This is a genomic window from Streptomyces sp. UC4497, assembly GCF_054871485.1.
The window spans coordinates 1-57,671 of record NZ_JBTYHB010000004.1; the positions used below are offsets into that span (position 1 = coordinate 1).

45 protein-coding genes and 1 tRNA gene (1 of these 46 running past the window's edge) are annotated in these 57,671 nt (G+C 69.1%); 32 read left to right on the plus strand and 14 right to left on the minus strand.

Going from position 1 to position 57,671, the window contains the following annotated elements:
* Both ACYSUO_RS07215 and ACYSUO_RS07220 read right to left on the minus strand, forming a co-directional pair.
* Positions 1 to 661: MFS transporter (locus ACYSUO_RS07215; protein WP_461775179.1), on the minus strand; the 661-nt coding region annotated here is incomplete at its 3' end.
* Positions 662 to 1,048: 387 nt separating this feature from the next.
* Complete coding sequence (locus ACYSUO_RS07220; RefSeq protein WP_461775180.1) at positions 1,049 to 1,549, minus strand: DUF309 domain-containing protein; 501 nt, start codon at positions 1,547 to 1,549, stop codon at positions 1,049 to 1,051.
* A 128-nt stretch (positions 1,550 to 1,677) separates the two neighbouring features.
* Here ACYSUO_RS07220 and ACYSUO_RS07225 point away from each other — a divergent pair.
* A tRNA-Pro gene (locus ACYSUO_RS07225) sits at positions 1,678 to 1,751 on the plus strand.
* A gap of 271 nt (positions 1,752 to 2,022) precedes the next feature.
* Here the strand turns inward: ACYSUO_RS07225 and ACYSUO_RS07230 are convergent.
* Positions 2,023 to 2,640: a TetR/AcrR family transcriptional regulator gene (locus ACYSUO_RS07230; protein ID WP_461775181.1), complete on the minus strand. Its 618-nt coding sequence runs from the start codon at positions 2,638 to 2,640 to the stop codon at positions 2,023 to 2,025.
* A 284-nt stretch (positions 2,641 to 2,924) separates the two neighbouring features.
* Between ACYSUO_RS07230 and ACYSUO_RS07235 the strand changes: the two genes are divergently transcribed.
* From ACYSUO_RS07235 to ACYSUO_RS07265, 7 genes are all read left to right on the plus strand, one after another.
* Positions 2,925 to 4,487: an ABC transporter substrate-binding protein gene (locus ACYSUO_RS07235; protein ID WP_461775182.1), complete on the plus strand. Its 1,563-nt coding sequence runs from the start codon at positions 2,925 to 2,927 to the stop codon at positions 4,485 to 4,487.
* Positions 4,488 to 4,494: 7 nt separating this feature from the next.
* The gene (locus ACYSUO_RS07240; RefSeq protein WP_461775183.1) at positions 4,495 to 5,436 is read left to right on the plus strand and encodes an ABC transporter permease; all 942 of its coding nucleotides are present in this window, start codon (positions 4,495 to 4,497) and stop codon (positions 5,434 to 5,436) included.
* A 68-nt stretch (positions 5,437 to 5,504) separates the two neighbouring features.
* The gene (locus tag ACYSUO_RS07245; protein WP_461775184.1) at positions 5,505 to 7,235 is read left to right on the plus strand and encodes an ATP-binding cassette domain-containing protein; all 1,731 of its coding nucleotides are present in this window, start codon (positions 5,505 to 5,507) and stop codon (positions 7,233 to 7,235) included.
* A complete protein-coding gene (locus ACYSUO_RS07250; protein WP_461775185.1) occupies positions 7,232 to 8,071 on the plus strand; it encodes an ATP-binding cassette domain-containing protein in 840 nt (279 codons plus the stop codon). Before ACYSUO_RS07245 ends, ACYSUO_RS07250 begins: the two co-directional genes overlap by 4 nt.
* 74 nt (positions 8,072 to 8,145) lie before the next feature.
* Positions 8,146 to 9,966 carry a beta-glucuronidase gene (gene uidA, locus ACYSUO_RS07255; protein ID WP_461775186.1) on the plus strand — a complete coding sequence of 607 codons (1,821 nt, stop codon included), beginning with the start codon at positions 8,146 to 8,148 and terminating at the stop codon, positions 9,964 to 9,966.
* Between the two features lie 14 nt (positions 9,967 to 9,980).
* Positions 9,981 to 10,988 (plus strand): hydroxyacid dehydrogenase, encoded by a 1,008-nt coding sequence (locus ACYSUO_RS07260; protein ID WP_461775187.1) that lies wholly within the window; start codon positions 9,981 to 9,983, stop codon positions 10,986 to 10,988.
* Between the two features lie 52 nt (positions 10,989 to 11,040).
* A complete protein-coding gene (locus ACYSUO_RS07265) occupies positions 11,041 to 12,834 on the plus strand; it encodes a hypothetical protein (RefSeq protein WP_461775188.1) in 1,794 nt (597 codons plus the stop codon).
* Between the two features lie 175 nt (positions 12,835 to 13,009).
* On the opposite strand, the gene ACYSUO_RS07270 is transcribed toward ACYSUO_RS07265, so the two are convergent.
* Together ACYSUO_RS07270 and ACYSUO_RS07275 are read right to left on the minus strand one after the other, a co-directional pair.
* The gene (locus ACYSUO_RS07270) at positions 13,010 to 13,399 is read right to left on the minus strand and encodes a PKD domain-containing protein (RefSeq protein WP_461775189.1); all 390 of its coding nucleotides are present in this window, start codon (positions 13,397 to 13,399) and stop codon (positions 13,010 to 13,012) included.
* Between the two features lie 191 nt (positions 13,400 to 13,590).
* Positions 13,591 to 14,523 carry a LysR family transcriptional regulator gene (locus ACYSUO_RS07275; RefSeq protein ID WP_461775190.1) on the minus strand — a complete coding sequence of 311 codons (933 nt, stop codon included), beginning with the start codon at positions 14,521 to 14,523 and terminating at the stop codon, positions 13,591 to 13,593.
* A gap of 171 nt (positions 14,524 to 14,694) precedes the next feature.
* On the opposite strand from ACYSUO_RS07275, the gene ACYSUO_RS07280 reads away from it, so the two are divergent.
* Positions 14,695 to 15,903, plus strand: a complete 1,209-nt coding sequence (locus ACYSUO_RS07280) for an MFS transporter (RefSeq protein ID WP_461775191.1) — start codon at positions 14,695 to 14,697, stop codon at positions 15,901 to 15,903.
* Between the two features lie 741 nt (positions 15,904 to 16,644).
* Here the strand turns inward: ACYSUO_RS07280 and ACYSUO_RS07285 are convergent.
* Both ACYSUO_RS07285 and ACYSUO_RS07290 read right to left on the minus strand, forming a co-directional pair.
* The gene (locus ACYSUO_RS07285; protein ID WP_461775192.1) at positions 16,645 to 18,711 is read right to left on the minus strand and encodes a beta-galactosidase; all 2,067 of its coding nucleotides are present in this window, start codon (positions 18,709 to 18,711) and stop codon (positions 16,645 to 16,647) included.
* A gap of 65 nt (positions 18,712 to 18,776) precedes the next feature.
* The gene (locus tag ACYSUO_RS07290; protein WP_461775193.1) at positions 18,777 to 19,784 is read right to left on the minus strand and encodes a LacI family DNA-binding transcriptional regulator; all 1,008 of its coding nucleotides are present in this window, start codon (positions 19,782 to 19,784) and stop codon (positions 18,777 to 18,779) included.
* 298 nt (positions 19,785 to 20,082) lie between these two features.
* Here ACYSUO_RS07290 and ACYSUO_RS07295 point away from each other — a divergent pair, with 298 nt between their 5' ends.
* From ACYSUO_RS07295 to ACYSUO_RS07315, 5 genes are all read left to right on the plus strand, one after another.
* Complete coding sequence (locus ACYSUO_RS07295) at positions 20,083 to 21,423, plus strand: ABC transporter substrate-binding protein (protein WP_461775194.1); 1,341 nt, start codon at positions 20,083 to 20,085, stop codon at positions 21,421 to 21,423.
* Positions 21,424 to 21,476: 53 nt separating this feature from the next.
* Positions 21,477 to 22,364: a carbohydrate ABC transporter permease gene (locus tag ACYSUO_RS07300; RefSeq protein ID WP_461775195.1), complete on the plus strand. Its 888-nt coding sequence runs from the start codon at positions 21,477 to 21,479 to the stop codon at positions 22,362 to 22,364.
* Between the two features lie 2 nt (positions 22,365 to 22,366).
* A complete protein-coding gene (locus tag ACYSUO_RS07305) occupies positions 22,367 to 23,263 on the plus strand; it encodes a carbohydrate ABC transporter permease (RefSeq protein WP_461775196.1) in 897 nt (298 codons plus the stop codon).
* Positions 23,264 to 23,443: 180 nt separating this feature from the next.
* Positions 23,444 to 25,234, plus strand: a complete 1,791-nt coding sequence (locus ACYSUO_RS07310; protein ID WP_461775197.1) for a TolB-like translocation protein — start codon at positions 23,444 to 23,446, stop codon at positions 25,232 to 25,234.
* 48 nt (positions 25,235 to 25,282) lie between these two features.
* The gene (locus ACYSUO_RS07315) at positions 25,283 to 28,006 is read left to right on the plus strand and encodes a family 78 glycoside hydrolase catalytic domain (protein ID WP_461775198.1); all 2,724 of its coding nucleotides are present in this window, start codon (positions 25,283 to 25,285) and stop codon (positions 28,004 to 28,006) included.
* 272 nt (positions 28,007 to 28,278) lie between these two features.
* Here ACYSUO_RS07315 and ACYSUO_RS07320 read toward each other — a convergent pair whose 3' ends face one another.
* Positions 28,279 to 29,271, minus strand: a complete 993-nt coding sequence (locus ACYSUO_RS07320; protein ID WP_461775498.1) for a LacI family DNA-binding transcriptional regulator — start codon at positions 29,269 to 29,271, stop codon at positions 28,279 to 28,281.
* 226 nt (positions 29,272 to 29,497) lie between these two features.
* On the opposite strand from ACYSUO_RS07320, the gene iolC reads away from it, so the two are divergent.
* The 10 genes from iolC to ACYSUO_RS07370 all read left to right on the plus strand — a co-directional run bounded on the left by iolC (position 29,498) and on the right by ACYSUO_RS07370 (position 41,187).
* Positions 29,498 to 30,454, plus strand: a complete 957-nt coding sequence (gene iolC, locus ACYSUO_RS07325) for a 5-dehydro-2-deoxygluconokinase (protein WP_461775199.1) — start codon at positions 29,498 to 29,500, stop codon at positions 30,452 to 30,454.
* 70 nt (positions 30,455 to 30,524) lie between these two features.
* Complete coding sequence (locus ACYSUO_RS07330; protein ID WP_461775200.1) at positions 30,525 to 31,388, plus strand: Cgl0159 family (beta/alpha)8-fold protein; 864 nt, start codon at positions 30,525 to 30,527, stop codon at positions 31,386 to 31,388.
* Positions 31,389 to 31,429: 41 nt separating this feature from the next.
* The gene (gene iolB, locus ACYSUO_RS07335) at positions 31,430 to 32,266 is read left to right on the plus strand and encodes a 5-deoxy-glucuronate isomerase (protein ID WP_461775499.1); all 837 of its coding nucleotides are present in this window, start codon (positions 31,430 to 31,432) and stop codon (positions 32,264 to 32,266) included.
* Entirely contained in the window at positions 32,263 to 34,140 is a 1,878-nt protein-coding gene (gene iolD, locus ACYSUO_RS07340) for a 3D-(3,5/4)-trihydroxycyclohexane-1,2-dione acylhydrolase (decyclizing) (RefSeq protein ID WP_461775201.1), read from the plus strand. Before iolB ends, iolD begins: the two co-directional genes overlap by 4 nt.
* Positions 34,141 to 34,154: 14 nt before the next feature.
* Positions 34,155 to 35,645, plus strand: coding sequence for a CoA-acylating methylmalonate-semialdehyde dehydrogenase (locus tag ACYSUO_RS07345; protein WP_461775202.1), 1,491 nt, complete (start codon positions 34,155 to 34,157; stop codon positions 35,643 to 35,645).
* Between the two features lie 49 nt (positions 35,646 to 35,694).
* The gene (locus ACYSUO_RS07350) at positions 35,695 to 36,645 is read left to right on the plus strand and encodes a TIM barrel protein (protein WP_461775203.1); all 951 of its coding nucleotides are present in this window, start codon (positions 35,695 to 35,697) and stop codon (positions 36,643 to 36,645) included.
* A 9-nt stretch (positions 36,646 to 36,654) separates the two neighbouring features.
* Positions 36,655 to 38,082 carry a sugar porter family MFS transporter gene (locus ACYSUO_RS07355; RefSeq protein ID WP_461775204.1) on the plus strand — a complete coding sequence of 476 codons (1,428 nt, stop codon included), beginning with the start codon at positions 36,655 to 36,657 and terminating at the stop codon, positions 38,080 to 38,082.
* A 95-nt stretch (positions 38,083 to 38,177) separates the two neighbouring features.
* On the plus strand, positions 38,178 to 39,194 hold the full coding sequence (locus ACYSUO_RS07360; RefSeq protein WP_461775205.1) for a Gfo/Idh/MocA family protein: 1,017 nt from the start codon (positions 38,178 to 38,180) through the stop codon (positions 39,192 to 39,194).
* Positions 39,191 to 40,060 (plus strand): sugar phosphate isomerase/epimerase family protein, encoded by an 870-nt coding sequence (locus ACYSUO_RS07365; RefSeq protein ID WP_461775206.1) that lies wholly within the window; start codon positions 39,191 to 39,193, stop codon positions 40,058 to 40,060. Before ACYSUO_RS07360 ends, ACYSUO_RS07365 begins: the two co-directional genes overlap by 4 nt.
* Positions 40,061 to 40,167: 107 nt before the next feature.
* Positions 40,168 to 41,187: an LLM class flavin-dependent oxidoreductase gene (locus ACYSUO_RS07370; protein ID WP_461775207.1), complete on the plus strand. Its 1,020-nt coding sequence runs from the start codon at positions 40,168 to 40,170 to the stop codon at positions 41,185 to 41,187.
* 540 nt (positions 41,188 to 41,727) lie between these two features.
* Here ACYSUO_RS07370 and ACYSUO_RS07375 read toward each other — a convergent pair.
* The 4 genes from ACYSUO_RS07375 to ACYSUO_RS07390 all read right to left on the minus strand — a co-directional run bounded on the left by ACYSUO_RS07375 (position 41,728) and on the right by ACYSUO_RS07390 (position 47,943).
* The gene (locus ACYSUO_RS07375; protein ID WP_461775208.1) at positions 41,728 to 42,546 is read right to left on the minus strand and encodes an SDR family NAD(P)-dependent oxidoreductase; all 819 of its coding nucleotides are present in this window, start codon (positions 42,544 to 42,546) and stop codon (positions 41,728 to 41,730) included.
* A 49-nt stretch (positions 42,547 to 42,595) separates the two neighbouring features.
* Positions 42,596 to 45,301, minus strand: a complete 2,706-nt coding sequence (locus tag ACYSUO_RS07380; protein WP_461775209.1) for a family 78 glycoside hydrolase catalytic domain — start codon at positions 45,299 to 45,301, stop codon at positions 42,596 to 42,598.
* 51 nt (positions 45,302 to 45,352) lie between these two features.
* Positions 45,353 to 46,648 (minus strand): MFS transporter, encoded by a 1,296-nt coding sequence (locus ACYSUO_RS07385; RefSeq protein ID WP_461775210.1) that lies wholly within the window; start codon positions 46,646 to 46,648, stop codon positions 45,353 to 45,355.
* A gap of 71 nt (positions 46,649 to 46,719) precedes the next feature.
* Positions 46,720 to 47,943: a family 1 glycosylhydrolase gene (locus tag ACYSUO_RS07390; RefSeq protein ID WP_461775211.1), complete on the minus strand. Its 1,224-nt coding sequence runs from the start codon at positions 47,941 to 47,943 to the stop codon at positions 46,720 to 46,722.
* A gap of 267 nt (positions 47,944 to 48,210) precedes the next feature.
* On the opposite strand from ACYSUO_RS07390, the gene ACYSUO_RS07395 reads away from it, so the two are divergent.
* Positions 48,211 to 48,882 carry a TetR/AcrR family transcriptional regulator gene (locus ACYSUO_RS07395; RefSeq protein WP_461775212.1) on the plus strand — a complete coding sequence of 224 codons (672 nt, stop codon included), beginning with the start codon at positions 48,211 to 48,213 and terminating at the stop codon, positions 48,880 to 48,882.
* A gap of 3 nt (positions 48,883 to 48,885) precedes the next feature.
* Here ACYSUO_RS07395 and ACYSUO_RS07400 read toward each other — a convergent pair whose 3' ends face one another.
* Complete coding sequence (locus tag ACYSUO_RS07400) at positions 48,886 to 49,497, minus strand: TetR/AcrR family transcriptional regulator (RefSeq protein WP_461775213.1); 612 nt, start codon at positions 49,495 to 49,497, stop codon at positions 48,886 to 48,888.
* Between the two features lie 260 nt (positions 49,498 to 49,757).
* Between ACYSUO_RS07400 and uidA (ACYSUO_RS07405) the strand changes: the two genes are divergently transcribed.
* Positions 49,758 to 51,593 (plus strand): beta-glucuronidase, encoded by a 1,836-nt coding sequence (gene uidA / locus ACYSUO_RS07405; protein WP_461775214.1) that lies wholly within the window; start codon positions 49,758 to 49,760, stop codon positions 51,591 to 51,593.
* Between the two features lie 9 nt (positions 51,594 to 51,602).
* Here uidA (ACYSUO_RS07405) and ACYSUO_RS07410 read toward each other — a convergent pair whose 3' ends face one another.
* Positions 51,603 to 52,226, minus strand: coding sequence for a TetR/AcrR family transcriptional regulator (locus tag ACYSUO_RS07410; protein ID WP_461775215.1), 624 nt, complete (start codon positions 52,224 to 52,226; stop codon positions 51,603 to 51,605).
* Positions 52,227 to 52,340: 114 nt separating this feature from the next.
* Here ACYSUO_RS07410 and ACYSUO_RS07415 point away from each other — a divergent pair, with 114 nt between their 5' ends.
* The 6 genes from ACYSUO_RS07415 to ACYSUO_RS07440 form a co-directional block, all read left to right on the plus strand.
* Positions 52,341 to 54,683: a xanthine dehydrogenase family protein molybdopterin-binding subunit gene (locus ACYSUO_RS07415; protein ID WP_461775216.1), complete on the plus strand. Its 2,343-nt coding sequence runs from the start codon at positions 52,341 to 52,343 to the stop codon at positions 54,681 to 54,683.
* Positions 54,680 to 55,558, plus strand: coding sequence for an FAD binding domain-containing protein (locus ACYSUO_RS07420; RefSeq protein ID WP_461775217.1), 879 nt, complete (start codon positions 54,680 to 54,682; stop codon positions 55,556 to 55,558). The genes ACYSUO_RS07415 and ACYSUO_RS07420 overlap by 4 nt, the downstream gene beginning before the upstream one ends.
* Complete coding sequence (locus tag ACYSUO_RS07425; protein WP_461775218.1) at positions 55,551 to 56,048, plus strand: (2Fe-2S)-binding protein; 498 nt, start codon at positions 55,551 to 55,553, stop codon at positions 56,046 to 56,048. The genes ACYSUO_RS07420 and ACYSUO_RS07425 overlap by 8 nt, the downstream gene beginning before the upstream one ends.
* Positions 56,045 to 56,686: an SRPBCC family protein gene (locus tag ACYSUO_RS07430; RefSeq protein WP_461775219.1), complete on the plus strand. Its 642-nt coding sequence runs from the start codon at positions 56,045 to 56,047 to the stop codon at positions 56,684 to 56,686. The genes ACYSUO_RS07425 and ACYSUO_RS07430 overlap by 4 nt, the downstream gene beginning before the upstream one ends.
* 65 nt (positions 56,687 to 56,751) lie before the next feature.
* Positions 56,752 to 57,597, plus strand: a complete 846-nt coding sequence (locus tag ACYSUO_RS07435) for a mycofactocin-coupled SDR family oxidoreductase (RefSeq protein WP_461775220.1) — start codon at positions 56,752 to 56,754, stop codon at positions 57,595 to 57,597.
* On the plus strand, positions 57,594 to 57,671 hold the beginning of the coding sequence (locus ACYSUO_RS07440; RefSeq protein ID WP_461775221.1) for a cytochrome P450. 1,146 nt of this gene lie beyond the right edge of the window; 78 of the gene's 1,224 nt are visible here — the first part of the coding sequence; its start codon is at positions 57,594 to 57,596; the stop codon falls past the right edge of the window. Before ACYSUO_RS07435 ends, ACYSUO_RS07440 begins: the two co-directional genes overlap by 4 nt.

The window sequence follows — 57,671 nt, forward strand, 5'->3', positions numbered from 1 at the left end:
CGAGCGCGATGCCGAGGTAGTCGATGATCGGCTTCGCCGCCGACTTCACCACGGGGATCGTCCGAGCGGCGGCGATGACGACGATGATCGCGATCGGTACGTTGACGTAGAACGCCCAACGCCACGTCAGGTGGTCCGTGAACAGCCCGCCGAGCAGCGGCCCGATGACGGTCGACACACCGAAGACGGCGCCGATCGCGCCCTGGTACTTGCCGCGCTCGCGCAGCGGGATGACATCCGCGATGAGCGCCATCGCCGTCACCATCAGACCGCCGGCGCCGATGCCCTGCAGCGCGCGCCAGGCGATGAGCAGCGACATGTTCGTGGCGAGGCCGCACAGGAACGAGCCGGTGATGAAGATGATCGCCGAGAGCTGGAAGACGATCTTGCGCCCGAACATGTCGCCGAACTTGCCGACGAGGACGGTGGCGACGGTCTCCGCGAGCAGATAGGCCGTGACGACCCACGACATGTGCGCCGCGCCGCCCAGATCCGACACGATCGTCGGGAGCGCCGTGCCGACGATCGTCTGGTCCAGGGCGGCCAGGAGCATGCCGAGCATGATCGTCCCGAAGACGACATTGCGACGGCGCTTGTCGAGGACCGGAGGCGCGGCCTCTGCGGCCGGGGGCGGAGCTGCGGCTTCTTCGGTGGTCGTCACCCTCGCAGCGTCACATCGGGGCCGGGGCCGCGCATGTGGGTGGGGGCCGGACCGGTGACATGCGCTTGCCGCGTCGGGTGGGGTGTGTGGGGGTCTGGCGACCGGGTCGTGTGGCACGGGGGACGTGCGTGTCCGGCGTGCGTGTCGGACGGGGGATGTGCGCACCTGGCGCCCACGTCGGACAGGGGACGCGCGCGCCCGGTGCCCGTGTCGGACGAGGGATGTGCGCGTCGCCCGGCGCTCGCGTCGGACAGGGGACGCGCGCGCCCGGCCCCCGTGTCGGACAAGGGGTGTGCGCACCGCCCGGTGCCCGTGACGGACAATGGGTGTGCGCACCGCCCGGTGCCCGTGACGGACGAGGGATGTGCGCACCGTCCGGCGCCCGCGTCAGGTCAGACGCGGCGCGACGGCGGCGGCATCCACGGCTTCGGCGCTCCGCTCCACCTCACCGGCCAGCTCCCGCGCCCACCGCACCAGCCCCGCCGTGTCGAGCCCGGACGGCGCGACGCCCTGCCCCTGGCCCTGCCACTCCACGAGCCCGTCCGCTCCGCGCCGCAGCAGCCGGGCGCCTCCGGTTGCGTTGCCGCGCGCCGCGTGCGTCAGGCCGACGGCGGTCTGCGCGAGGGCCCGCCACAGCCCGCGCTCACTCTCGGGCCCCGACTTCCACGCGTCCTCGAAGACCTCGTGCGCATGGAAGGGCCGCCCAGAATCGAGCAGCGCCTGTGCCTCCGCGACACTCTGCGCGGCCGTCCGTACAACGCCCTCAGGCTGCCGGTCGACGCCGGCCGCGCCATGGGGGAGCGGCCGCCCGAGCCCATCACGGGGCCGGGCATTACGAGCCCGCCCCTCCTCGTCCCGATCCCTGTCACCCTCGCGTGAAGTGCTCATACGCCGATTCTCGCTCAGCCGCCCACGCCCCGCGGATCCGGTTTCAAACCACCCCTGAGCTTGGGGTATTGTTCTTCTTGTCGCCGCCGGAAGGGCCGGAGAACACCGGGCCGGACAGCAGTGGACATCGGGACGTGGCGCAGCTTGGTAGCGCACTTGACTGGGGGTCAAGGGGTCGCAGGTTCAAATCCTGTCGTCCCGACAGTTCGATTGATCGAACGTCGCAGGTGAGAGGCCGTTGTAGAAACGGCCTCTTTTCTGTTTTCCGGGCGCTCCGGGTCGGGAGACGGAGAGGCACTGCCACGGTCCCTGTCCAGGCCGTGTGCCTCAGTCGCCGCGCTGTTGGACCGGGCGATCGGCGGGTGCTCGTCCAGGTCCTGGCCGGCCCGGTGTTCACCCGGGCCGCCGCCGGCACCGTCCGGTCGGACTGAACCGGCGCGGCACACCGCGTGCCCAGCGGCGCCGACATGCGCCTACTCCTCCCCGGGCCGCTCGTCGTCCCGAACGAACAGCGTGCGCAGGAAGTCGTTGAGGGGGCCGATGATGTCCAGGTCCTGTCTCAGTAGCCACTTCGCCTGCAGGCCGCTGAGTAGGGCCTCGATCTGGAGGGCTGCGCTTTCTGGAGTGATGCCGTCGCGGAGTCGGCCTGACCCCGAGTGCTTGTGCAGACCTTCGACGAGTCGGGTCAGTGCCGCCGTCTGGCGGCCGACGAAGTAGGAGTGCGCCGGGTGGCCGGGGCGTGACGCTGCCGCCGCCAACTCGAGCCACAGGCGCATCAGTTCCGGGTCCTGCTGATGTCGGAGGAGGCTCTTGCTGAAGTGGCGTGCAAGGTCGGCGGGTTCCTGGACCTCCGCCGTGGCGTTCGTCCACTCCTGGTGGTCGCGCTGAGCCAGTACGGCGGCCAGTAGCTCGTCCTTGTCGCGGAAGTGATGGAGGATGCCGGCCGCGGTGATGCCCGCACGTGTCGCTATGTCCCGTAGTGAGGCATGCGCGTATCCGCGCTCGGCGAAGCTCTCCCGTGCCGCCTGCACGATCTCCGCGCGCCTGGCGGCCGTTTTCGCGTACGGGCCCCGTGACTTCGCCGGACTCACTGTGCCTTCGGCCCTCCTCGTGAATGCTTCCGGTGGCTGGGGGGGTGCGTTCCCCGGCGCCGGTCGCCTCACTGTAGCCTCGGCCGCGCGCCGGATCATAACGCTGTGGTAACGAACATTGATAATGGCCTTCTCGTTCTTGGTGAACGCCAATACCGTCCGGACGAAAGCTAAACGGCTGTCAATGATTCGCGCGTTCCGGAGCGCTGATCGTGCTCAACGCCCGTGCGGCCCATGGGTGAAGACCTCAGAACTTCCCGTCGGCGGACGAAGGAAGCCACTCCATGCGTATTCGACCCCCGCACATTCGCCCGAAGTCGCTGCCCGTGGCCACCATGGCTGTCGCCGGGCTGCTCGCCGCCACGGCGTGCGACAGCGCGACCTCGTCGACCTCCCCGTCGTCGGGTTCGACCCCGACCCTTTCCATGGCGATCCTGGGCACCCCCAACTCGTTCGCTCCCGCCCAACTCACCGAAGGCCAGCAGGAGTACGTCTGGCAATCGCTCTACGACACACTGCTGATCCTCGACAACCAGGGGCGGCTGCAACCTGGCGCGGCCCAGAGCTGGTCGTACTCGGCAGACGGCCGGACGCTGACGCTCAAGCTGCGCAAGGGCATGACGTTCAGCTCGGGTTCCGCCGTCACGGCCTCCGCGGTGAAGGTGACGCTCGACCTGATCAGGACGACGGGGCAGAACCAGACGCAGCTCGACGCGGTGAAGTCCGTGGACGCCCCGGACGAGCGGACCGTCGTGCTGAGGCTCAAACACCCAGACGCTTCCCTGCTCGACGCGCTGTCGGGGGCCGGCGGCGTGGTGGCCGATCCGAAGACCATGAAGACCAAGTCCGCCGCGCTCAACCCCGTCTCCTCGGGCCCCTACACCCTGAACAAGGCCGCGACCGTGAACGGTTCGGTGTACGTCCTCAAGCGGCGCGACGACTACTGGAACAAGCGGTCCTATCCCTTCCGCGATGTGCGGATCAAGGTGATCTCGGATCGCGCGGCCGCGTTCAATGCGCTCAAGGCCGGCGAGGTCAATGTCGGCAGCGTGGAAGCTCAGCAGGTGAGCGCTCTGAAGTCGGCCGGCTTCACGACGAAGAAGATCGAGGCGGCGTCGGTGGCCACCCTCCTGCTGTCCGACCGCAAGGGCACGAGGTCGAAGCCGCTAGGGGACGTACGCGTGCGCAAGGCCATCAACATGGCCTTCGACCGGAAGAAGATGGTCAAGCTCTTCCTGCGTGGCTCCGGCAGGGCGACCGAGCAGCTCTACCACCCCAAGGGCGACGGTCACGATCCTGCGCTCGACACCACCTACCCCCATGACTCCGCCGACGCCAAAGAGCTACTGGCGAAGGCCGGTTACCCGAAGGGCTTCGCGGTGACCATGCCGAGCCTGCCCTTCACCAAACCGTTCGAGCCCACCGTCGCACAGGCGCTCGCGGACATCGGCGTGAAGGTGACCTGGGACCCGGTTCCCGCGCAGCAGAGCATCTCGGCGCTGGCCTCCAAGAAGTATCCGATGGTGCTGGTCATCGACGGCCTCGACTCGTCGGCGGTGCAGACCCGCGACTACTTCGCCCCGAACGGCTACCGCAATGTGTTCGCCAGCACCGCCCCTCGCCTCACCGACCTGCTGCTCAAGGCGAGCCGCGAGCGGGACACCAAGAAGGCGGCCGAGATGTACAAGGAGATCAACGCGTTCACGGTGCGCAACGCCTGGACCGCGCCCATCTTCTTCATCGGCACCCAGTGGATGACCAAGGACGGCATCGTCTTCCGTGGTGACGGGGCGGCGACGCAGAACACGCTGCGGCGGTTCGGTCTCGCCGGGCAAGGCCGGGGTTGAGCCACCCATGGCCGTCTACGTGCTGCGCCGACTGGTCACAGGACTCGTGCTCGCGGTCCTCGTCACCCTGATCACCTTTGTGTTGTTGAGCACCTCGTTCGACGACGTCGCGGGCAGCGTCCTCGGCAGCTCCGCGTCCCCGGCCCGCATCATGCAGCAGAAGGCCCAACTGGGTCTGGACCAGCCGGTTTTCGCCCAGTACGCGGAGTGGCTGTCGCATGCGGTGCGCGGAGACTTCGGCCTCTCGTACTTCACCGGTGAGCCCGTGCGCTCGGCCGTCACGGCCCGCCTTGGTGTCACACTCTCGGTCGTCCTTGCCGCGCTCGTGCTCACCGCCGTCATCGGCGTCGCACTCGGAGTGCTCGCGGCCACCCGGGGCGGCATTGTGGACCGGCTCGCCCAGGGAGCCTCGCTCATCGGACACCTCGTGCCCAACCTGCTCATCGCCATCGGTCTCGTGTCGGTCCTCGCCCTCAAGCTGCACTGGTTCCCGGCCACTGGCTACACGCCGATCGGGCAGGACCCGGCCCGCTGGGCGGCCGCCATCACCATCCCCGTGGTGGCGCTCACCGCCGCCGGGGCCGCCGGGCTCACCGCCCAGGTGCGCGGCGCCATGATCGACGAACTGCGCAAGGACTACGTCCGGACCCTGCGCGCGAGGGGCATCCGGCCCCGCTCGATCGTGCTGCGGCACGCCCTGCGCAACGCCGGGGGGCCGGCACTGACCGTCCTGTCCCTGGAGTTCATCCAGATGTTCGGCGGAGCCCTCGTCATCGAGCAGGTCTTCGCGCTGCCGGGATTCGGCAGTTACGCCTTCAACGCGTCCCTGCAGGGTGACGTCCCGATCATCATGGGCGTCACTCTCTTTGCGGTCGTCCTCGTGGTCTGCGTCAACCTGCTCGTCGACCTGGCCAACGGCTGGCTCAACCCGAAGGCGAGGACCCATTGAGCACGTCATCGACGGAAGAAACGGCGCAACAACCCGCTACGGGCCGCACCTCCCCGCTCCGGCGACTGGTGAAGGATCCGCAGGCGTTCATCAGCGCGAGCATCCTGCTCGTCATCGTCTCCCTCGGCCTGCTCACACCGCTACTGGCGGACCACAACCCCAACGCGGCGTCACTCGAAGCGATCAACGCCCCGCCCGGCACCGACGGGTACCTCCTGGGTGGCGACAAGAGCGGCCGCGACATCTTCGCCCGGCTCCTCAACTCCGTGAACACCAGCGTTGTCTCGGCGCTCATCGGCGCGAGCATCGCGCTCGCCATCGGCATCACCTTCGGGCTCGTCGGCGGCTACTTCGGCCGCAGGCTGCGCGGGGTGACCGAGTGGGTGTTCAGCCTCATCATGACCTTCCCCGGCCTCCTGCTGCTCATCGTGCTGCTGCCGGTGACCAAGGGCGACTACCGCGCCACGATGATGATCTTCGGCGTGCTGCTGTCGCCGGGTATCTACCGCCTCGTCCGCAACCTGGTCCTCGGCGTCAGGAACGAGCTGTACGTGGACGCCGCCCGCGTCTCGGGACTGCCGGACCGGCGCATCCTGCGGCGCCACATCCTGTACGTGGTCCGCGGCCCGGTCGTCATCGCTGCCGCCTTCCTCGCCGGAGCCTCCATCGGGGTGCAGTCGGGGCTCGCGTTCCTCGGCGTCGGGTCCGGGTCGGTGCCCAGCTTCGGCGCGATGATCGCCGACGGCTTCACCAACGTCAACGAGGAACCCCTGCAGGTCCTGTGGCCGAGTCTGATGCTCGGCGTCATCACCACCTGCCTCGTGCTGCTCGGCAACTCCCTGCGGGACGTGCTGGAGGGCGGCCGGCCCGGACCGACCCGGATCGCCGCACCGCGGGCCCGTCCGATCCCCGAAGCGGCGCCGGGAGACGGGCCGGCCGGACTGCTGACCGTGGAGAACCTCACCGTCGCCTACCCGAGCCCGTCGGGGGAGCTCCGGGAGGTCGTCCGTGGGGCCACGCTCGCCCTGGAGGCGGGGGAGACACTGGGACTCGTCGGCGAGTCCGGGTCGGGCAAGACACAGACCGCGTTCTCGATCCTCGGACTGCTGCCCGGCGAAGCGGTCGTCGCGAGCGGCTCGATCCGCCTCGACGGGCGCGAACTCCTCGGCCTGAGCGAACGCCACCTGTGCGAGCTGCGCGGCAAGACCATCGCCTACGTACCACAGGAGCCGATGTCCAACCTCGACCCGTCCGCCACCGTGGGATCGCAACTCGTCGAGGGCATGCGCACCGCCACTCCGATGTCTCGGCGCGCGGCCCGCGGCCGTGCGATCGCGCTCCTTCAACGGGTCGGGATCACGGACGCGGAGCGCGTGTTCGCGGCCTACCCGCACCAGATCTCCGGCGGTATGGCGCAGCGCGTACTCATCGCGGGCGCCGTCGCCGGCCGGCCGCTGCTGCTCATCGCCGACGAACCGACCACCGCCCTGGACGTCACCGTTCAGGCGGAGATCCTTGACCTGCTGCGCGACCTGCGCAAGGAACTGAACATGGCGATGCTGCTCGTGACCCACAACCTCGGTGTGGTCGCCGACAGTTGCGACCGCGTGGCCGTGATGCGGCAGGGCGAGATCGTCGAGACCGGGGAGGTGCTCGACATGTTCCGGGCGCCCCGGCACCCGTACACGCGCACGCTCCTCGACTCGAACCTCGACGAGGAAGCGGTCCGCACCGGCCGCCCGCCGGCCGGCATCAGTGACACGCCTGAAGCTGACGCATCGGTGAAGGAGGCGCGATGACCTCGCCGCTGCTCGACATCCGGGAGCTGCGGGTCACCTATCCCGGCCGTGGCTTCAGGGCTCGCAGCAACGAAGTCCTGCACGGAGTGTCCCTTCGGGCACACCAGGGGGAGACCCTCGGCGTCGTTGGCCAGTCCGGGTCGGGGAAAACCACTCTGGGGCGTGCGGTGCTCGGACTGGTGGCACCGAGCGGTGGACGCATCCACCTCCGCGGCCAGGACATCACCCGCGCCGCCCGCAGGGAGCGACGTGCGCTCGCCCGTGACATCCAAGTCGTCTTCCAGGACCCGTACTCCTCGCTGAATCCCGCGCTGGCCATCGGTGACATCCTCAGCGAGCCACTGCGGGCACAGGGCGTCGAGACACGTCAAGCCCGTTCCCGGATCGCGGAGTTGCTGGATCAGGTCGGGCTGCCCAGGGACGCGGCCCAGCGTCTGCCGCGCGAGTTCAGCGGTGGCCAGCGACAGCGGGTGGCGATCGCCCGCGCCCTCGCCCCCGGACCCTCCCTGATGGTCTGCGACGAACCCGTCTCCGCCCTCGACCCGACGACCCAGGCCCGCGTCCTCGACCTGTTCGTCGACATCCAAGAACGGACCGGCGTCGCCTACCTGTTTATCTCCCACGACCTGGCCGTCATCCGGTACGTCAGCCATCGCGTCGGCGTCATGCGAGATGGCGAGCTCGTGGAGACCGGCCCGACAGGACGGGTCACCTCGAGCCCTCAACACCCTTACACCCAGACATTGTTGCTGGCCGCGCCCGTCGCGGACCCGGTGGAGCAGCGCAAGCGCCGTGAGGAACGTCAACGACTCGCGACCGCCCCGGGGAGCGGGTAGCCGGCGCCGGTGCTCCTGGATCCGCTGTCCAGCGACAGTGAACCCGCGATTCAGCGAAAGGAACCTGCAGACCCATGCTGAAGCCCCGCCCCACCGCCACCCGTGAACTGGTGAACCTCGACGGCCTGTGGAAGTTCGCCCTCGACACCGCCGTGGGGCCGCGGCCCTGGACGCGGCCGCTCGACACCCCCCTGGAAGCCGCGGTGCCCGCGAGCTACAACGACCAGTTCACCGACAGCTCGATCCGCGACCACGTCGGCTGGGTCTGGTACCAGCGCACCGTCCGCGTGCCACGCGGATGGAGCGACCGGCGGACCGTGCTGCGCATCGACGCCGCCACCCACGAGGGAAAGGTGTACGTGGACGACGCGCTCGTCGCCGAACACGTAGGGGGGTACACGCCGTTCGAGGCCGACATCACCGAACACGCGGCCGCGGGGGAGGAGTTTCGCCTCTCCGTCGGTGTCAACAACGAACTGACCAACACCACCCTCCCGCCCGGCACGATCACCGTCACCCCGGACGGCCGCCGCAAGCAGCAGTACCACCACGACTTCTACAACTACGCGGGCCTGGCCCGCTCGGTGTGGCTGTACGGCGTGCCCGACATCCGCATCGACGACATCACCATCGTGACCGGACTCGAAGGCACCACCGGCACGGTCGCGTACGACATCGGGACCAGCGCGCAGGCCGCCGTGCGCGTCCGCGTCCTGGATGCCGCCGGCACCCAAGTGGCCACGTCCGAGGGCGCCTCCGGTTCCTTGCGCATCGCCGACGTGACGCCGTGGCAGCCGGGAGCCGCGTACCTCTACGATCTGACCGCCGAGATCGTGGACGGGGACGGCACGGTCCGCGACACCTACGCACAGCCCTTCGGCGTGCGCACAGTGGAGATCCGCGACACCCAGTTCCTCATCAACGGTGAGCCGTTCTACTTCACCGGCTTCGGGAAGCACGAGGACACACCCGTGCGCGGCAAGGGACACGACGACGCCTACCTCGTGCACGACTTCCAGCTGATGAAGTGGATGGGCGCCAACTCCTTCCGCACCACGCACTATCCGTACGCGGAGGACATCCTCGACTACGCCGATCGGCACGGCTTCGTGGTCATCGACGAGACGGCGGCCGTCGGCCTCAACCTCGCCGTCCAGGGCGGCCTCACCGGCCGCCCGCACCCGCCCACCTACTCGGCCGACACCCTCAACGACGACACCCGCGCCGCCCACGCCCAAGCGCTGCGCGAACTGATCGCCCGCGACAAGAACCACCCCAGCGTGGTCATGTGGTGTCTCGCCAACGAACCCTCCACGCACGAGGACGGCGCCCGCGAGTACTTCGAGCCGCTCGTCGAGCTCACCCGCAAACTGGACCCGACCCGCCCGGCGTCCATCACCTGCTCGCTGCTCACCACGCCCGAGAACGACCGCATCGGAGACCTCTTCGACGTCGTCTGCCTCAACCGCTATTACGGCTGGTACATCGCCACCGGGGACCTGACCACGGCCGAGTCGCTGATGGACACCGAGCTGCAGGCCTGGGTGACCAAGCTGGGTAAGCCGATCCTGATGACCGAATACGGTGCCGACACACTGCCGGGCCTGCACTCGGTGTGGGACCAGCCATGGACGGAGGAGTACCAGCTGGGCTACCTGGCAGCCAACCACCGCGCCTTCGACCGCTGCCCGTCCGTGGTGGGCGAACAGGTCTGGAACTTCGCCGACTTCGCCACCTCACCGGGTATCCACCGGGTCGACGGCAACCGCAAGGGTGTCTTCACCCGCGACCGCCGCCCCAAGGCAGCCGCACACGTTTTGAAGGCCCGGTGGCTGCCCCTGGATGGGCGCCGCAAACCGGGGAGCGGCTCTCGAGGTGCGTCGGACGATGTATGACTCCTGGAGACCGGATGCCCGTCGCACTGTTCGCGCTCGCCCCGACATTCCTGCCCGGCCTGTTCCCACGCCCCGTACTCCAACGGCTTCAGAAGCTGGTGCGGGTGGATCCCCGGTCGGTCACGCGGGATTTCGGGGAGCCGACGCTCGCGGGAATCCTGGCCGAGGCGGAGTACATGATCACGGGATGGGGCTGTCCGGTCATCGACGAGGAGGTCCTGGCCAGGGCGCCCCGGCTGCGGGCCGTGCTGCACACCGCGGGCAGCGTACGGGGGATCGTGACGGACGCCTGCTGGGAGCGCGGTGTGCAGGTGTCGAGCGCCGTGGAGGCCAATGCGCTGCCGGTCGCCGAATACACCCTGGCCGCCGTGCTCTTCGCGGGAAAGAACGCGTTCGGCTTGCGTGAGCAGTACCGGACGACCGGCGTGTATCCACGGTTGACGGAACTCGCCGGCCGAGCCGACCTGGGCAACCACGGCCGCTGCGTCGGGGTGATCGGCGCGTCGAGGGTGGGGCGCCGGCTGCTCGAACTGCTGAAGCCGTTCGACTTCCGAGTCCTGCTGCACGACCCGTACGTCAATGAGGCCGAGGCCGCCGAACTCGGGGCCCGGCGGGTGCCCCTCGACGCCCTGCTGCGAGACAGCGACATCGTCACGGTGCACGCCCCGCACACTCCTGAGACCCACCACATGCTGGACCGGGCACGGCTCGCGCTGATCCGGGACGGCGGCGTACTGATCAACACGGCACGCGGAGGCCTCGTCGACCCGGAGGCACTCACCGCGGAGCTCGTCAGCGGCCGGCTGAACGCCGTGCTGGACGTCACCGAGCCCGAGCCGCTGCCCGCCGAATCGCCCCTGCACCACCTGGCCAACGTTTTCCTCACGCCCCACGTGTCGGGGTCCCTGGGCACCGAGCTGGAGCGGCTCGGCCGGACCGCCGTCGACGAGATCGCCCGGCTGGTGGCGGGGCAACCGCTCGCCCATCCGGTGCTCCGCTCCGACCTGGGCCGGATCGCCTGATCCGGCTTCGGCGAACGCCGACCGGCTCACCCACTACTGGCAAGGAGGCCACATGACCCACGCCGAGCATGACCACGCATGTACCCCGGGACGTTCCGAGCCGGAGCCGGGCACGCCGAGTGTGAGACGGCGCCGCTTCCTGGCCGGAGCCGCGTTCGGCGCCGTGACGGCGGCTTCCGCGTCACTGGCCGCACCCGCCGCGGCCGCCGTGCGGGAGGGAACCGCATCCGGGCCGTCCACGACGAGCGCGGGGAGAACGGCCAGGCTTCCGGAAGAGGTCAGCGACGTGATCGAGGCATGGGCCCGGGCCCCCTTCGTGCACCCTCTGATCGGTGACTGGCGCAGGGCGGGCTACCGGCGCGGCACCACGCGACCGCGAGCGGCCCGCGGGCGCATCACGTCCGCCGCCGACCTCGGCATCCGGCCGGGCGGGTCGCGCGATGTCAGCGGTGCGCTCCAGGCGGCACTGGACGACCTGGGGGCGCGGGGCGGAGGCGTGCTGAGATTCGATGACGGCCGCTACGTCCTGGACAACCCCCTGTTCATCCACGACTCCCACGTCGTGCTGCGGGGAGCGGGCACGGGCAGGACCGTCCTCCACTTCACCCGGCCGCTGGAGCAGAGCATCGGGAGCGGACACGACAAGGGCGGGCAGAGCGTCTGGTCCTGGACCGGCGGACAGGTCTTCTTCATCGCGCGCGAGCGTCTCGCGGCATCGCGCGCCGCGCACTGGACCGACAAGTCCGCCGCCGAAGGGTGGCTGCCCGGCCCGACCCTGGCGACCGTGACCCCCGCGACCCGCGGCAGCGATGTCCTCCTGGTCGACGACACATCGAAGATCACCGCCGGCGACATGGTCCTGCTGGAGGTCGACAACCTCCCGGATCGCCGCCTGCTGAAGGAGATGGTCGGAGACATCGACGGCGCGCAGACCTACGACTGGTCGGGCAAGGCGACCAGGATCTCCGCCCCCACCATGGCCCCCGACTTCACGGCCTTTCGCTGGCCGGTCGTCGTGACAGACGTCCTCTCACCGCGCACGGTGCGGATCGAGCAGCCCCTGCGCCTGACCGTCCACCGCGAGACGCCCGCCCGCCTGAGAGCGCTGGGCCCGACCCTGCACGACAGTGGCGTCGAGGCGCTGACGATCGACAACACATTCCTCCCTCAGACCGTGCACAACAAGAATCCGGGTTCCAACGGCGTCTGCTTCCAGGCCGTGTACGACTGCTGGGCCAACAACATCCGCGTAACCAACGCCGATTGTGCGTTCGCAATGACCGCCGCCAAGTCCTGCTCGCTCTCGGGCATATCCAACAGGGGCCGCGCCAGCCACCACTTCGTCGTCTGTCGCGTGCAGTCCCACGACAACCTCGTGGAGAACTTCAGGATCGAGGACTTTTCCGTACCTGTGACGCAGGGAGCCTACTTCCACGGACTGAACGTCGAGGGCTTCGCCAGCGGCAACGTCTATCGGAGCGGGGTCATGGAGACCGGTACGTTCGATTCACATCGCCAGCTGCCGTTCGAGAACCTCCGCACGGACATCACCATGACGAACTCCGTCGGTTCGCCCGGCGGGGCACTTGACGCGGGTCCCCGCTACGGCGCCCGCAGCGTGCACTGGGGCGTGAAGGTCACGAGCGACCGGCAGGTGTGCATAGAAGTGACCGATGCCGCCCCACGCTCCCTCACGGCCGGCATCACCGGGACGAAGCAGCCGGGGTCCAGTCTGGGCAACGAGTTCGGCGGCGACCTCGAATCGGAGCGGCTGGCCTTCGGTGTCGATCTAGCCGGGGCGAAAGACTTGTTGAACGTCCAGCGCGCGCAGGCGCCGCTGCGCTGAGGCTGTCGGAGAACGCACCTTCATCTTGCGAAGACGAGCGGCGCGGTGCCTGCGAGGTGCGTCCTGCCGGACCGACGACGCAGACCAGGAGGGCCTCACCCGCAGAAGACGTGACGCCCCGTCAGTAGGTGCTGCCGCGCCGAGATCACCTGCCCGCCCAGCCGAGGCAGCGTGGTCACCGTCCACCGGGACCTGGACGGCACCGGCGTCCTCGCGACGGCCGCGGAGGTGGAATTGACGGCGCGGCCGACGCTGGAGCGGCGGGTGACCGTCGACGAGCCAGGGACCAGCTTCGTGATCGTTTGCGCCTCGGTTGGTCACCCTGGCGAAGGGCGACGAGACGTCCCTCCTGACGCTGGGACATCGCCCTGAGTACAGGGAAGTACGTGCCCGGCTCGGAATAGGTGAAGGTACGGCGGACTTTGACGAGCGGAGCGGGCGCGCCGAATGACGCCGAATCGAAGTCGCCCTTCCCCGCGAAGTCCCACTCGGTCGCCACGCCGGAGCCGCCTCCTGGCGGTGTCTCGACTCGGGCCCGAAAGGCGACCGGCTCGCCGGCCCGCACCCCGGGCAGCGTGGTGATCCGCAGCGCTACCGGCTAGGAGTCCACCCGATCGACGCGCGCCTCGACCAACTGGGGCCGCAGTTCGTCAACTTCGACGACGCACACCACTCCGGCAGCAACAGCCCGACCTCAAGACGGATCGACACAACGATCAACGCCTGATTCTGGGAAGGCCGCCTTCCTGATACTCCCTATCGCGTCTCAGCACCCTCCTTGGGCGGAAGGCAGTCGGCGGCGATGGCGACAAGTTCGTTGAGCGCGTGTGCAGTCGTGGGGCGCTCGCGGGCACCGCGGCGCGTAGCCGTGAGGATGCGCCGCGCTGGGGCGGGTTCGCCGTGCAGGCGGATCCGGGCGACAGGCCAGTCACGATCGATGCGGGCGAGGCGTGGCACGAGGTAGATGCCGAGGTGTTGGGCGACGAGGGCGGTTCCGGTGTCCCACTGGTCGGCGTAGTGCGCGATATGCGGAGTGAATCCGGCGGCCATGCAGGCGGCGAGCAACAAATAGTGATAGCTGCTCTCGGGATGCCCAACGATCCAGGACTCAGCGGCAGCGTCCGACAGCGTGACCTGAGTGCGCTTGGTGAACGGGTGGTCGGTGGGCACCACAAGGTCGAGTGGATCCGTCAACAGTGGTTGCTGATCAAATCGAGTGTCTGAGATTGGGGGCGTCTTCGCAGTTGCAGTGATCAGTGCCAGGTCGGCCTCGCCTGCCAGCAGGAGATCGAAGCACTGGTGGGGTTCCGCTTCGATGACCTGGACGGTTAGCCGGGGATAAGTGGCTTGCAAGCTGGCCGCCGCGGGCGGCAGCAAGCGCGTGGCAGCAGTGGAGAATCCACAGAGGGTGAATTGTCCTGTTGGTTCGTCGGTGTGTGCGGCGAGCTCCACGTAGGCGCGTTCGGCTTGCGCCTGCAGTATTTCTGTGTGGCGCAGCAGGGTGTGGGCAGCGGGCGTGAGTCGGACGCCACGCCCTTGCTGATGGAGTAGCTCCACGCCGAGGTCCGTAGCGAGCTGTCGGATTTGGTAAGAAACCGTCGAAGGTGTGTAGTTCAGCGCTTGAGCTGCAGCGATAACGGTGCCGTGGCGGGCCACGAACTGCACAAGGCGCAACCTCGGATCGATCATTCGATGATTTTAGTCAATTCCGCTCGAGATCATTCGATAGACATAGGCATTACCGGTCAACAGCATGGGGGCATGCCTACCCCGCCACAGCTGGCCGATGGACATCGGCCGATGTCCAGCCTGCCTGCCCAGTGCCGTCGTACCGTTGCCCGACGTGAGACCCGTACAGCCGTGTACCTGCTGGTCGTCCTGACAGTGGGGGGATGGATTCCGAGTCCGCTGTATCCGAGTTATCAGCAGGCCATGGGTTTCTCCGATCTGACCTTGACGGTCATCTATGCCACATTTCCGGTGGTCAGCGCGCCCGTGCTGGTGTTGTGCGGTCCGATCTACGATCGGTTCGGGGCACGCCCGCTGCTCAGGCTGAGCGTGATCCTGGCGATGTGCGCCTCGGCGTGTCTCGCGGTGGCCGGCGGAGCGGGGTGGTTGCTGGCAGGCCGAGCGGTGCAGGGGCTCGCATTGGCTGCTGCGACTGTGGCGGGGACCGGGTTGATCGTCCAGCATGCGATACCAGGGCAGCGCAGTCGTGCGTCGTTGGTGGCCAGCCTCGCCTTTGTCGCGGGTACCGCCGCCGGGCCTGTCGGGTCCGGGGTGTTGGCACAGTACAGCTCCGCCCCACTCATCGTGCCGTACGTACTGGTCTTGGCCCTGCTGCTGGTCGGGTGGTGCCAGCTGTTGAGCGTGGCGCCGAGTCGGGCAGACGGAGGTCGGCAGTGGCGGCTGCAGCGCCCGCGTGTACCCCATGGCATTCGCTTCAACTTCCTTACTGCCAGTGCTGTCGGGGTCCTGGCCTGGACCGTGGCCAGCATCTTCTTGGCATTGGTGCCGTCGGTGGTGACCCGCTCGTTGCAGACGGGGAATCTGGCGCTCGTCGGGGGAGTAATCAGCACCGTGATGATCTGTTCGCTCCTTGCGCAGCTCGTCTTCAGGCACTGGTCCGCAAGCAGGGCGCAAATGGTCGGCGTGACGGCCCTGATCGCGGCTCTGCTCGCTCTGGGGGGTCTCGGCGATTCGGATTCCCTGGGCGTTCTTGTGCTACCGGCGCTGTGTGCGGGGGTTGGCCATGGGCTTGGCTACCGTGGCGCCACTGCAAGCGTTGATGCCATCGCCCCGCCGGGCAGCCGCGGAGCGGTCAGTGGGGTGCTCTACATGTGCTGCTATCTCGCCGCGGGGCTGCCAGCAGTAGCCGTTGGACTGATGACCCTGTGGTGCCCGTTCGAAGTGGCGGTGTCCTGGCTGGTCTGGTCTGCTGCCGGTTTCGGAGTACTCACCCTGGCGGCCGCCTTCGCCCAAGCGCGGATCAGCAGGCAATCGAGCGTGGCAGAGCCTGTGGAGGACAGTCGCAGCGGACGCTGGAGCCAGAGGGCGATCGGGCCATGACATCCGTCGGGTTCACTCCATTCGATGCGCAGTCCGTTTTCGATGGCACAAACTCCACCACCCCCGGATCCAGGTGCGGGAACATCCTCTTCAACAGGTCTTCACACAGCTCGATCGTCTCGCGCGGCGTGACGGTGCGTCACCGGCGCGCGGAGGCACATTCGGCGTCACGAAATTCGTGCCAGGACCCCAACTCCAGGTTCATAGCCACCCTTCCACTGCAAGTGGTCCAGAACCGACTTCAACCGACGCCGACATGGGCCGTGGCAGAGGTCACCGGCCGGAGCCCGTCGGCTTGACTCGCGGTAAGCCTGTATCGGCGCGGCAGCCCTGCCCGGTGCCACCGCGAGCGGGATAGCCGACAGTCACTCGTCCCCGGGAATCGAGTACACGGTGTAGGTGGCACGTCCGTATGACACTCGCGAACACCTGCACGGATGCACATGATCGTGCCCCGCTTTGCCCACCACCCGACAACACCCCGAAGAAGTCAGTAACCGCGTCCGACGACCATGGCTTCTGGATCGGCAAGGCTGAGTCATCCACTGGGCCTTGTGCGCGGTGCTGGCGAATGCAGCGAACGGGTAGCCCGGCGCGGCCGGCCCGTCTCGCGGCGCCGGCGAGCGGTGACGCCCCCATCGCCTGGGCTCATGCGGCCGGGCAATGCTGCCGCAGGCCCTTGCGACGCGTCGATGGCGTCCGGTCACGTGAGTCGAGGTCGATGGCGGGTGAGGGAGCCGGTCAGTTGCGCTCCGTGAGTACCTTCACGTCCCACGGGCCGAGTTCGACCGACTCGTCGGCCTCGTACGTGAGGGAGGCGAGAACGTCCTCCGTGGCTGTGGGCAGCTGGACGGACACGGGGTTCCACGACCAGTTGTGGAGGAAGCGGACGCGGCGGCCGTCGCGGGCTGTCGCGGAGGTCGCCGTGACGCTCGGGTGGAGGCGCCCCCACGCTCCTGCGGGGGCCGCCCAGTTGAACAGGGCCTGACCGAAGGCCGGGTCGGGCACCGTGCCGACGCAGGTGATGCGGCCGACGCCGTACGCGCGGGTCGTGACGGCGGGCCAGCGGCCGAGGTGCGGATCGTCGTAGGTGGCCAGCACGTCGGCCCCGGCCGGGACGAGCGCGTCCGCCCAGTACTGGGCCATGGCCCCGGTTGACAGGGGCAGTTCGCTATTACCCTGCACCGACACCGGTGTGTCCAGGTTGGTGAATTCGTCGTACGAGACTCCGGCGGGCCCGGAGAGGCGCGCGGGCTGGATGTCGGTGCGGGCCCGGGCCTCGTGATCCGCGTAGCCGGTGCGCGGGCCGATCACCAGGTGCCCGCCGGACTCGGCGTAGGTGAGCAGTCGGTCCAGTGTCGCGTCGTCCGCGGCGTAGAACGCGGGCGCGACGAGGAGCGGTGGCAGGTCCACGGCGTCCAGCTGGTCGGGGTGAACCAGGCGTGCCTGTAGGCCTGCGTCGAAGGCGCCACGGTAGAAGGCGTCGAAGATGGTGGCGTGGGAGCGCTCGTCCGCCGAGCCGTCCGGCTTGGCCAGTGGAGGCTGGCCTTCCAGCGCCCACTTGCTGGGCAGGGAGTACAGGAAGGCGACGTCCGCGTCCGGGGTGAGGGCGGCGACCAGATCACCCACCTCCTCCAACTCTGCGCCCAGGGCGGCAAGTTCGCGGTAGATCCGGCCCGGTCGGCCGCTGTGCGGCAGGATGCCGCCCACGTAGGTCTCGGCGCCGAAGTGCAGGGTGTGCCAGTGCCAGTACTCGATCATCGAGGCGCCCCGCGAGATCAGCGCCCAGGCGGCCTGACGCCACTGCCCGTCGTATGCGGGCTTGTTGCGCCAGGAGCCGCCGATGCTCTGCGCGTTGGTCTCGGTGACCAGGAACGGCTCCTGGCGGGAGGCGTACATGCGGTCGGCGATGCGGTAGAGCGCCCAGGTTCCCTCGTTGGCGGCCGCCGTCTGGCGGGCGGGGTGCGGGTTCGGCAGGGCTAGGGAGTCCTGCATCGGGTAGTAGGGGTTGCCGGCGGTGGCGTCGAGGTTGTGGGTGAGGGCGTCGTCCTCGACTGCGGGGCGGTCGTAGGCGATGCAGGTGGTGACGAACTGGTTGGGGCTCGCGTACTCGCGGATGATGTCGGCCTGCCACTCGATGAACTCGGTGGTGAGGGCTGCCTGGAAGCGCCGCCAGGCGAGGTCGTACTGGGGTTGGGTGTTGCCGTCCGGTGTCCACAGGTCGGCCCACGTCGACAGGCGGTGCGACCAATACGTCAGCCCCCACTCGCGGTTGAGTGTGCCCACGTCCCCGTACGTGTGGCGCAGGTGGTCGACGAAGCGCTGGAACACACCATGGTTGTGGAACAGTTCCAGGCCGGGCTCGTTGTCGACCTGGAAGCCGATGACCGAGGGGTGGTCCGCGTACCGGGCGACGACCTTTCGGATGACGCGCTCGGCGTGGAAGCGGAACGCCGGGTGGGTGTAGTCGACTTCCTGTCGGGAGCCCCAGGGGATCCGCTTTCCGGTGGCGCGTTCGCCGGCGATCTCGGGATATTGGCGGGCGAGCCATGGGGGTATCGCGTAGGTCGGGGTGCCGAGGATCACGGACATGCCGCGCTCGTGTGCCCCGTCAAGTACCGGCTGGAGCCAGTCGAGTTCGAAGCGTCCGCTCTCTGGTTCCCAGGTCGACCACACCGACTCGCCGACGCGGATGACGTTGAAGTGCGCCTCGGCCATGAGGACCAGGTCGTCCTTGAGCCGTTCACTGGGCTGGTACTCGTAGTAGTAGGCGGCTCCGAACAGGACCCGCTGTGGCAGCTGGAACATGGCTCTCCGTGAGGTGTTGAGCGGTCCGGGAGGCGAACCCGAGCGCGGCCGTCCGGCTTGGGGCCTCAGTCGTCCAAGGGCCGGGTGGACTCCCGTACGACCAACTGCGTGGCCAGTTCGACGTGGTGGGAGTCGATCTTCTCCGCGGCCGCCAGTTGAAGGGCGGTGCGCAGGGCCACGGCGCCCATCTCCTGCACCGGGCCGTGGATGGTGGTCAGCGGTGGGGAGGTCACCCGGGCCAGCGGGGTGTTGTCGAAGCCGACGACGCTCAGGTCGTCCGGGACCCGCAGTCCGTGCCGCCGGGCGGCCTCGATGACCCCGGCGGCCAGTTCGTCGGAGGCGGCGAAGATTGCGGTGGGTGCGGGATCGACGGCGAGGAGGCGCTCTCCGTGGTCGATGCCCTCGGCGGCGTGGAACGTGCCGGCGTGGCGGACCAGTTCCGGAAGTACCTTGGCGCCTGCTGCCTCCATCGCGCTGCGGAAGCCGTGCAGCCGGGCCTGGTTGGACCAGGCCGACTCCGTGCCGCCGAGGTAGGCGATGCGGCGGTGGCCGAGGGAGAGCAGATGTGCGGCTGCTGCGTGGCCGCCGGAGAAGTTGGTTGCGCCGACGCTGACGATCGAGTCGTCGGGCAGTGACTCCGGGTCGAGCAGGACCAACGGCATCCGGTACCGGCTGAGGGCTTCGCGGATCGGGGGCGTGAGCGTGTTCGCCGTGACCGCGATGACGGCCCGCCGTCCCGCGGCGGCCAGACCGCGGGCCCAGGCGACGGGATCCGCCGTCGGATCGTGGTCGCCGCGCCGGCCCACCACCACGGCGACGCCCTCACGCGCCCCGGCGTCCACCACGCTCTGAATGATCTCAGTGTGATAGATGCTCAGTCGCTCGGACCCGAAGAACAGCTCCACGGTGGGGTGGGAACGCAGATCGTCGCGGTTTCCCCCGTAGTTGTAGCGGCGAAGGAGCTCCAGCACCTTGTCGCGCGTCGGCTGGGCGACGTCGGGACGACCGTTGATGACCTTGGAGACGGTGGCCACCGAAACGCCGGCCGACTCGGCGACCTTCGCAAGGGTCACGCGTTGAGGATCGGATGCCATGGCTCTCCCGGGGAGTGGTGACAGGGGCAGCGACCCGCCCTGCGCAGCACCGTAGCAGCGAAATAGTTTTCGAGGCGCCGACAGGTCAAGACCTTTTCTATGCAGGGAAATTGACCATGCGGTAGGCATTGACGGACGTGTGGGGCGCCCATAACGTTCACGGCCGGCGCACATGGCAGATAGAAATTTCGATCGCCGACAGGTCATTTTCGGTTCGTCGCGACCGGCAGCTCCCCGCGCGATGTCTTCGCCACCTACCTAAAGAGGCAGGCTCGGAATGAAACGATTCACTCACATCGGTTCGACAGGTCGGACCCCGAACGTCAACGGGCCCTCACGGCGCAGCCTCCTCCTGGGAGCGGTCGGCGCCGGTCTCGCCACGACCTCGCTGGCGGCGTGTGGTTCCGGCGGCTCGGACAGTTCGAGCGGCGGCTCGGAGATCGTGTTCATGAACCAGTCCCGGGGGCAGGCCGCGACGCTGAAGAAGCTGGCCAAGCAGTACACGAAGCAGACCGGCGTGAAGATCAGGATCGATGACGTCGGCCCGACCGACTTCCTGACCAAGCTCCAGTCGAGCTCGCAGGCCCGGAACATGCCGGACATGTACTCGGTGGTCGACGGCCATTCCATGGCGCCCTACTACAAGGCCGGCTGGGCCATGGATCTGACCGACCGGATGAAGGGCGGCTGGGGCGACTCCTTCCGGCCCGCCACGCTCAAGACGTCGACATTCGCGGCGGACAATCCGCAGCATGTGAAGCCGGGCATCTACAGCGCCCACTGGGAGACCCCGGCCTTGGGTGTCTTCGTCAACGCAGGGCTGTACAAGGCCGCCGGTCTCGACCCGGACAAGGCGCCCGCATCCATGAGCGAGTTCATCGATCAGATGCGGAAGATCAAGAAGACGGGGAAGGGCCCCTTCTGGTTCGCGACGAGCCTGTCCAACCAGGTGATCCAGTCGTACGCGTCGAACTACATGAGCGACGAGGAACTGAACGCCACCTTCGTGGGCAAGCGCAGCTGGAAGAGCGCGGGCTGGCGCAAGACGCTGCAGCTCGTGGTCGACCTGCGGGACGCCGGCGTGATAGCGACCGGCTCGCTGCCCAGCGGCAACACCGACAACCCCACCGTGGAGAAGGCCTTCTTCAACACGCAGGGCGTCGCGGCCATCTTCGACGGCACCTCGGCCGTCGGTGTGGCCCGTGCGACCGCTCCGGACTTCACGGATTTCCGGTCCTTCCCGCTGCCCAAGGCCGATGACGGTACGCAGACGCCGCGCCTGGTGGGCGGCGCGGCCAAGGGCGCCGCGGTCAACCCGCGCAGCAAGAACGCCGCCGAGGCGCTGAAGTTCCTCAAGTGGCTGACCGTCGCGAAGCAGCAGCAGGTCTGGGCCGAGGGCGTTCCGCTGATCCCGTCCGCGCGGGCCGTGTCCGACAAGAACATCCCCAAGCAGCTCACCGGCATCGCCGAGGACATCTCGCACATGCAGCTGGTCCAGAACCAGATTCTGGAGCAGGTCAACACCGCACTGCAGAAGGGCACCCAGGCCATCGTCCTCAAGGAGCGCACGGTCGACCAGGTCCTCGGCGACCTCGACGCGGCGCAGAAGAGCGCGTGATGCAGCGCGTCATGAACCCCGTGGCGAGGCGCCCGACGAGGCGCCGCAGTCGCGTGCCGGCGGCCTGGCTCTTCCTCGCGCCGGCGCTGGCCGTCATCGGCCTGTTCACCGTGCTCCCGTTCGTTCAGGGCATCCTGCTCAGCTTCCAGTCCTGGGACGGGGTCAGCCTGGACACGCCCTACGTCGGGCTCGACAACTACCGCCACGTACTGGACGACACCCAGTTCTGGGGCTCGATGAAGAACGCCGTCCTCTACGGTGCGGTCGGCCTGATCGTCGCCAACGCGGTGTCGATGGTGATGGCACTCGCCGTGCACCGGGCCCGCCGCGGCTCCGCGTTCTTCCGCACCGTCTTCTACCTGCCCGGCGTGTTCTCCACCGTGGTGGTGGGCGTGATGTTCTCGTGGTTCCTCGACCCGAACATCGGGATCGTCAACCAGACGCTGAAGACGGTCGGCCTCGACGGTCTGACGCACAACTGGCTGGGGGACCCCAAGACGGCCGTCATCGCGGTCGCCGCCGTGTTCGTCTGGTACCACTGGGGCTTCGGCTTCATCCTCTTCCTCGCCGGCCGACAGGACGTGCCGCAGGAGCTGTACGAGGCCTCATCCCTGGACGGGGCGCGAGGCTGGACCCAGTTCCGGTACGTCACCTGGCCCGGCATGTCCCACGTCACCGGCATCGTCAGCGTGCTGACCCTGCTGGCCGGACTGCAGATCTTCGGCACGGTCCAGGTACTGACCAACGGCGGCCCCGCCGGGCACACCGAAGTACCCACCCTGCACATCTACCAACAGGCCTTCCAGTACAGCGAGTACGGCCGCGCGGCAGCCATGTCCGTCATCTTCGGCCTGTGCCTCGTCGCCCTGGCCTGCGTCCAGCTGTGGGTCTCCCGCAGGCTCGGCGGGGGCACCGACTCCCGGATGGAGAAGGGAAGTTGACCATGAACACACTTCTCGACCGGGCACGGGAGTCCAAGGCGACACCCATGCCGGTGGCGAACCCACGACGGAACCGGCGGCGTTCACGCGGACCACGCGCAGCCCTGTACGTGCTGCTGATCGCCGGGGCGCTCGAGGCCCTGGTGCCGGTCCTGTGGGTGCTCAGCGGCTCCCTGCAGAGCGCCAAGCAGCTCTACAAGGGAACCGACCCCATCCCGCGCCCCTTCGAGTGGAGCAATTTCGCCACCGCGTGGAACGAGGGCGGCTTCAGCCACTACCTCCCCAACAGCCTCCTGTACACATCGGCCGCGGTCCTCGGCATCCTGGTCATCGCGAGCCTGGCAGGTTACGCGCTGGCCCGCATCGAGTTCCCCGGCCGTGGCGCCGTCGTGGGAGCCATCCTCGTCATCATGATCATTCCGCTGCCGGCGTCGTTCATCGCCCAGTACAAGCTGCTGATCGAACTCGGACTCGCCAACACCCGTATCGGCTACATCCTGGTGCTCATCGCGGGCGGACTGCCGATCTCCATCCTCATCATGCGCGGGTTCTTCGCCAGCCAGCCCAAGGAGCTGGAAGAGGCAGCGGCCATTGACGGTGCCTCGCTGCTCGGGACCTTCTGGCGGATCATCCTTCCCCTTGCCAAGCCGGGGCTGATCGCGGTGGCCGTCATTCAGGCCATGTCGGTATGGAACGAGTACCTGATGGGCCTGGTGCTGTTCAACGACAGCTCGCTGATGCCCGTCCAGCGCGGACTCACCAACTTCGTCTCCGCGGATTCTCCGCAGCAGCAGATCCTGCTCGCCGCCTCGCTCATCGCGGTGCTCCCGATCGTCGTCTTCTACGCGATCGCGCAGCGCCACATCGTCAGCGGGCTCTCGGCGGGCGCTCTCAAGTAGTCACGCAGGAACCACTCGCTCACCCGACAAGCAACGACCAGTGAGGAAGTCGCAGTGTCCATAAGAGCTGGAAGAAGTTTGCGTGCCACGCTCGTGAGGGGTTCGGCGGCCGCTTTACTGGCGCTCGCTATAGCTCTGCCCACCGCCCAGGTCGAGGGAACAGCCACCACGTCCACAAACATGGCGACGGCGGCCGACACGTCGAACGGTGCGGGCCAACCACGGGTCAACATCAGCGAGTTGCCGGTGCCGCCGACCGTCCCCGCCGATGGCGAGTGCACCCACCCCACCGGCTGTGTCTCGGCCGACTGGAGTGGCATCGGCACCCCAGGGCCGGCCAGGGACCCGAAGTACGTGTTTCTCGGCATCACGTACGCGGGAGCACCGGAATCCGGTGCGGCGAGCGTGTACCGCGGCAATCAGGTCCTGGTGGTCCGCACCGACGGCAGCACCTTCCCGAACGGTGAGGCATGGAAGTGCATCACCTGCGGGGTGTCCTACGGGTCGGACATCGACACCAGCCAGCTCGTCTACCCACCGGCGAACGAACTGCCCGACCGCAAGCGCGTCCTGGTCAGCAACGGCATCCTGGAGTGCGGCGCCGACGGAGTGAAGTACGCCGTCACGGACCGACGCTGCACCCCCGCCCACACCAAAATCACCCCCATCTACTGGAACGACAAGCCGCTCTTCCAGCGGGACGAGCAGGGTGTCAACAACGGCAGGGAATGGCGGCTGAGCCCCGACGGGCAGCATCTGCTGTTCAACGTCGTCGACTTCAGGGTGCTCAGCATCGTCCCGTACGTCGGCCGCATCGCCTACGACCAGGACAAGGGGCGCTATCACCTCACCAACGTCTCGACGCTCCAGAACCCGGCACCGGCCTTCCAGCCCATGGTCGTCGAGGACGGCAACGAACTGCGCTTCAATCACGCCGGAATGGTCGGCGAACCGCGCGGCTGGACCGCCGACGGACGGGCGACCCTCGGCATCCAGAGCCTGAATTCCGACAGCATGGACGCCTGGGCCACCGACCTGGCCACCGGCACCTCCCGGCCGATCACCCGCAATGCCCACTACACGGACCCGATGGCGATGTCCCCCAACGGCAAGTGGCTGCTCGCCGAGGAGGTCAACGGTTCCGGACGCCTCGACTTCATCTCCGGCCTGCCGGGCGTCCCTCCGCTCACCGCCCAGGCGGGCACCGCCCCGTACGTCTCCGGGATCCGCAACAGCGGCAACCGCCGCTTCTTCTCGCCCTGGCTCGTCGACCCCGCGACCGGCCGCGGCTTCCAGATCAACGCCGGATCCGACAAGAACTGGAACGCCGCCGCCGACCCGGCGTGGCTCGCCGACAGCACGGCCGTCGTCTACACCGAGAACCTGGCCTGTGGTGCGAACCCGACACCCCACCGCTGCGCCGACTCGAAGGAACCCGGAGGCCGCAACAGCCGGCTGATGATCGCCCGCTTCCCGGACTTCAAGCCCAGCGCACCCGTCGCCGCCCCGCCGGTCCCCGACAAGACCTGGGGCCTGCCGTACGACCCGGACAAGGCTCCGGAGCCGCAGCGGCCGGTACCCACCGGCACGTACACCCTGCGCGGAAAGGCACAGGGAGCGGCCACCGTACGCATCACCAACAACAGCGCGGACACACAGACCCTCGCCCTCACCGTCGACTACCGCGACTTCAGCGACGACGGCACGAACATCATCAACGGCACCGAAAAGGTGGAGCGCGTCTCCAACACGACGCTCGGCTGCACGCCCGGCACCGCCACGGCCCTCGCCTGCCTCACCTGGACCGAGGACCTGAAGCTGTCCGGTCGGCACACGGGCACCAAGCGCACAGGCCCCGACGGGTTCACGCTCGGCCCGTCCGCGATGCTCAGAAACGAATTCCAGGCAGTCGGCACACTCACCACCACCATCGACGGAACCACCTACACGCAGCCGGCCAACGGAAGCTGAGCCCAGGCCGATTCGGAACCGATCCGGACACCGGAGGACACAGACCGGATGACTCTCAACACCCCTGACATACCGCACGAGTTGGCGATCGACCACGGAGGCGACCGGTTTCCGGTGTCCGGCAGCCGCCCCCGACTGTCCTGGAAGCCTCCTCGGACCGCCGTGGCGCCGCACGAGGAGTACGACCTGCAGATCCACATCGACGATGAACCGCACTACCACGCCCTGGTGGCCGGCCACGTCCTCGTCGACTGGCCGCTGCGCCCGCTGCGCAGCGGCGAGCGCGTGCGCTGGCGTGTGCGACTCCGCTCGCCCACGGAGGATTCCGCGTGGAGCCGATGGCACGCCTTCGAGGCCGGGCTCCTCGACGCCGACTGGACCGCCTCCTGGATCACCCCGCCCGACGACCCGCAGAACACCCACCTGCCGCCGGGCACCCGCCCCGCACGCACCCTGCGGACCACGTTCAGCACACTGGGCCGCCCCGTACGCGCCCGCCTGTACTCCACTGCACTCGGCGTGTACGAGGCATTCGTGAACGGCGAGCGCGCAGGAACCACCGAGCTCGCGCCCGGCTCGACCTCCTACGACCGCACCCTGTACGCACAGGCCGCCGACGTCGCCTCAGCCGTCCGCCCGGGCCGCAACGACCTCGAGGTCGTCCTGTCCGACGGCTGGTACCGAGGCCAGGTGGGCGCCTTCCGTAAACCGGCCGGCTGGGGGGAACTCCTGGCCGCCCGGCTGGAGTTGCACCTCGAACTCGCCGACGGGGCATCCCAGGTCGTGCGCACCGACGAGACTTGGACCTCCGCCGCAGGGCCCGTCACCCGCGCCGACCTGATGGACGGCCAGATCACCGACCACCTCGCGCCCCAAGGACCTGAGCAGCCGGTTCTTGTCGACGCCGTGACCGCGCCCCCGATCGACTGGTCCCCGGCCCCGCCGATCCGCCACATCGAAGACCTGCCCTGCGCCTCGCTCACCCACCTGCCGGACGGTGCATGGATCGCCGACTTCGGCCAGAACGCCTCCGGTTGGCTCCGGCTCACCGACCTCGGGCCGGCCGGCACCCGCACCGTGATCGACCACGGTGAACACCTCGACCCGGCAACCGGTGACCTGACTACCACCCACCTCGACATCCAGCGCCCCGGCGACCCGGTGACGGTCTTCGTCCAGCACGACGAAGTGGTCTCCTCGGGCACTCCGGGCGAAATCTTCGAGCCCCGCCATACGCTGCACGGGTTCCGCTACGCACGCCTGGAGCGCGGCGACGCCCCACTGGACGCGTCGAGCCTCACCATGCGGGTCGTCCACACCGACCTGCGCCCCACCGGCACCTTCTCCTGCAGCAACGAGGACCTGAACCGCCTGTACGACGTGGCGCGTTGGAGCTTTCGCGGCAACGCCGTCGACGTCCCCACCGACTGCCCGACCCGTGAACGCATCGGCTGGACCGGCGACTTCCAGGTCTTCGCACCCACCGCCGCACGCCTCTACGACATCCATGGCTTCGTCCGCAAATGGCTGCGCTCGGTCCGCGACGACCAGCTCGACGACGGACGCATCGCCAACTTCTCCCCGGACGGACGGCGCATCAAGCTCCACACCGACGAGCGTCTGGACTCGATGACCGGCTCGGCGGGCTGGGGCGACGCGATCGTCCTCGTCCCGTGGCTGCTGTACGAGACGTACGGCGACCGCCGGGCCCTCGCCGAGAACTGGGATGCCATGGTCCGCTGGGTCGAGTGGGCCCTGACCACCGCCCGCACGGCACGGCACCCTTCACGTGTAGCCCGGTCGCCTCAGCCCCTGCCGCACGAGGAGTTCATCTGGGACGGCTCCTTCCACTGGGGGGAGTGGTGCGAGCCGAAGCCCCGCGCCGCGGACGGCTCGCTCCTCGAACCGGAGCAGGACTGGATGGCAACCGACAAGGGCGAGGTGGGCACCGCCTTCCTGTACCGCACGACCGCAACCCTCGCATCGATCGCCGCTGTCCTCGGCCGCCAGAACGAAGGCGCCCGGTACGCGTACCTCGCGGAGCGGATCAAGAATGCGTGGCGTACGGAATTCATCGATGACGCCGGCCGCACCACCGTCGACACCCAGGCGAGCTACGTCCGTGCCCTCACCAACGGCCTTGCCCCCGACAAGCTCCGCGTCCCGGCGGCCGCCCGCCTGGCGACCCTGATCCGCGCGGCCGGAACACACCTCACGACCGGCTTCCTCTCCACCGCCGATCTGCTCCCCACCCTCACTGACACCGGCCACGCCGACCTCGCGTACGAGGTCCTGCTGCAGCGCACCTCGCCGTCCTGGCTCGGCATGCTCGATCGCGGTGCCACCACGGTCTGGGAGGACTGGGACGGCATTGACGACAACGGCGACGCGCACGAATCCCTCAACCACTACAGCAAGGGCGCCGTCATCCACTTCCTGCACACCCACACCCTCGGCCTGCGCCAGGCCGAGGGCTCCGTGGCCTGGGAGCGGTTCGTCGTCGCACCGGTCCCTCACACATCGGTCGAATGGGCGCGCGGTTCCTTCGACAGTCCACGCGGCCCCATGACGGTCGAATGGCGCACCAGCGGCGACCAGTTGGACCTCACCGTCGATGTCCCACCCACGTCCACCGCCACGGTCGTCCTCCCCGACGGCACGGAACGGACGGTGGGGCCGGGACGTCACACAGCCTCGGTCGGTACGCCCAAGGAGACATCGACCGCCGGGAGGTCTCGCCCGGCGGGGGCCCGGGTCGCACCTGACCGGTGACGACCGGGTTGCAGAACGACTCATTCGTGAGGATCGGCCTCCGTACGTGCGGATGCCGATCCTCGGGCCGTGACCGCGCACTTGCGCCTCGCATGCTGAGACATCGCTCGACGCCGATGTCGCCATGACGGTGTCCGAGGCGCAGACGGTATTCATGGCCGACGCCCAGGCGCCCTGACGAGCCGCCACGCTGGCGGGTACGGTCACCGAACCGGCCTGGCGGAACAGGCTCACCTGGAATCTCGTCGCCACCTCCGCTTCGCGCGCATGCGTCAGTCGGCAGGCGGCCCACTGGTGTCCCGTACGACGAGTTTCGGGTCGATGACCGCCTCTCGTACGTCGAGCGCTCCGTCGTCCAGGCGCTCGACCACGAAGCGCACGGCCTGTTCGGCGATGAGTACGGCGTCCTGGCGGACCGTGGTCAGGGCGACGGGCATGAGGTGGGAGAGGTGGCTGTCGTCGTAGCCGACGACGGAAACCTCGCCGGGGACGTCGATGCCGGCACGGGCGAAGGCCATCAACAACCCCATCGCGCAACGGTCGTTGGAGGCGAGGATCGCCGTCGGTAGCGGTGCGCCCTTCTCGCGTTCGGCAACGAGCAGCCGGCCCGCCTCGATGCCCGCATCCTCCGTGTGGCTGCCGGGAATCACCCGCGTCTCGGCGTCGAGGCCGTGCCGGCGCATCGCTGCGCGGTAGGCGCGGCGCCGCTCGGCCGAGCCGGGGTCGCGGCCGCCGTCCACGTGCACGATGCGCTGGTGGCCGAGTTCGGTGAGGTGGTCCATGGCCTGCCGGACGCCCTTGTTGTCGGCCGTGTAGACGCTGTCGAGGCGAGCGTCGCGCACACGTCGGCCGACGGAGACGGTGACGGTGCGACGGCCGAGGGCATCGAGTTGTGCCGGTTCGGAGCGCGGGCCGAGCAGGACGACGGCTTCGCAGCGGTGGGCGAGCAGGGCCTCGATCGCCTGGGCCTCGTCGCGGCCCGGGGCCGTGGCGGAGAGGAGGACGTCGTAGCCGTGTCGTTCGGCCTCCGGGTAGATGCCCTCGACGAGGTCGGCCTGGAACGGCTGATGGACGGTGAACAAGACCCCGAGGGTGCGGCTGCGGCCCCGCGCCAACAGCCGTGCCGCATTGTCGGGCCGGTAGCCGATCTCCTCGGCGACCCGCAGCACGCGGTCACGTGTCTCCTGGCCGGCGCCCGGCTGGTTCCGGAAGACGATGGACACCAGAGCCCGTGAGACGCCCGCCTTCTCGGCGACGTCCGCCATCGTGGGGCGGTGCTTTCCCGGATTTCCCGTTTCGCTCACCTGTGACTCCAGGCCCTCTCGCCGTGCGTCCACGAAATCTCGCGGCAACAACCTATTGACATGACATTTGAACAGGGGTCATCGTACTCGAACTAGAGCGCGCTAGTAGAGCGCGACAGTGGCGGAAATTCCGCGTACTGAGTGCTGCGTGCCGAGCCCTGTTCGTGAGTGAGAGGTCCCCTGCGTGATGTCGTTCGAAGTGCTGACCATGGGTCGGGTGGGAGTGGATGTGTATCCGCTCCAGACAGGCGTGGGGCTCGCCGAGGTCGCCTCGTTCGGCAAGTACCTGGGAGGCAGTCCGACCAATGTCGCGGTGGCCGCGGCCCGTTACGGACATCGTGCCGCTGTGATCACCAAGACGGGCCGCGATCCGTTCGGTGACTTCGTCCGCGGCGCGCTCAACGGCTACAGCGTCGACACCCGCTTCGTCGGGACGTCGGACATCGCACCGACCCCGGTCACCTTCTGCGAGATCTTCCCGCCGGACGACTTCCCGCTGTACTTCTACCGGCAGCCGAAGGCGCCCGACCTGGACCTCCGCATGGACGAGCTGGATCTGGAGGAGGTCCGTGGGGCGCGGATCCTGTGGTTCACCGGCACCGGGCTGAGTGAGGAGCCGAGCCGGTCCGCGACGCGCGCCGCTCTCGCCCACCGAGCGAAGGTCGGGACGACGGTGTTCGACCTCGACTGGCGGCCCATGTTCTGGAGCGACACCGGCCAGGCCCGTACGTACTATGCGCAGGCCCTGCGTCACTCCACGGTCGCGGTCGGAAACCTCGAGGAGTGCGAGGTCGCCACGGGGGAGCGGGAGCCGTACGCCGCCGCGAAGGCGCTGTTGGCGGCGGGAGTCGAACTGGCTGTGGTGAAGCAGGGGCCCAAGGGTGTCCTCGCCATGGACCGGGACGGTTCCGTGACCGAGATCCCGCCGGTGCCGGTGGACGTGGTCAACGGACTCGGCGCGGGCGACGCCTTCGGCGGCGCGCTCTGCCACGGGCTGCTGTCCGGCTGGGACACCCGGCGCACGGTCTCCTTCGCCAATGCCGCGGGTTCGATCGTGGCGGGCCGGTTGGCCTGCTCGGACGCCATGCCGACCGAGTCCGAGGTCGAAGCGAAGCTGAGTGAGGTGCACAGTGCTGTCCGCTGACAAGTCCGCCGGCCGTCGCGCCGGGCGTCGCGCCGGGCGTGCCGAGGGTCGTTCCGCCGGCAGGTCCGAGATGGTCGATCGCATCGTCGGTGCCCGGGTGAACGATCCCGGTGCCGTCGCGGCCGCCGCCGCCCGTCGGGTGAGGGCGACATCGCCGTTCGGGGAACACGGAAGGGTCATGATCATCGCCGCGGACCACCCGGCGCGCGGCGCCAATGCCGTCGGCAGTGACCCGTCCGCCATGGCCGACCGCTTTGAACTGCTCGACCGGATGTGTGTCGCCCTCGAACGGCCGGGCGTGACTGGTGTGTTGGCGACCGCGGACATCCTGGAAGACCTGCTGCTGCTCGGCGTGCTGGACGGCAAGAGCGTCTTCGGATCCATGAACCGGGCCGGCCTCGCCGGGTCGACCTTCGAGATCGACGACCGATTCACCGGCTACGACGCGGAGACCATCGCCGCGATGGGGTTCGACGGTGGCAAGATGCTCACCCGCATTGCACTGGGCGACCCGGCCACCCCCGCCGCGCTGGAGAACACCGCGCGAGCCGTCGACGAGCTCAATGACCGCCGGCTCATCGCGATGGTGGAACCGTTCCTTTCGGCGTGGCAGGAGGACGGGCGGATCCGCAACGACCTCTCCACCGAGGCCGTGATCAAGTCGGTCACCATCGCATCCGGCCTGGGTCGCCGGTCCGCCTACACCTGGCTGAAGCTGCCCGTCGTCGACGGCATGGAGCGCGTACTCGCTTCCTCCACGCTGCCCGCTGTGCTGCTCGGCGGCGAGGTAAAGGATCCCGAGGCGGCCTTCCAGTCCTGGGGCAGGGCCCTCAAGCTCCCCACCGCGCAGGGCCTGACCGTCGGCCGGTCCCTGCTCTACCCCTCGGACGGCGACGTCGCCGGTGCCGTGGACCGGGCGGTGGGCCTGCTGTGAGCACGCACATCGACACCGCCAAGTACCACCTGCTCAAGGGGATGTCGGCGTCCGGGGCCTACGACCTCGACGTCACACCGGAGTCGGCCGGTTGGGGCCACTCCGGTCTCAAGGTGCTCACCCTGGCGCCCGGTGAGACGCACACCTTCCGTACCGGTGACGCCGAGTTCCTCGTGCTGCCGCTGGAGGGATCGGCGACCGTGTCCGTGGCCGGCGACGTCTTCGAGCTCACCGGGCGCAGCGGAGTGTTCGCCGCCGCCACCGACTTCGCGTATCTGCCGCGGGACGCCGAGGCGTCGGTCAGCAGTGCGGGCGGCGGCCGGTTCGCGCTGCCCTCGGCGCGCACTGAACGCACACTGCCCGCCCGGTACGGGCGGCGCGAGGACGTGCCGGTCGAACTGCGCGGGGCCGGCGCCTGCTCGCGACAGGTCAACAACTACTGCCTGCCGGGAACCTTCGAGGCGGACCAGTTGCTGGTGTGCGAGGTCCTCACGCCGGGCGGCAACTGGTCCTCGTACCCGCCTCACAAGCACGACGAGGCGATCCCCGGCGAGCAGTCGGAGCTGGAGGAGATCTACTACTTCGAGATCGACGGAGGCCCCGGCGCCTTCGGCTATCAGCGGGTCTACGGCACCGAGGACCGCCCCTTGGAGGTGCTCGCCGAGGTCCGCTCCGGCGACACCGTGCTCATCCCGCACGGCTGGCACGGCCCGTCGATCGCGGCGCCCGGCTACGACCTCTACTACCTCAACGTCATGGCGGGCCCGGGCCAGGATCGCGCGTGGCTGATCTGCGACGACCCCGCTCACGGCTGGGTCCGCTCGACCTGGGCGTCCCAGGACATGGATGCCCGGCTGCCCTTCGGAGGACAGCGATGAACACCGTACGACTGACCACCGCGCAGGCCCTCGTGCGGTTCCTGGCCAACCAGTACAGCGAGCGCGACGGCCAGGAACAGCGCTTGATCCCCGGCGCCTGGGGCATCTTCGGGCACGGCAACGTGGCCGGCATCGGCCAGGCGCTGCTGCAGGCCTCGGCGACCGGTGAGGCCGATCTGCCGTACTACCTGGCGCGCAACGAGCAGGGCATGGTGCACGCCGCCGTCGCCTTCGCGAAGATGCGGGACCGGCTGTCCGCGTTCGCCTGCACCGCGTCCACCGGGCCCGGCTCCACCAACATGATCACGGGCGCCGCGCTGGCCACCACCAACCGGATCCCCGTCCTGCTGCTGCCCAGCGACATGTTCGCCACCCGCGCCGCCGATCCGGTGCTCCAGCAGCTGGAGGACCCGCGCGCCGGTGACACCACCGTCAACGACGCCTTCCGCGCGGTGTCGAAGTACTTCGACCGGGTCACCCGCCCCGAACAGCTGATCCCGGCCGCGCTCGCGGCGATGCGGGTCCTGACCGACCCGGTCGAGACCGGCGCGGCGACCCTCGCGCTGCCGCAGGACGTACAGGCCGAGGCGTACGACTGGCCGCTGGAGTTCTTCCGGCGCCGGGTGTGGCACATCGGCCGACCGGTTCCCGAGGCGGCCACGGTCGAGCGGGCCGTACGCCTGCTGAGGACGGCGAAGAAGCCGCTCATCGTGGCCGGTGGTGGCGCCGTCTACTCCGGCGCCGAGACCGCGCTGCGGGCCTTCGCCGAGACCACCGGCATCCCTGTCGCCGACACCCACGCCGGCAAGGGCACGGTGCCCTGGGACCACCCATGCGCGGTCGGCGGCCTCGGCTCGACGGGTGCGTACGCGGCCAACGAGCTGGCGAAGGACGCGGACGTGGTCCTCGGCATCGGCACCCGCTACTCCGACTTCACCACCGCGAGCCACACCGTCTTCGGCAACCCCGACGTCACTTTCGTCAACCTGAACGTGGCCCGGCTCGACGCGGTGAAGCACTCCGCCGTGCCGCTGCTCGCCGACGCCCGCCTCGGCATCGAGGCGCTAGCGGAGGCACTCGACGACTGGCAGGTGGCGCCGGAGTACCGGTTCCGCACCCGCCAACTCATTGTCCGGACACGGGAGATCGAGAACGACTGCTTCACGGTCCGCCACGAGCCCCTGCCCGCGCAGACGGAGATCCTCGGCGCCCTGAACGAGACACTGGACGACCGGGCCGTGGTCATCAACGCCGCCGGCTCGATGCCGGGCGATCTGCAACAGCTGTGGCGGGCCCGGGATCCCAAGGCCTACCACGTCGAGTACGCGTACTCCTGCATGGGTTACGAGGTGGCCGCCGGCGTCGGCGCGAAGATGGCCGACCCGTCCCGTGAGGTCGTCGTGCTGGTCGGTGACGGCTCGTACCTGATGATGGCTCAGGAGATCGTGACCATGGTCTCCGAGGGGCTGAAGGTCATCATCGTCCTGGTCCAGAACCACGGCTTCGCCTCCATCGGTGCCCTGTCCGAGTCCCTCGGCTCGCAGCGCTTCGGCACCAAGTACCGCTACCGCGACGGAACATCGGGACAGCTCGACGGCGACGTGCTCCCCGTCGACCTGGCCGCGAACGCCGCCTCGCTCGGCGCGGACGTCCTGCACGCCGACAGCGTCGACACCTTCCGTACGGCGATGGAGAAGGCCAAGGCCGCCGAGCGCACCACGGTCGTGCACGTCGAGACCGACCTGTACGGGCCCAACCCGCCCGGCCACGGCTGGTGGGACGTCCCCGTCAGCGAGGTCTCCGCCCTCGACACCACCCGCGCCGCGTACGAGACGTACGCCGCCCGCAAGCGCACACAGCGCCACTACCTGTAAGGACACCCCACACCGTGAACAGCATTCAGCACTGGATCAACGGCACACACGTTGCCGGGGCCGACACTGGTGCGGTCTTCAACCCGGCCACCGGCCAGGAGCAGGCCCGTGTCGCCCTCGGCACCTCTGCCGACGTGGACGCTGCGGTCACCGCTGCCGCCCACGCCTTCGAGACCTGGTCCGAGTCCTCCGTCGCCCAGCGCACTCACGTCATGTTCGCCTTCCGGCAGTTGCTGGCCGAGCACGAGGAGGAGCTGGGCCGGATCATCTCCGCCGAACACGGCAAGACTGTCGACGACGCCCGCGGCGAGATCATGCGTGGCCGCGAGGTCGTCGAGTACGCCTGCGGCCTCGGCGACGTCCTCAAGGGCAACTACTCCGACCAGGTCTCCCGCGGCGTGGACGTACTGGGCTTCCGCCAGCCGCTTGGAGTGGTCGCCGGCATCACCCCGTTCAACTTCCCAGCCATGGTTCCGCTGTGGATGCACCCGATCGCCATCGCGACCGGCAACACCTTCATCCTCAAGCCCAGCGAGCGCGACCCGTCCGCCGCGAACTTCGTCGCCGACCTGTACCGCAGGGCCGGACTGCCCGATGGTGTCTTCAACGTCGTGCACGGCGGCAAGGACGCGGTCGACGCAATCCTGACGCACGAGGGCATCGAGGCGGTCTCCTTCGTCGGCTCCACCCCGATCGCCAAGTACGTTCACCAGCAGGCCACTTCGCACGGTAAGCGCGTCCAGGCCCTCGGCGGGGCCAAGAACCACGCCGTCGTCCTCCCGGACGCGGACCTGGAGTTCGCCGCCAATCACATCACCGCCGGCGCCTACGGTTCGGCCGGTGAACGCTGCATGGCTGTGTCGGTCGCCGTCGCGGTCGGGGACTGCGCCGACGCACTGGTCGGGGCCCTGGAGCGCAAGGCCCGCGAGGTGAACGTCGGCCCCGGCGACAATCCCGGCACCGACATGGGCCCGCTGATCACCGCGGCCGCCCGCGAGCGCGTCGAGAACGGTGTCACCACCGCAGCCGCCCAGGGCGCCACCGTCGTCGTCGACGGCCGAGGCCTGAAGGTCGAAGGACACGAGACCGGCTTCTTCACCGGCCCCTCCCTCCTGGATCACGTAACAACGGCCATGGACGCGTACCAGCAGGAGCTGTTCGGCCCGGTCCTCGCCGTCGTCCGCGTGGACACCCTCGACGAGGCCATCGCCCTGATCAACGCCAACCCGTACGGCAACGGCACCGCCCTGTTCACCGACTCCGGCGAGGCGGCCCGCCGCTTCCAGCGGGGCGTCAAGGTCGGAATGATCGGCGTCAACGTGCCCGTGCCGGTCCCGATGTCCTACTACTCCTTCGGCGGCTGGAAGGACTCCCTCATCGGCGACTCTCCTGTGCACGGCCCCGAGGGCATCGGCTTCTACACCCGGCCGAAGGTCGTCACCACCCGCTGGCCGCGCCGGGAACAGCAGACCACCGCAGGATTCGCCTTCCCCACCTCCAACTGACCCCACCTCCCAGCGTCCCCCGCTCCCGACGTCACCGAAGGACACAACCATGGCAACGGCGCCAACACCCCTGCGCACCACCGTCGGAAACCTCTGCCTCGGCTCCGCCCCCGACTCCTGGGGCATCTGGTTCCCGCAGGACGACCAGCAGGTCCCGCACACCCGGTTCCTCGACGAACTGGCCCAAGCCGGATACGAATGGCTGGAGTTGGGCCCGTACGGCTATCTCCCCACGGATCCGCGACAGTTGGCGGACGCGCTCGAAGCGCGCGGCCTGAAGGTCTCCGGCGGCACCGCGTTCGGCGCGCTGCACCGACCCGAGGCCTGGGACGAGATGCTGGCCCATGTCCGCCAGGTGGCCACCCTGACCGCCGCCGCGGGCGCCCACCACCTCGTCCTCATCCCGCCCATGTACCGCGACGAGAAGACCGGCGCGTTCACGGAGTCGCCGGAACTGACCGCCGAGCAGTGGGCGGGCTTCGGCAAGGCGGCCGACCGACTCGGCAGGTTGCTGCTCGACGAGTACGACGTCCGTCTCGTTCTGCACCCGCACGCCGACAGCCACATCCAGACGCAGCCCGAGATCGAGCGCCTGCTCAACGAGTCCGACGCGCGGTACACGAACCTGTGCCTGGACACCGGACACGTCGCCTACGGGGGTGGCGACAACCTGGACCTCATCCGCCGCTTCGGCGATCGCGTCGGCTACGTCCACATCAAGCAGATGGACCCGCAGGTGCTCGCCCAGGTCGCCGCCGAGGACCTGTCGTTCGGCGAGGCTGTCAAGCGCGGTGTGTGCGTGACGCCGCCCGCGGGCGTGCCGGACCCGGCCTCCGTCGTCGACGAACTCGCCAAGTTGGATGCCGAGTTGTTCGTCGTGGTCGAGCAGGACCTGTACCCGTGCGCCCCCGACACACCGTTGCCCATCGCCGTACGCACCCGCGAGCACCTCGCCGGATGCGGACTGGCCGGAACCCGTCGCCCCGACCTCACCCGGTAGGAGGCCGCCATGGACGTGAAGGACGACACGCCCACGGCGCCGCCCGCCGGGACCGACACCACGTCGGACCTCGCGGCGAGCCGCCGACTGCGGGTCATCACCGTCATCGCCACCTTCGGTGGCCTGCTGTTCGGCTACGACACCGGTGTCATCAACGGTGCGCTGCCGTACATGAGCGACGACCTCGGGCTCAGCCCGCTCACCGAGGGCATGGTGACCAGTTCACTGCTGCTCGGCGCCGCTCTCGGCTCCGTCGTCGGCGGCCGGCTCTCCGATGCCCGCGGCCGGCGCCGCAACATTCTGCTGCTCGCCGTCCTGTTCTTCGTCGGCGCGCTGGCCTGCACGCTCGCACCCACCACCGCGTTCATGGTGGTGGCCCGGTTCGTGCTCGGCCTCGCCGTCGGCGGCGCCTCCGTGACGGTCCCCGTGTACCTCGCCGAGGTGTCACCTGCGGAGCGCCGTGGCGCGCTCGTCACCCGCAACGAACTCATGATCGTGACAGGACAGTTGCTGGCCTTCACCTTCAACGCGATCATCGCGCGGGTGGGCGGCGAGTCCGGCGGTGTGTGGCGCTGGATGCTCGTGATCTCCACGCTGCCGGCCGTTGTTCTCTGGTTCGGCATGCTGGTGATGCCCGAGAGCCCTCGATGGCTGGCCTCGCAGGGCCGCTTCGGGGACGCGCTGAAGGTGCTGCGGCAGGTCCGCTCGCGGCAGCGCGCCGAGGCCGAACTCGCTGAGGTCACCGCTCTGTCCGTGAAGGACGACGAGCAGGGGCTCGGCGGCTGGCAGGACCTCAAGGCCACGCCCTGGATCCGCAAACTGATGCTCGTGGGCTTCGGCATCGCGATCGTGCAGCAGGTCACGGGCGTGAACACGATCATGTACTACGGCACGGAGATCCTCACCGACGCCGGATTCGCCTCCGACAGCGCCCTGACCGCCAACATCGCCAACGGCGTCATCTCGGTCACCGCCACCTTCGTCGGCATCTGGCTGCTCGGCCGGGTCAACCGCCGCCCGATGCTGATGATCGGACAGCTCGGCACGATCACCGCACTGTTGCTGATCGGGGTGTTCTCCCTGGTCCTGCCGGCGGGCGAGGGACGCGCGTACGCCGTGCTCGCCATGACGGTCACGTTCCTCGCCTTCCAGCAGGGCGCGATCTCGCCGGTGACCTGGCTGACGCTGTCGGAGATCTTCCCCATGCGGATGCGTGCCTTCGGGATGGGCGTCGCCGCGGTGGTCCTGTGGCTGACCAACTTCACGATCGGCCTGGTCTTTCCCTCGCTGGTCTCCGGCATGGGCATCTCCGCCACATTCTTCCTCTTCGTGGTCCTCGGCCTGGTCGCCCTCGCCTTCGTAAAGAAGTACATGCCGGAGACCAGGGGCCGCAGCCTCGAGAACCTGGAGGCGGACCTCAAGGCCCGCTTCTCCTGAGCACCCCCGCTCGGTCCCTCCACTTCAGACATCTCCTTACCCACCCATGCCCCGGGCCGACCGCGCCCGGGGCCCGAAGAAAGGCAGGACACCCCATGACAGTGCGCGTAGGGGTCATCGGCGCCGGATGGATCGGTCAGGAACACATCCGACGCCTCACCGACGTCGTCACCGGAGCCCGTGTCACCGCCGTCACCGACATCGACGCCGAGCGTGCCGCGCAGGCCGCCGCGGGACCCGGTGCTCGTGTGTACGCGGACGGGGCCGCGCTCGTCGCGGCCGACGACGTCGACGCCGTGCTGGTCACCTCTTGGGGCCCCACGCACGCCGAGCACGTCCTGAACGCGATCGCCGCGGGCAAGCCGGTCTTCTGCGAGAAGCCTCTCGCGACGACGGCAGAGGACTGCCTGCGGATCACCGAGGCCGAGATCGCCCACGGGCGGCGCCTCGTCCAGGTCGGCTTCATGCGCCGCTTCGACCACGGCTACCGCCAGCTGAAGGACGTCATCGACTCCGGCCGCGTAGGAGAGCCGCTGGTGGTGCACTGCGCCCACCGCAACCCGACCGTTCCCGAGTCGTACACCTCCGACATGGCCGCCCTCGACACCGCCGTCCACGAGATCGACGTACTGCGCTGGCTCCTGGACGACGAAATCGTCTCCACGCAGGTCGTCACCCCGCGCTCCACGAGTAAGCGGTTCGCTCACCTCAAGGACCCGCAGATCATGCTCTTCGAGACCGCGAAGGGCACTCGCATCGACCTCGAGGTCTTCGTCAACTGTCAGTACGGCTACGACATCCAGTGCGAGGTCGTCGCCGAGGAAGGTCTCGTCCGGCTGCCCGACCCGGCCGCCGTCGGCGTGCGGACGGCCGGGCAGCACAGCACCGAGGTCCTCACCGACTGGGTGGGGCGCTTCGAGGCCGCTTTCGACACCGAGTTCCGCGAGTGGATCGCCGGCGTCGCGGCGGGTGCCGAGCCCACCGGCCCTTCGGCCTGGGACGGCTATGCGGCGACCGTTATCACCAGCGCCACGGTCGAGGCCCTGAACTCCGGCCGTGTCATCCCCACCGACATGAAGCCTCGTCCCGTCTTCTACGGAGGCACCGCGTGAAGATCGCCCTCGACCCGTACATGTTCCGTGCGCTGCCCATCGACGAGATGGTGCGCACCGTCGCCGGACTTGGCTACGAGCACATCGAGTTGTCGCCCCGCGACGACTTCATGCCCTTCTTCCTGCACCCGCGTGCGGACGACGATCGCGTCGCCGAACTCAGGAATGCCCTGCGGACGCACGGCGTGCAGCTGTCCTCCGTACTGCCCCTGTACAAGTGGTCCTCGCCGGACGAGACCGAGCGGCAGGCGGCCGTACGGTACTGGAAGCGCATGATCGAGATTGCCGTCGAGCTCGAAGTGCCGCTGATGAACTCGGAGTTCAATGGTCGCCCGGAGCGTGCCGCCGAGAGCGAGGCATCGTTCTGGCGCTCGATGGACGAGCTCCTCCCGGTCTTCGAGCGCGAGGGCATCGCGCTGAACCTGGAGGCCCACCCGGACGACTTCTGCGAGGAGAACGCCCCGGCCGTCGAGCTGGTCCGCGCGATCAACAAGCCCTGGGTGAACTACCTCTACTGCGCCCCGCACACCTTCCATCTGTCCGGTGCCTCGGACCCGAAGGCCGACATCGCGGCGATGATGCGTCACGCGGGCGACAAGCTCCAGCACGTCCACATCGCCGACTCCTTCAACCACAAGGGCTCGTCCGGCCTGCGCTACATCATGAACCCGCCCGGCACCCCGGCCCGCATCCACCAGCACCTGGACATCGGCCAGGGCGAGGTCGACTGGGACACCTTCTTCGGCACCCTGCGCGAGCTGAACTTCGACGGCGTCGCCACGGCCTGCGTCTTCGCCTGGGAGGAGCGCGCCCGCGAGTCCTCCGCGTTCATGCTCGACCGCATCCGCAAGGAGCTGGCCGTGTAGGGCGTGACGGGAACTCCCGGTGGGGCCGGGGACGTTCTGGAATCCGGGCCGTGTGGAGCGGCGGTGGCGCGGGACGTCGGACGATGAGGGATGGGGCGGTGGGCCGGATGGTGACAAGTGGAACCGGAATCGGTACGGGGGACGGGAGTCCCGGTGGCCGGATCGGGGTGATGGTGCCCCGGGATCTGCCTGCCGGGCAGGTGCTGCCCTTCGCGCGGCGGGCCGAGGAGCTCGGGTTCGACGAGGTGTGGGTGGTCGAGGATCTCGGGTTCCGCGGGGGAGTGGCGCAGGCCGGGGCGGTGCTCGCGGCGACGGGTCGGGTGACTGTCGGCATCGGGATCATGCCTGCCGGTGCGCGCAACGCTGCTTATGCGGCGATGGAGTTGGGCACCTTGGGTCAGCTCTTCCCCGGGCGAGTCACCGCCGGCATCGGGCACGGCATGCCGGAGTGGATGCGTCAGGCGGGTGCCTGGCCGGAGAGTCCGCTGACGCTGCTGCGCGAGTACACCGTCGCCGTACGAACGCTGCTGCGTGGACGGCCGGGCCCTGAGAACGGGCGGTACGTGCAGGTCCAGGGCGTGGTCATCGGCGAGGTGCCGGAGCCGGGCGCCGTCCCGCCGGTGGTACTCGGTGTGCGCGGGCCGAAGTCGCAAGCGGTGGCAGGGAAGTTGGCGGAGGGTGTGCTGCTCGCGGAGCCGGCCCCGCCCGCGTACGTCACCGCGTCGCTGGCGGCCATGGGTGACGAGCCCGATTCGGCGGACCGGCCCCGGCAGGTGATCACGTACGACGTCGCAGCCGTGGACGACGACGAGGCCGTGGCCCTGGACCGGGTCCGGCCCGGCCTCGCCTGGATCGGCGAGCCGGACTGGGCCGCGCACATCGCCCCGCTGCCCTTCGCGGACGACTTCGCCCGCCTGCGTGAACGGTGCGCCACGCGAGAGGAGTTCGCGGCGGCGCTGCCGAAGGAGTGGCTCGGCGAGCTCAGCCTGGCCGGGACCCCGTCCTCGGTCCGCGCCCGCTTGCACGAGCGTTTCCGTGCGGGGGCCACCACCGCCGTCCTCACCCCGGTCGGCGCGGACCCGCTCCAGGCGCTGGAGGAACTCGCGCGCGTGCTGCGCGCCGCCTGACCGCGGCGGCCCGCTCGTCTCACTCCGGTACGTGCGCGGACACTTCGTCGAGTGCCTTCGTCTCCTGCTCGGTCAGGTCGAGCTCGACGGCGGCGAGCAGGGCTGGGAGCTGCTCGACGGTGCGTGCGCTGGCGAGCACGCTCCCACTGTCCCTTTGCCTTGCGCTTGCCGGAAACGCCATACGTGCTGGTCACGCCGTAGGTTGGTACTCGTGCAGGATGCCGTCGAGGCGCCCGCGTTTCCGTATGTCGACACGGGTGGTCTTCTCCGGTTCGGCGATGCGTGAGGGTGGTGGGCGGAGCGGCCGGGCGTTCGCGATGCCTTGATGGGGCCGATGGCCGTTGTGGCCCTCGCGAGCTGGAGTGTCGCCATGCCGCAGCTGTGACGGATGGTCCTGGGACCCGACTTCGGCGTGGACGAACTCCAGAGGGAGATTGTGGGGGCGGTGGAGTCACTTCCCACGTCGTCGGCAACGGGCAAGGGGGCGTCCGCCGGGCGGGACTGAGACCGCCCGGCTCCGGCCGGCCGTGCCGAGGTGTGTCAGGCGGTGGTGCCGCCGTCGGCGAGGAGTGTGCTGCCGGTCATGTACATCGACAGGTCGCTGACGCAGAAGAACGCTACGCGGGCGATGTCGTCGGGGGTGCCGATGCGGCCGACGGGGCTGGTCAGCATCAGCGGGACGCTGTCCTCCTGGAGGGGCGTGTCGGCCTCGGTGGCGGCCAGTTGGTTTCCCTCCGTCGGCACATAACTGGGGGCGACCCCGAGGACTCGGATACCCTGCGGTGCCAGCTCCAGGGCGCTCTGTCGGGTGAGGCCCCGAACCGCGTGCTTCGACCCGACGTACGCGGCGAGGCCGGGCGCGCTGCCCCGGAAACCGGCGGTCGAGCAGACGTTGACGATCACGCCGCCGCGCCCGCCGGCGGTCATGACGCGGGCGGCTTCCCGGGTGCCCACGAGGGTGCCGCGGGCGTTGACGGCGAAGACGGTGTCCCACGTCGCATCGTCCATGTCGGAGATCGGGACGCTGGGGAAGACGCCCGCGTTGTTCACCCACGCGTCGAGGTGGCCCCAGTGTTCTGCCGCGAGGTCGGCGGCGGCGCGCACGCTGTCCGAGTCCGTCACGTCCGTCTCGACGCCCACGGCCTCGGTGCCGTAGCGGCCCGCGAGGTCGGCGGCCGCGGACTTCGCAAGGGGCCCGTCGACGTCCGCGACGAGGACGCGGGCACCGGCCTCGGCGAGTCGGCCGGCTATCGCCTTTCCGAGGCCGCGTCCGCCGCCGGTCACCACGGTGGCACGACCGTCGAGGGAGGCGAGTTCGGCGATCGAGCGGGTCGAGACGTCGGGCATGGACATGGGCATGGCGTGCTCCTCTGTAGGAAAGGTGACGGCCGGGCGGCCGTGGTGGTGGTCACGGGACGGGCAGCGGCCGCGGTGCCGGGACCGCGCACCGGGCATGCAGCGGGCCTGGACCGCCGTCGACGGAGGTGCCGTCGGGCAGGACGACCGTGGCCGTCGAGCCGGGAGGCACCGCGACGTCGATCCAGAACAGGTCGCCGTCGACCGACCAGTCGACGGCGATGGTGCCCTGCGGCCCGTCGAACGTCCCCGACGCCCACGTCAGACCTGCTCCCAGGACGGGCGCCACGATGAACGACTCCCAGGCTGCAGAGCCCGGCGCCTGACGCAGGCCGAGCGTGTGCGTATGCAGGAACCGGACGACGGCGCCCTTGCTGTAGTGGTTCAGCGAGGCAGTGGCGTTGCCGTCGGTGTCGACGCCGTCCCAGTCCTCCCAGATCGTGGTCGCGCCGCGGTCGAGCATGGTGAGCCACGACGGTTCGGTGCGCTGGGTGAGGACGGCGTAGGCGACGTCGGCGTGACCGGTGTCGGCCAGGACGGGCAGCAGGTCGGCCGTCGACAGGAAGCCCGTGTCGAGGTGGTCGTCCGCCGCGCGGATCAGGGAGACCAGGTGCCGCGCCGCCGCGTCTCGGAGGTGTGGCGGGATCAGGCCGAAGGCGAGGGCCCGTACGTAACCCGCCTGTGTGTCCGCGGCCGTACGCCCTTCGCCGTCCAGGAACTCCGTCCGCCAGGCCTCGCGTACGCGCTGGGCGAGTACGGCGTACTGGTGTGCGTCGCGGGGTCGGCCGAGGGTGTGGGCGATCGCGGCAAGCGTGTGGACCGAGCGGTAGAGGTAGGCGGTGCCGACCTCGCCCTTGTCGGCCATGAACCACGCCACGGGGTCGCTCGCCACCGGGTCGATGGGTGTGCCGTCCGCCGCACGCTTCTTCGGCTCGCACCACTCGCCCCAGTGGAAGGTGCCGTCCCACAGGTACGCCTCGTGTGGCAGCGGTGTCACCGAGCGCTCGACGCGCGAGGGGTGACGTGCCGAACTGGCGGCTTTCAGTGCGAAGTTGACCCAATCGACCATCGCGTCCCAGTTCTCCGCGAGGACGAGATCGTCGCCGTACGTCTCGTACAGGACCCACGGCACGTGCACGACGGCGTCGCCCCACCCCGCCGAGCCGGTGATGTGGTCGACCATCGGATCCGGATACTGCTTCAAGTGATTGGGGTCGGGGGAGGAGTTGGCGATCCGGCCGTCCGGCAGCTGGTCGTCGCGCACGGAGCGCAGCCACTTGCGCGAGAATCCGTCGACGTCGAACATCCGCACCGCCGTCGAGACGAACACCTGGTAGTCGCCGGTCCAGCCGAGGCGCTCGCGGGTGGGGCAGTCGGTGGGCACGTCGACGGCGTTGCCGCGAAAGCTCCAGCGGGCGACCTCATGCAGGCGGGTCAGGTCCGGATCGCTGCAGGCGAAGCTGCCGGTGGGACGCAGGTCGGTGTGGATGACCTCCAGGGAGATCGACGACGGGGCGATCTCGGTGCCGGTTCCGGAGCCGTCGTCGCGTCGGACACTGGCGTAGCGGAATCCGTGGACGGTGTGGCGGGGCTCGAAGGCCGCGTCCGCCGTCCCGTCGGAGACGACCTCGTCGCGCTGCACGAACCGCCGGGGTTCTTCGCCGGGCCGGACGCTGTCGAGGTGGTGGGTCGTCAAGTCCCCTGTGTGGGCGTCGAGATGTTCGCCGTGGTCGATCACTGTGCGGGTGCCGGCCGGGCCGAGACCGGTGAGGCGGATGCGGCCCGACGTGTTCTGCCCGAAGTCGACGACACTCGCACCGCTCGCCGTGCGGGTCACATGGATTGGTTCGAGCCGCTCGATCCGCCGCACCGGCGGCGCGGGCGACCAGTCGACCGGTGGGGCCTCGACGGCGTCGACGACGACGGGCAGGCGAGTGGGGCGGAGGGCGGTGAGGTCGGTGGTCTGTCCATCCATGAGGTCGGCGCGTACGACGGTGCTCGGTCGGCACGACCATCGCGGGCCGGTGCCGAGGGCACGTGTCCACCGGCCGTCGGCGTTCTCCATGTGTACTTCCAGGCGGGCGGCCGTACGGGTGCCCCAGCGGGCGGGCTTGCGCCACGCGCCCGTCTTGCCTCGGTACCAGCCGTCCGAGAGCACGATCTCGATGTCGTTTTGTCCCTCGCGCAGGAGGTGGTCGATGTCCTCGGCCTGTGCGTAGAGCGTGTCGGCGTACGACGTCGAGCCCGGGGCGAGTTCGGTGTCACCGACGCGATGGCCGTTGAGGTACACCTCGTAGATTCCGAGGGCGGTGGCGTAGAGACGGGCGTGGGTTCCTGGCCGGTCGAGGACGAAGGAGTCCTGCAGTGTGTACGCGGGCCGGTGCGGCTCGGCGCGGTCGGCGTCGGACTCGGGCGGCGAGATCCAGTGCGCCGTCCAGTCCTGCGCCAGCAGCCCCACCTCGAAGCGGGCCGGCGCCGACCACGGCGACAACGTGGTGTCCCGGCGGCCGCGTACGCGCCAGCTCACCCTGTCCCGGCTGCCCAGGGGCCGCCACGGCCAGGCGACGAACAGATGCCTGCGTGAGGCGGCCTCTACCGGGGGCAGGCCGACGCCGTTGACGCTCGCGTCGAGCACGTAACCGTCCTGCTCCGCCCAGCCTTCTGGCAGCTGCCAGGACAGGTGAGGGCCGGCACCACAGACGACGAAGCCGCCGCCCGTGCTGTCTGTCCTCAGGTTCGTCGGTGCGTGCTCGGACATGGTTCTCCGTATCGCGATGGGGAAGGTGCGGGATAACGGTGCGGGTGCACGTCAGCGGACGGAACGCACACGAGTAAAGATCAACAGGCCGCCGACCAGGGCGAACACGGCGCCGGTGAGATAGAGCGCCGTGTAGTTCTTGACGCCGTCCGTCACGCCGATGGTGATGATCAGTGGGGCGATGAGTGGGGCGAGCGCGCTCGGTATCTTCTGGGAGAACGCGACCACCGCCATGTACCGGCCGGCCTCGGCGCGGTTCGGCAGCACGGCCATCACGATCGCCTGGTCCACGGAGCTGAACAGCGCGATGGCGAGCTGCATGAGCACCGAGCCGGTCATCAGCAGCGGCAGCGAATAGGCGGAGGCTTCCACGACGGCGCCACAGATGAACACCAGCGCGCCGATGAGCGTGAACAGCCGCCTCCGGCCGAGCTTGTCCGACAGGAAACCGCCGCCGACCGCGCCCGCCATCGCCGCGACCATGCCGGTCATCCCGACGACCGCGACGGCCCCGGCGACCTCCTTGACGGGGAGGTCGAGCCGCTGCGCGTAGAAGAAGGTGGCGAACGTCGTGTTGAAGTACAGCCCCATGAAGAAGATGAACCGGCCCAGCCAGTTCCAGCCGAAGTCGGGGTACTTGCGCGGGTTGAAGACGTAGCTCGCCAGGATTTCCTTCATGGATACCCGTGCGGCCGGGGCCAGCGGGCGGGAGTCCGGTTCGGAGCCGCGCAGGGCGAATACCACCGCGCAGGCGAGGCCGAGAAGGCCCGGCAGGACGAAGACCAGGAAGGTGCTTCCGATGGCCGATGCGATGCCGATGCCGATGACCGGCCCCACTTGCCCGGTCAGCCCGGTGAGTCCGGAGACCTTGCCCCGCTGCTCCTCGGGGATACGGTCTGCCTGGAGGGTGAGGATCGCCTGGGATGCCGTCGCCCAGCCCAGCATCGCGAGCACCCAACCGGCACCGATCAGAAGAAGGTTGGGCGCGACGGCGATGCCGGCCAGGGCGAGCAGGCCCAGGGCGCTGCCACCGACGAGGAAGGGGCGGCGGCGCCCCACTCGGGTACGTGTCCGGTCGCTCCAGACGCCGATGAGCGGGCTGGCGAGGAGGAAGACGGCCTGGGCGGTTCCGGTGACGTAACCCAACAACTCCTCTCTGCCCGGCGCGAGTTGATCGATGCGCAGGGTGAGCGTGTACGAGAGGGGGAGGATGTAGGCCATGCCGACGCCGAAGTTGGCGGCCATCATCCAGAAGAGGTAGCTCTTGCTCACCGGCTTCAGGGGCGGTGGCGCACTCTTGGCGTCGGCCTGCTCTGGGCCGGCCGCGGGCAGGGGTTCGTCGTGCACGGTGACTCCGTCGTCAGTCCGTCATCGATCGGTGGCGGGATGGGTGAGGGGGATGGGTGGTGGTGAGTGGCTCAGGGGCGGCCGCGGCGGGCCACATCGCCGAGCCACGCGAGGCTCGGCTTGGGGCGGCGCTCGAAGGACTCCCGGTCCACGGCGATCAGGCCGAACGTCGGTCCCCAGTGCCCCCACTCGAAGTTGTCGAGTGCGGTCCAGTGCAGATAGCCGCGCACGTCGACGCCGTCGTCCGCCGCGGCGAACAGGTGCCGCAACGCCTCGTCCGTGTAGGCGATGCGCCGCACGTCGTCGTCCGTGGCGATGCCGTTCTCGGTCACCAGGATCGGTACGCCACCGGTGACGTCCCAGGTGTGCCGGACGGCCATGCCGAGCGCGTCGGGCCGGTAGGCGGTGCCGACCTGGGTGTTGTCGGGAAGCTGGGGGTGCGGTTCGATGCCGTCCTTGCCGACCCACTGGCTCGAGTACGACTGGACGCCGACGAAGTCGTCACCGCGCGCGGCCTCCAGGTACAGGTCCTCCCAGACGTACTGGAGTTCGGCGAGCTTGTCCTCCGCGCCCGGGCGGGCGGCGAAGGCGCGGTTGGCGACCGTCCAGCCGACGGCGGCGTCGGTGTTGGTGCGCACGATGTCGCGCACCGCGTGGTGTGCCTTGACCAGGGCCTCGCCGATGGTGGTGTCCGGGGCCGGCAGCTTGGGGCGGAAGTCGTTGTCGACGGTCGGGCTCTGCCAGACGTCGGACGCCTGTGCCTGCGCCTGTGACCGGGCCTGTTGTTGCTGGAGCAGCTGGCGCTCCATGGTCATCATCATCGCGAGCATGTTGGGCTCGTTCATGGTGGCGACGTACGGGACATCGCCGAGGATTCCGGTCACCCGCTCCACGTACGAGGCGAATCGGTCGACAGCGCGTTCGCCGAGCCAGCCGCCCTCCTCGGTGAACCAGCGCGGGTTGGTGAAGTGGTGCAGGGTGATCACCGGGGCGAGGCCGAGGCCGAGCGCGGTGTCGATCATCCGCCGGTAGTGGGCGAGTTCGGCGCGTGAGAACTCGCCGGGGACGGGTTCGATGCGCGCCCACTCCACACCGAACCGGTACGAGGTGAGCCCGGCGTCGGCGAGCAGTCGCATGTCCTCCTCGTAGCGGTGGTAGCTGTCGCAGGCGTCACCGCTGCGCTCCAGTCCCGGCACCTGGCCTTCGCGTACCCACCAGTCGCTGTTGATGTTGTTGCCCTCGATCTGGTGCGGGGCGGTGGCGGCTCCCCAGAGGAAGCCGTTCTTCTCGGGCATGTCTCGGGTCCTTCGCGTGGGGCACGTATCGCTGCTCGATCTGGATCTGCGGCGGCGCGCGCTGGGCGGAGAGGGGGAGGAGGTAGCGGCGCGTACGTACGCCGTGTGAGTCGCTCAGGCCGTGGAACGGTCGGGTTCTGGGTTCCTGGCTGCAGAATGTAACCACGGTGGCTACATTTCGGGGAGATTAAACTCCGGGGCGACAGCGGAAGGCAAGACCCGCGCCGGAGTTGTCGTGGATACGTCCTCAACAGCGCAGGAGACAGCATGAGTTCGACCACCGGGACCGGCGCTGGGGCCGACGCGGGGTCCGGCGCAAGGGCCGGTACGGGCACCCGTCGTCGAGGGCCGTACGCGACGACGCCCGCCCGGCGGTTGCAGATCGTGCGCGCGGCCTTGGCGAGTTTCGCCGAGCACGGCTACGAGCGGGCTTCCCTGCGGGACATCGCTGCGCGGGCCGGCGTGACGCACGCGGCGCTTCTGCGTCACTTCTCGGGCAAGGAAGAACTGCTGCTGGCGGCGCTGGCCCAGCGTGAGGCGGATGAAGAGGAGCAGGCTGCCCGGATCGTCGCGTCGGGTACCGCCGGCCCTGCCGTGCTCAGCGCGGTGCTTGCCGACGAGTTCGCGGATCCCGACTATCAGCGCAACTGGTTGGCCCTGGCGATCGCCGCGACGAGTCCGGCCCACCCGGCGCACGAGTTCTTCGCCGGACGCCGCGAACGGATGCGTACGCGCTTCCGTAGCGGCACCCTGCGCACGGCGTACGACAGTCCCGACCTGTCCGCCGACGAGAAGGTGGTCATGGTGCTCGCGATGATGGACGGCCTGCGGATCCAGACGCTGCTCGATCCGTCGCGCGACTCGTTGCGCCTGCTGGAGATCTTCATGCAGACGGTCATCGACCCGGAGGGCGACACCGAGGAGTCCGAGGCCGAATGAGCGTCACGCGGCGTCCGCTGGGCCGGCCCGGAACACCATCCGCAGGAACGACTGGACCGGCCCGACGATGTCGAGATCGTCGTCCAACAGCCACTGCAACTGCAGACCGTTGAGGACGGCCTGCAGCAGGATTGCGGCATGCTCGGGCGCCAGGCCTTCGTGCAGTTCACCGCGCTCCGCCATGTCGCGCATGCCCTCGGTGAATTGCGTGCGCCCCAGGTCGTAGCGCTGGGCGAAGTAGGTGTGCGCCGGATGGCCCGGGCGGGAGGCGGCCGCGGCGAGCTCGATCCACAGGCGCATCAATTCGGGGGCCTGCTGGTGGTGGCGCAGCAAGTCTCCCAGGTATGGCGCCAGTTGATCCATGTCGCCGACCTGCGCCAGGCCGCGCTGCCACTCCTGTGTGTCGCGTTCGGCGAGCACGGCGGCGAGCAGCTCGTCCTTGTTCCGGAAGTGGTGAAGCAACCCGGCGTGGGTGATGCCGGCCCGTTCGGCGATGTCGCGGAGGGAGGCCTTGGTGAACCCGTGCTCCGCGAAGCTGTCGCGTGCCGCCCTGACGATCTCCGCTTGCCTGGCCGCCGTCTTGGCGTACGGCCCGCGGGGTTTTGCCTGGCTCACGGTGCGGTTCCTCCCGGTGGTCGACGGGCCCTGCTGATCGCGGACTCCCTCAAAAACCTACCGAGGGTGGTCCGGGTGCGGCGCACCGCCGCCGGATAACGCTCTGATCACGAAGTCGAACCGCAGGCTTCCCGCCCCCTCCTTGACGGGCTTACGTTCCCTGCAAAAACCAACCACGTGGTAATGGTTGGCTCCCTCGCGGTCTCGATGGACCCGCATCCCGATCCGAGCCGCTTCGGGCCGCTTCGAGAAAGGCACCCATGCTGAAGCCCCGTACCACCGCCAGCCGAGAGCTGCTGAACCTCGACGGCCTGTGGAGGTTCGCCACCTCCACCACCGCCGGTGATCGCCCGTGGGCCGGGCCGCTCGACACCGCACTCGTAGCCGCCGTCCCCGCCAGCTACAACGACCTGTTCACCGACAGCGCGATCCGTGACCACGTCGGCTGGGTCTGGTACCAGCGCTCCGTACGCGTGCCGCGAGGCTGGGACGGTGAACTGGTGATCCTGCGCGTGGACGCCGCGACCCATGAAGGCAAGGTGTACGTCGACGACGTACTCGTCGCCGAACACATCGGCGGATACACGCCGTTCGAGGCAGACATCACCGAACACGTCCATGCGGGCCGGGAGTTCCGCCTCACGATCGGCGTCAGCAATGAACTGACCAACACCACCATCCCGCCTGGCCGGATCACGGTCGCCCAGGACGGCCGCCGCAAGCAGACGTACCTGCACGACTTCTACAACTACGCAGGTCTCGCCCGTTCCGTGTGGCTCTACAGCGTGCCCTCCGTCTACATCGAGGACATCGCCGTCGTGACCGGCCTCGACGGCACCACAGGCACGGTCGAGTACGAGGTCGAGGTCAGCGAGAGCGCCGAGGTGCGCGTCCGAGTGCTCGACGCGACGGGCACCCAGGTCGCGGCGGCCGACAGCGCGAACGGCACGCTGCGCCTGGAGGACGTGACGCCGTGGCGGCCAGGGGCGGCATACCTGTACGAGCTGGTGGCCGAGATCGTCGACGGGGAGGAGATCCGTGACGTCTATGCCCAGCCGTTCGGCGTCCGCACCGTCGAAGTGCGCGGCACACAGTTCCTCATCAACGGCGAGCCCTTTTACTTCACCGGCTTCGGCAAGCACGAGGACACCGCTGTACGCGGCAAGGGGCACGACGACGCCTACCTCGTCCACGACTTCCAGCTCATGGAGTGGACCGGTGCCAACTCCTTCCGCACCTCGCACTATCCGTACGCGGAGGAGGTGATGGACTTCGCCGACCGGCACGGCATCGTCGTCATCGACGAGACGGCGGCCGTCGGCCTCAACCTCGCTGTCGAGGCCGGCCTCACGGGCGCCCCACAGCGCCCCACCTTCTCGCCCGACACCATCAACGACGACACCCGCGCCGCCCACGCACAGGCGATCCGCGAGCTCATCAACCGCGACAAGAACCACCCCAGCGTGGTGATGTGGTGCATCGCCAACGAGCCGTCCTCCAACGAGCAGGGCGCCCGCGAGTACTTCGAGCCGCTCGTCGCTCTCACTCGTAAGCTCGACCCCACCCGCCCGGTCACCTACGCCGCCGTGATGTTCGCGACGTCGGACAACGACCGCATCGCCGAACTCTTCGACGTCTTGTGCATCAACCGCTACTACGGTTGGTACATCGCGACCGGCGACCTCGCGGCGGCCGAGACATACATGGAGGGCGATCTGCGCGGCTGGGCCGAGAGGTTCGGTAAGCCGATCGTCATGAGCGAGTACGGCGCGGACACCATGCCGGGCCTGCACTCGGTGTGGGACCAGCCGTGGACGGAGGAGTACCAGTCGGCCTGTCTCGCCGCGAGCCACCGGGCGTTCGACCGGATCGAGGCCGTCGTCGGCGAACACGTCTGGAACTTCGCCGATTTCCAGACTTCGCACGGCATCCACCGTGTCGACGGCAACCGCAAGGGTGTCTTCACCCGTGACCGCAAGCCGAAGGCGGCCGCGCACGAGCTGCGGCGGCGGTGGCAGGGCCTCGGCGGGCGCAAGCCGTCGTCGGAAGAGCAGGGGGAACAGGGAGGACAGGGGCAGCGGCCCGATGTGAGGTGATCCGCCTCCTCACTGCTCGGTTGTCTTTGCAGGTGCACAACCGGGCGCGCCCTCGCACTGCTGGAGGAACTGCTCCACGAAAGCCAGGGCCTCGTCGTGCCGCGTCGTCATGCCCATCGCACGCTCCATCATGAGGTTTCGGCCGAGCGCGTTGGTCAGGACGAGCAGCACGGCCGGTGACATCCCGGCGGGCAGCTCGGTGCCGGACGCCGCCAGGCCGCGCGTGAGCGCCTCCAGCTGGGCCTCCCGGTAGCGCTCCGCGTGGGCGGCCAAATCGGCGCGGATCGACTTGCGGTGATTGGCCAGCGCCGCGAACTCGGTGGTGAGCGCGTTACCGGGGTGGCTGCTCAGGCGCCAGAGCGCGCGTAGCGGCTGCGGTCCGCTCAGGTGGCGGGTCACCCGCTCCAACTCGTCGTCCGCGCGCCGTCGTAGCACCGCGAGGAAGAGGTCGTCGAGCGTGCGGAAGTAGTAGAGGACGAGCGCCGGGGCCACTTCGGCCTCGCGTGCCACCTTCCGTACGCCGACGGCCGCGTACCCCTCTTCCAGCATCAGCCGCTCCGTGATGTCGAGCAGGAGCAGGCGCGTCTTGGAGTTCTCGGTGCCCATGCGGCGGGGGCGGCTGGGAGCAGTCATGCCGTCATTGTGCTTGACGCTCCCGGAACGCGGGTGTTAAACAGTCGTTCAGCACTTCGGTTAAACACTCGTTCAGCATCTGGCGTTTCAGCACCTGAGCGGAGGAAAGTACCGATGGCATCAACCGTGGACGACGTGGCCTACACCGGCACGCGCACGCTGCGCGTCGAGGACGCACGACTTCTGACCGGCGCCGGCACCTACGTCGACGATGTCGTGCGGCCCGGCATGCTCCACGCCTGTTTCGTGCGCAGCCCGATGGCGCGGGCCCGCATTCTCGGCATAGACGCCGCCGAGGCACTCCAACTCGACGGCGTGCGGGCCGTGTTCGTTGCTGCCGATCTCAACCCGGAAGTGAACGAGCAGTGGTACACCCTCAATGGGCGCGACGACCCCGACACCCCCCGGCCGCCACTGGCCGAGGGTGAGGTCCGGTTCGTCGGGGACCCGGTGGCGATGGTCGTGGCCACGGACCGCTATGTCGCCGAGGACGCAGCCGAGTTGGTGATCGTCGACTACGATCCGCTGACCCCGGTCGTCGACTACGCCACCGCCCTGGACTCCGCGGAGTCGGTGCACGCGGACCGGCCGGGCAATCTCGTCGGTGAATTGGGCGGGCGCCCCATGGCCGACCTCGATCCCGTCTTCGAGCGGGCACCGCATGTCGTCGGGCAGACGCTGCATCAGCAGTCCCATGGCCCCGTGCCCATGGAGACCCGCGGCATCGTCGCCGAATGGGCCGCGGCCGGCGGGGAGATGACGGTCTGGGCGGCCACCCAGTCCCCGCATGAGGTGCGGGCCTTCTGCGCGCGCCTGCTCGGGGTCGACGAGCACCGGGTGCGCGTCGTGATGCGGGACACCGGAGGCGGGTTCGGGCAGAAGGTGCTGCCGCAGCGCGAGGACATGTGCGTCATGCTCGCCGCCACCAGACTGCCGGCCGCGCTCAAATGGATCGAGGACCGGCAGGAACACCTGCTCTCCGCCGGACAGGCCCGCCACGAGCACGGCGAGGCCCGCATGGCCTTCGACGACGACGGCCGGATCCTGGCCGCCACCCTCGACCACGTCCAGGACGCGGGCGCCTACCCGACCCCGTCACCCGTGCAGAGCGGCATCGCCGTGGGCATGCTGTTCCCCGGCCCGTACCGCATCCCCGAGGGTACGTTCCGCTCCCGCTTCGTGTTCTCCAACACCAGTGGGCGCGTGGCCTATCGGGGCCCGTGGCAGTACGAGTCGATGTCCCGCGAGACACTGCTCGACACGGCGGCGCGTCAACTCGGCCTCGACCCAGTCGATTTACGCCGTCGGAACATGCTCGGCCGCGACGAGCTGCCCACCGCGAACTTCAACGGCATGCCCTACGACCACATCTCCCCGCGCGAGACACTCGAGCAGGCGCTGAAGATCCTCGACTACGACGCGTTCCGCGCGGAGCAGGATCGGGCCCGTGAACAGGGGCGTTACCTGGGCGTCGGCACATGCACGTACGTCGAACCGACCGCGGGAGCCACGCCGTTCCACGCCACGGAGGGCGCCACGATCCGTATCGAACCCTCCGGCAAGGTCAATGTGTACGTCGCCGGGGGCTCGTGCGGCAACAGCCTGGAGACGACGGTCGTCCAGCTCACCGCCGACGCACTGGGTGCCGCCATCGAGGACGTCAGCACCATCCAGGGCGACACGGCCGTCACTCCGTACGGGGCGGGGACCGGCGGCAGCAGGTCGGGGCCCATGACAGCGGGAGCCATCGCTCAGACGGCGGGAGCGCTGCGGACACGCATCCTTGCCATCGCCGCACACCGCCTCGAGGTGTCCGTCGAGGACGTGGAGTTCACGCGGGGGCTCGCAACGGTGAAGGGCGGCGAAGGGAGCCTCACCCTCGCGGAGATCGCCGACATCGCCTACTACCAGGTCCACGCCCTGCCGCCCGGAGTCCCCGCGGGGCTCGAGGCCAGTGGCCGTTACCACTCCCCGCACCTGATGATCTGGGCGAACGCGACGCACGTGTGCACCTGCGAGGTCGATGCGACGACGGGAGAGGTGAAGCTGCTGCGGTACATCGTCAGCGAGGACTGCGGCCCGATGATCAATCCGAGTGTTGTGGAAGGCCAGATCTTCGGCGGCACCGTCCAGGGTATCGGCGGCGCACTCTACGAGGAGCTCGCCTACGACGAGGACGGCAACCCCGTCTCGACCACCTTCATGGACTATCTGCTGCCCACGGCCACCGAGGTCCCGGTCATCGAGGTTGGCCACGTGGAGACGCCCGGCCCAGGGCCCGGTGGATACAAGGGAGTCGGCGAGGGTGGTGCGATCGGTTCCGCGCCGGCTGTCGTCAATGCGGTGGCCGACGCGCTCGCGCCCCTGGGGGTGCGCATCAGCCGACTGCCGCTGACACCTTCGTCGGTCGTCGGCCTCATCGAGGAGGCCCGTGCACGGCAGGAGACGACCCGGTGAAACCGTCGGCATTCACGTACCACGCACCCGCAACGGCAGCTGAGGTGGCCTCCCTGCTGCAGGATTTGGGCGACGAGGCGAAGGTCATCGCTGGCGGGCAGAGTCTCGTCCCCATGCTGGCGCTGCGGCTCGCGTCGTTCGGGCACCTCATCGACCTCCGCCGCCTCGACGAGCTGCGCGGCATCGAGCGGCGCCACGACGACACGGTCTGGATCGGGGCGGGGACGACCCAGGCCACCGTGCAGCGCTCCGAAGCAGTGCGCGCCGCTGTCCCGCTGCTCGCACGTGCCACACCGTTCATAGGCCACTTCCAGATCCGCAGCCGCGGCACCGTGGGCGGGTCCCTCGCGCACGCCGACTCGGCGGCCGAGTACCCGGCGGTGGCCCTGACGCTGGACGCGGAGCTGGAAGCACTCTCGCCGCGCGGCCGCCGCACCATTCCCGCCGTGCGCTTCCTCACCGGCATGTGGAGCACTGAACTGGCCGACGACGAGCTGCTCACCGGCATCAACGTCCCTGTCTGGCAGGGGCGTTGTGGCTTCGCGATCGAGGAATTTGCACGGCGCAGCGGGGACTTCGCCATCGCCGGGGCCACCGTCGCGCTGCGGGTGGACGGTGACGGGCGTCTCGACCGGTGTGCCGTCGGTCTGTTCGGACTCGGCCCGACGGCGGTCCGGGCCGGGGGAGTCGAGGCCGAGCTCCTCGGCTCCGATCCGAAGGAGGCCGACGCCGATGACATAGGCCGTGCCGCGACCGAGGGCCTCGAATCCGTCCCCTCCGACCTGCACGGGTCGGCCCCCTACCGCACCCGCGTCGGCGCCGCCATGGTCGCTCGCGCCTGGCGCCGCGCCGTACAGGAGGCACTGCATGGCTGACGGACAGACCACCGAGAACACCACGGTCGACATCCACGTACGCGTCAACGGGACCGGCCGACGGGCGTCTGTTCCGGCTCGGCTCACCCTGGCCGACTTCCTCCGCGTGAACTGCGGCCTGACCGGCACCCATCTCGGCTGCGAACACGGCGTCTGCGGCGCGTGCACCGTGCTGCTCGACGGGGAGGGGGTACGAGCCTGCCTCGTGTTTGCCGTGCAGGTCGATGGCGCCGAGGTGACCACGGTGGAGGGAATCGCCGGGCCCGACGGAGAACTCTCCACGGTCCAGGCCGCGTTCCGAGAACACCACGGGCTGCAGTGCGGGTTCTGCACCCCCGGTCTCATCGTGTCGGTCACCGCTTTCCTGGCCGAGAACCCCAAGCCCACCGACGACGAGATCCGCGAGGCGCTGACCGGGAACCTGTGCCGCTGCACCGGCTATCAAGGGATCATCAAGGCCGTACGGGCCGCCGCCGAGGAGTCCGCATGAAGCTCGAGAACACCTTCGGCATTCCGGTTGCCGTGGAGGATGCCTGGCGCGTCCTGCTCGACGTCGAACGCGTCGCCCCCTGCGTGCCCGGCGCGACCCTCACGGACAGCGCCGGCGATGAACATCGGGGCCGCATCAAGGTCAAGCTGGGGCCGATAGCCCTCACGTACTCCGGCACGGTCACCTTCCGGACCCGCGATGAGACGGAACGGGTCGTGGTCCTTGAGGCGGGCGGCCGAGAGGTGCGCGGGAACGGGACGGCAAAGGCCCTGGTGACCTGCCGTCTCAGCGCCGCAGGTGGCGACCGGACCGACGTACATGTGGAGACGGAGCTCAACGTCACAGGAAAGCCGGCTCAGTTCGGACGGGGTACCCTCGCCGACGTCTCCGGCGCCCTGATGGACCGCTTCGCAGCGAACCTGGCAGCCGAGCTGGCCACAGAGCCGACTGCCGAGAGAGCAGACAACTCCGTGGAGACCGAGGCCGAAGCCGGCTCGGCGTCGGTCGCCGCCCCGCTCGACCTCATCGACGCGGTCGGAGCCGGGGGCGTCCTCAAGCGGACCGCTCCCATTGCCCTGGCCGCAGCACTCCTGCTCCTCGCCCTCGGCCTGCGCGGCCGACGTCGGCACCACCGCTGACCGGTCTGCCCGGCCAGAGACAGCACCTCCCCATCCTGCTCACCCACCCAGGAACGAGGTTCCCCATGCCCGAACGAGCTGGACGAGTCGAAGGAAAAGTCGCGTTCATCACCGGTGCGGCGCGCGGCCAGGGACGCAGTCACGCGATCCGCCTGGCCGAGGAGGGCGCCGACATCATCGCCGTCGACGTGTGCAAGCAGCTCGACGGCGTCAAATTCCCGATGTCGACGCCGGAGGACCTGGAAGAGACCGTCAATCAAGTGCAGAAGCTGGGCCGACGCATCCACGCCGTACAGGCCGACGTCCGCGACCACGACGCTCTGAAGGCGGCGGTGGACGACGGCGTGGAACAGTTCGGGCGCCTCGACATCGTCTGCGCCAACGCCGGCCTCGGCAGCGACGGCGCCCGTATGCACGAGATGGACGAGAAGACCTGGCGCGACATGATCGACGTCAACCTCACCGGCGTCTGGCTCACCACCAAGGTCTCCACCCCGCATCTCATCGCGGGCGGCCGCGGCGGTTCTATCATCCTGACCAGCTCGGTCGGCGGGCTGCGCGGGCACGCCAACATCGGCCACTACATCGCCGCCAAGCACGGCGTCGTCGGCCTCATGCGCACGCTCGCCTGGGAGCTCGGAGAGCACAACATCCGGGTCAACTCCGTGCACCCGTCGCAGGTCAACACCCCGATGGTCATGCACCAGGGCACGTACAACATGTTCCGCCCCGACCTGGATAACCCCACCGTCGACGACTTCGCCGAGGCCTCGCAGGTGATGCACCTGCTGCCCACACCGTGGGTCGAGGCGCGCGACATCAGCAACGCGATCCTCTACCTGGCCTCCGACGAAGGCCGCTTCGTCACCGGCACCACGACCGTCATCGACGCGGGAGCCATGCTGAAATGACCTCCAAGGACACCGCGACAGCCACCCCAACGCCCACCGCCGACCCCGTGTACTGGGACCCCTTCGACGCGGCG

Bases quoted from the DNA above. Each gene is read 5' to 3' on its own strand.
- ACYSUO_RS07220 (WP_461775180.1), bottom strand. From the start codon at position 1,549: ATGAGCACTTCACGCGAGGGTGACAGGGATCGGGACGAGGAGGGGCGG.
- ACYSUO_RS07235 (WP_461775182.1), top strand. From the start codon at position 2,925: ATGCGTATTCGACCCCCGCACATTCGCCCGAAGTCGCTGCCCGTGGCC.
- ACYSUO_RS07240 (WP_461775183.1), top strand. From the start codon at position 4,495: ATGGCCGTCTACGTGCTGCGCCGACTGGTCACAGGACTCGTGCTCGCG.
- ACYSUO_RS07250 (WP_461775185.1), top strand. From the start codon at position 7,232: ATGACCTCGCCGCTGCTCGACATCCGGGAGCTGCGGGTCACCTATCCC.
- uidA (WP_461775186.1), top strand. From the start codon at position 8,146: ATGCTGAAGCCCCGCCCCACCGCCACCCGTGAACTGGTGAACCTCGAC.
- ACYSUO_RS07260 (WP_461775187.1), top strand. From the start codon at position 9,981: ATGCCCGTCGCACTGTTCGCGCTCGCCCCGACATTCCTGCCCGGCCTG.
- ACYSUO_RS07265 (WP_461775188.1), top strand. From the start codon at position 11,041: ATGACCCACGCCGAGCATGACCACGCATGTACCCCGGGACGTTCCGAG.
- ACYSUO_RS07275 (WP_461775190.1), bottom strand. From the start codon at position 14,523: ATGATCGATCCGAGGTTGCGCCTTGTGCAGTTCGTGGCCCGCCACGGC.
- ACYSUO_RS07285 (WP_461775192.1), bottom strand. From the start codon at position 18,711: ATGTTCCAGCTGCCACAGCGGGTCCTGTTCGGAGCCGCCTACTACTAC.
- ACYSUO_RS07295 (WP_461775194.1), top strand. From the start codon at position 20,083: ATGAAACGATTCACTCACATCGGTTCGACAGGTCGGACCCCGAACGTC.
- ACYSUO_RS07305 (WP_461775196.1), top strand. From the start codon at position 22,367: ATGAACACACTTCTCGACCGGGCACGGGAGTCCAAGGCGACACCCATG.
- ACYSUO_RS07310 (WP_461775197.1), top strand. From the start codon at position 23,444: ATGGCGACGGCGGCCGACACGTCGAACGGTGCGGGCCAACCACGGGTC.
- ACYSUO_RS07315 (WP_461775198.1), top strand. From the start codon at position 25,283: ATGACTCTCAACACCCCTGACATACCGCACGAGTTGGCGATCGACCAC.
- ACYSUO_RS07320 (WP_461775498.1), bottom strand. From the start codon at position 29,271: ATGGCGGACGTCGCCGAGAAGGCGGGCGTCTCACGGGCTCTGGTGTCC.
- iolC (WP_461775199.1), top strand. From the start codon at position 29,498: ATGTCGTTCGAAGTGCTGACCATGGGTCGGGTGGGAGTGGATGTGTAT.
- ACYSUO_RS07330 (WP_461775200.1), top strand. From the start codon at position 30,525: ATGGTCGATCGCATCGTCGGTGCCCGGGTGAACGATCCCGGTGCCGTC.
- iolB (WP_461775499.1), top strand. From the start codon at position 31,430: ATGTCGGCGTCCGGGGCCTACGACCTCGACGTCACACCGGAGTCGGCC.
- iolD (WP_461775201.1), top strand. From the start codon at position 32,263: ATGAACACCGTACGACTGACCACCGCGCAGGCCCTCGTGCGGTTCCTG.
- ACYSUO_RS07350 (WP_461775203.1), top strand. From the start codon at position 35,695: ATGGCAACGGCGCCAACACCCCTGCGCACCACCGTCGGAAACCTCTGC.
- ACYSUO_RS07355 (WP_461775204.1), top strand. From the start codon at position 36,655: ATGGACGTGAAGGACGACACGCCCACGGCGCCGCCCGCCGGGACCGAC.
- ACYSUO_RS07360 (WP_461775205.1), top strand. From the start codon at position 38,178: ATGACAGTGCGCGTAGGGGTCATCGGCGCCGGATGGATCGGTCAGGAA.
- ACYSUO_RS07370 (WP_461775207.1), top strand. From the start codon at position 40,168: ATGGTGACAAGTGGAACCGGAATCGGTACGGGGGACGGGAGTCCCGGT.
- ACYSUO_RS07375 (WP_461775208.1), bottom strand. From the start codon at position 42,546: ATGCCCATGTCCATGCCCGACGTCTCGACCCGCTCGATCGCCGAACTC.
- ACYSUO_RS07380 (WP_461775209.1), bottom strand. From the start codon at position 45,301: ATGTCCGAGCACGCACCGACGAACCTGAGGACAGACAGCACGGGCGGC.
- ACYSUO_RS07390 (WP_461775211.1), bottom strand. From the start codon at position 47,943: ATGCCCGAGAAGAACGGCTTCCTCTGGGGAGCCGCCACCGCCCCGCAC.
- ACYSUO_RS07395 (WP_461775212.1), top strand. From the start codon at position 48,211: ATGAGTTCGACCACCGGGACCGGCGCTGGGGCCGACGCGGGGTCCGGC.
- uidA (WP_461775214.1), top strand. From the start codon at position 49,758: ATGCTGAAGCCCCGTACCACCGCCAGCCGAGAGCTGCTGAACCTCGAC.
- ACYSUO_RS07410 (WP_461775215.1), bottom strand. From the start codon at position 52,226: ATGACTGCTCCCAGCCGCCCCCGCCGCATGGGCACCGAGAACTCCAAG.
- ACYSUO_RS07415 (WP_461775216.1), top strand. From the start codon at position 52,341: ATGGCATCAACCGTGGACGACGTGGCCTACACCGGCACGCGCACGCTG.
- ACYSUO_RS07425 (WP_461775218.1), top strand. From the start codon at position 55,551: ATGGCTGACGGACAGACCACCGAGAACACCACGGTCGACATCCACGTA.
- ACYSUO_RS07430 (WP_461775219.1), top strand. From the start codon at position 56,045: ATGAAGCTCGAGAACACCTTCGGCATTCCGGTTGCCGTGGAGGATGCC.
- ACYSUO_RS07435 (WP_461775220.1), top strand. From the start codon at position 56,752: ATGCCCGAACGAGCTGGACGAGTCGAAGGAAAAGTCGCGTTCATCACC.